Raw genomic sequence first — 57671 nt, 5'->3', positions numbered from 1 at the left:
TTCATGAAGTAGGAGGGGCCGATCATGAGGTCCCTGTCCCACTCGTCGATGGCCCCGTTCAGGGCATCCAGCAGCAGCGCCGGGGTGGTGTCCAGCTGGCGGGCTTCAAGGAACCGGAGCAGTGAGCCCTTCACCGGTTCGGTCTGGGGGTGCAGTTCGATGAACGCAAAACGACGGCGGATGGCTGCGTCCATCATGGCAATGGACCGGTCGGCCGTGTTCATGGTGCCGATGATGTAGAGGTTGTCGGGCAGCGTAAACGGCTCGTTGGGGCTGTACTGCAGGTAGATCCGGTCATCGCGGTACTCCAGCAGGAAATACAGCTCGCCGAACACCTTGGCGAGGTTGGCTCGGTTCATCTCGTCGATGATGAGGAAGTACGGCTTCTTCTCGTTGCCGGGCTTGGCCGCTTCCTCCGCCAGCCGGCGCAGCGGTCCGGCGACGAGTTTGAAGGAGACCTGGCCCTCATCCGTTTTGTCCGGCCGGTAGCCTTCGAAAAAGTCCTCGTAAGCGTAGGACGGGTGGAACTGGACCAGCTTGACCCGCTCGTCGGTGCTGTCATCCGCGAGCTCGGCGGCAAGGTGCTTCGCCAGGTAGGTCTTGCCGGTGCCGGGCGGACCGTACAGGACCAGCTGCCGGTTCTCCTCCAGCAACTCTGCAATTTCCTGCAGCGGCTCGAGGTCCATGTGCAGCGAGTCGGCGAACTCGCGGGTGAGCGAACGGAAGCCTTCCTGGACGGGCGGGGCGACGGCGGCTGCTTCAGCGTCGCCGTCGGGCTCGGTTTCCGCTTCGGCGGGCAGCAGGCCCTGCAGGGCCTGGACCACCCGGGTCACGTCCACGACGATACCCGGGGTGGCCAGCTGGCGCTGGACGTGCCGGGGAAGGCTGGTGGTGGTGTGGCCTTCATCGAACCATCGGACTTTCCGGCGCAGCCGCCGGTTGTCCTCATTGTGTTCAGGCTCGCCGAGCACCCCGCCCAGCCGCACCGTTCCTGCGTGCTGGTAGAGCACCAAGTCCCCGGGTTTCATGACGGTCAGGAAGGCAAAAACGGCGGTCTTGGTGTCCTCGCGTTCCACATAGCCGAGGTGCTTGTAGTCCTCGTCCACGGCGTGCTGGACCACCCCTGCAGTCACGCCGGGGCCCAGCAGGCGGAGATGTTCGACGTCGAGCGTCACCTTCTCCTCGCCCCGCCACGCTGTGAGCAGCTCGGTGTTGTCGCTGTGCGTCCGGAGCAGCCATGCGCGCCTGCCGGGGTCGCCCACCTTGCGCCACTGGCTGACCAGCTGCCGGGCATACCAGTCGATGCGCTGCCCGGCCTGTTCATCGAGGTGCAGGCGGATGCGGTGGATGTCCGCGGTGATGTCTTCCTCGGCGTCGCCCTTGGCGCCGCCCACCAACGAGGCGAAGGCGTCACGGATCTCCTGGCGCTCCACGTCCGCCACGACCGGCTCGAAGTAGCTGGGCCAGGTGAGGAACTCGATGCTTCGGCGGATGGCCGGCTGGTCCCCCGGCGTGGCTGCCGCGAGCCGGTGGAACTCCAGCGGGTCCTGCAGCGCGGCGGCGATGTCCGCGGTGGGCTGCTGGTCCACGTGCTGCACAAACCGGCACAGCCACTTCAGGTGGTCCCAAATGGTCCAGTTGAATTCGGCCGTCCGGTCGCGGATCACCCCGTGGTCCGTCAGTCCCTGGTAGAGCTCCTCCGGCAGTTCCAGGGGAGGCTCCAGCCAGGAGGCGGCCTCGGCCACCCGGGCACGCTTAACTTTCAGGGACTTCACCTCATGCGCCAGGGGCAACGACTGCAGGAACAGCAGTTCAACAGCCAGCTGCTTCGCTTCCCGGGATGCGCCCTCGAGGTTCTGCCGCAGGTTGGTCATCATCGGCGCCTTGGGGTCCGGCGTGCCCCGCTCCAGCCTGTCCAGCAGCTCACCTGCCGCCTCCGACGTCCAAGTCATGGTGCGTCCGTCCAGGGCGGACGGCTTGCCGAGGAGCCCGGGGCCAAGGACGAACCACGCCGCATCCTCGATTTCCTTGGAGATACCGAGGGCACGGGGCATGGCAGCAGTGGAGGCGGGGGTCATGGATTCAAATTTACAGGGTGAAACTGGGCGGGCGCTCAGAGCGGGCCGGCGCCCGTCCGGTTTCAGGGACTACATGCCTGTTGTTGGCCGCTTCCGGCCGAAGGTGAAGTAGCCCACCGGACCGATGAAGTTGATGAAGGATGCGGCCCGCCAAGCCGCCTTGGGACCATTGATCAGTGCCGCCGGGCGCTTCGAAATGTCCCGCTGGGCTGCCACCAACAGCGACACTTGGGCGATGCCCACCAGGATGGTCCCGGCCTTCGCGGACGGGGACATTTCCTTCCAGGTCTTTTTCTTCCTGGCGACCCGGGTTTTGTTCTTTGCCATCAGGGCTTCCTTTCGCTGTTGGTTGCGCTTCAAGTCCAGTATGTGCGGTGCGGCCTTGTACAGGGACTTAGTGCCTGTAAGGGGCCATCCGTTCCTTCTGTTCGGGCGTGAGGCGCTGCACCCGGCCCGTGGCTTCGTCCACAAATGCCAGGTGGCTGCTGGCCTTCACGCAGTCCTCACGTGTGACCGGGTCCTGGAGCAGGTAGTGGATATCGAAACTGGCGCCTTTGACGGCGCCGATCCACACCTGCACCACAGCCGGAATATTCCGGTACTCCAACGTCCGGACGTACCGGATATTGTGGTCCGCCACCAGTGCCATGGTGCCCTCGGGGACGTCATTGAACAGGGACACGTGCGGCTCGATGCCGGGCAGCCCAGCTCCCCGCGGCGGCCCGAACGCCGCGATCCGGGCTTCCTCCAGCATCCGCACGACCTGGACGTTGTTGATGTGCCCGTAGGCATCCATGTCTCCCCAGCGCATGGGGACCAGCACCTCGATCCGGTTGCCGCTGGCTGCGTGCTGGATCCCCGGGTGCGCTCCGGCGTCCTCCTGCACCGGGACCTCCTGCGCGCTCAACTGTGCACCGCCGTCGAGTCATCCACGGGCGCTTCCCCGGCTTCCGAGCCCGCGAACTGCGACATGTACAGCCGGTAGTAGGCCCCTTCGGCAGCGAGGAGGACCTTGTGGTTGCCCTGCTCCACGATCCTGCCGTTCTCCATCACCAGGATCGTGTCGGCGTCGCGGATGGTGGAGAGCCGGTGGGCGATCACAAAGCTGGTGCGGTCCGTCCGCAGCGCCGCCATGGCCTTCTGCACCAGGAGTTCGGTGCGGGTGTCAACGGAGCTGGTGGCCTCGTCGAGGATCAGCAGCGAAGGGTTGGCCACAAATGCGCGGGCGATGGTGATGAGCTGCTTTTCCCCGGCGCTGACGTTGTTGCCTTCCTCGTCGATCACGGTGTCATAACCCTCGGGCAGGGCACGGACGAAGCGGTCCACGAACGTGGCCTTGGCTGCGGCCATCACCTGTTCTTCAGTGGCGTCGAGGTTGCCGTACCGGATGTTGTCGTAGATCGACCCGCCGAACAGCCAGGCGTCCTGCAGCACCATGCCCACCTTGGAGCGGAGTTCGGACCGGCTGAGGTGGGTGATGTCCACCCCGTCCAGGGTGATGGACCCGGAGTTGAGCTCGTAGAACCGCATCACCAGGTTCACCAGTGTGGTCTTGCCGGCGCCGGTGGGCCCGACGATAGCTACGGTGTTTCCAGGCTCGGCCGTGAAGGAGAGGTTCTCGATCAGCTTCTTGTCTTCGTTGTAGCTGAACGTAACGTTCTTGAACTCAACGTGCCCGTCGGTTTTGGCCGGAAGGTGCTCCGTGGCCGTCTCGACGCCCTGTTCCTCGGCATCCAGGAATTCGAACACCCGCTCGGAGGACGCCACGCCGGACTGGAGCATGTTGGCCATGCCCGCCATCTGGCCAAGGGGCTGCGTGAACTCCCGGGAGTACTGGATGAAGGCCGTCGCGTCGCCCAGGGACATGGAGCCGGAGGCGACCCGAAGCCCGCCCACCACGGCGATGCCCACGTAGCTGAGGTAGGAGACAAACTGCATCACGGGGAAGATGATCCCCGAAACGAACTGGGCCCCGAAACTTGCCTTGTAGAGGGCCTCGTTGCGTTCCTCGAAACGTTCCAGCATGTCGGCGTCCCGGCCGAAGACCCGCACGAGGTCGTGCCCTGAGAAGGATTCCTCGATCTGGCCGTTGAGGGAGCCGGTGTTCTTCCACTGGGCGGCAAAAAGCTTCTGGCTGCGCGCGCCGATCATGCCCGCCGCGACACCGGACAGCGGCAGTGCGATCAGGGCGATCAGGGCCAGCTGCCAGGAGACGATGAACATCATGATCACGATGCCGAGGACTGTCAGGAGCGAGTTGATCAGCTGCGCGAAAGCCTGCTGGAGTGCCTGCTGGATGTTGTCGACGTCGTTGGTCACCCGGGACAGTACGTCGCCGCGCTGGCGGGTGTCGAAGTAGTTCAGCGGAAGCCGGTTCAGCTTCTTTTCGGTGTCATCCCGGAGCCGGCGGATCACCTTCATCACGATGCGGTTCAGGACGTAGCCCTGCAGCCACAGGAAGATGTTGGCAACAAAGTACATCAGCAGCACCACGGCAATAAGGAAGGACAGCTTCTGGAAGTCGATACCGCTCCCGGGCAGCAGTTCCATTTTGGAGATCATGTCTGCGAAGTTGTCCTGCCCCTGCAGGCGCAGTCCCTCCACGAACTCTTCCTTGCTGGCGCCTGCCGGGAGTTGCTTGCCGACCACGCCGCCAAAGATCACGTCCATCGCCTGGCCCAGGATCTTGGGCGCAATGACGTTCAGGACCACCGCGACCACCACCAGGCCCACCACCGCGTAGATCCCCAGTGCCTCAGGCTTAAGCAGGCCTATCAGGCGCTTTGCCGAAGGCCAGAAGTGTTCGGCTTTTTTGGCCGGCATGGCCCCGAACATGCCGCCGTCGGCTTCAGAAGGCTTGAACTCCTCTTCGAAGAACTCGTCATCCTCCACCACGCCTTCCGCCAGCCCGGCATGGAGCTGCTCCTTCACAGCCGCACCATTCACCTCGGCGACGTTCTTCTTGCGGGCGCTCATGCCATTTCCTCCACGCTCAGCTGGGATTCAACAATTTCCTGATAGGTAGGTGAGGTTTCCAGGAGTTCCTCGTGAGTTCCGCGGTCCACGATGCGGCCGTTGTCCAGGACCAGGATCTGGTCCGCTTCGGTGATGGTGGAAATGCGCTGGGCCACGATGATGACCGTGGCGTCAGCGGTGGTGCGCTTGAGCGCAGTCCGGAGGCGGGCGTCAGTGGCCACGTCAAGGGCGGAGAAGGAGTCGTCAAAGAGGTAGACCCGGGGCTTGGTGACCAGTGCGCGGGCGATGCAAAGGCGCTGCCGCTGGCCGCCGGAGACGTTGGTGCCGCCCTGGGAAATCCGCGAGTTCAAGCCGTTCTTTTTTTCCCGGACAAAATCGGCGCCCTGCGCCACCTCAAGTGCGTCCCACAGTTCCTGGTCCGTGGCTTCGGTCTTTCCGAAGCGGAGGTTATGTTCAATGGTGCCGGAGAAGAGGTAGGGGCGCTGCGGGACCAGTGCCACGCGCCTGGTGATCTCCGCCCGGTCCAGGTTGCTGGCGGACACTCCGTCCAGGAGCACCTCGCCCTCGGCGATGTCGTAGAGACGCGGCAACAGGGACAACAGGGATGTCTTCCCTGCGCCCGTGGAACCGATGATCGCGATGGTCTCGCCCGGCTTGGCGGTGAAGCTGATGTTGCTCAGCACCGGGGACTCCGCACCCGGGTACGCGAAGGTGACGTTCCGGTACTCCACCACGCCGGCGAGTGCAGCCGGGGTCTCCGGCCGTTCGGGATCGTGGATGGAGGGTTCGACGTCGAGCACCTCGCCGATGCGGTCCGCACACACCGAGGCACGCGGGATCATCATGGCCATAAAGGTGCCCATCATGACGGCCATCAGGATCTGCAGCAGGTACTGCAGGAATGCCGTCAGGGCGCCCACCTGCATCTGTCCGGAATCCACGCGCTGCCCGCCGAACCACAGCACCGCAGCCGTGGACAGGTGCAGGATCATGCCGATGACCGGGAACATCAGGACAAAAAGGGCGCCGATCTTCAGCGAGACGTCAGTGAGGTCCTTGTTCGCCTCGCCGAACCGCCCGGTTTCATACGGTTCACGGACAAAGGCCCGCACCACCCTGATGCCGATGATCTGCTCCCTCAGGACCCCGTTGATGCGGTCAATCTTCTTCTGCATCGATCGGAACAGCGGCATCAGGCGGACCACCAGGTAACCCACCACCACGACCAGGACGGGTACGGAGACCCAGACCAGCCAGGACAGGTTGATGTCCTCACGCAGGGCCATGATGATGCCGCCGATGCACATGAGGGGGGTGGCCACCATGAAGTTCAGCGCCATCAGCATCAGCATCTGCACCTGCTGGACATCGTTGGTGCCGCGCGTGATCAGGGTGGGGGCACCAAAGGCGTTGACGTCTTTGGCCGAGAAGCTGGTGACCTTGCGGAACAATGCCCGCCGCAGGTCCCTGCCCAGCGCCATCGCCGTCTTGGAGCCGAAGTAGACCCCGGCAATCGCCGTCCCCACCTGGACGAAGGCCACCAGCAGCATCACGGCACCCGTGCGCCAGATGAAGTCAGTATCCCCGCGGGATACCCCTTCGTCGATGATCCGGGCGTTCAGGCTGGGAAGGTAAAGGGCTGCGATGGTGGACGCCAGCTGGAAGAAAATGACAGCCAGAATGTACGGCGCATACGGTCTTGAGTAGCGCCGGATGAGGGTGAGGAGCATGATCCCAACTCTAGTGTTGGCCACCGACAACGCGCCGACCGCGGAGCTTATTTTCCTGTGGAATTGATTAATCCAACTCCGGGCAACGCAAACCGCCGCCAGGCACCGCTTGGTTCCGGTGCCCGACGGCGGTTTAAGTGGCCTCAGGCATGAGCCCTGCGACGCTTAGTCCTGCGGCGCTTAGTCCTGCCGTGCGGAGGCGCTGTGCTTGCCGTGGCTGGCGATGTAGAGCGCCGCGGCAGCCTGGGACTTCCGTTCCTTGAGGAGCCTGCGCTTCAGCCGGCTGAGCTCAGCCGCCGTCGCGGCCTGCTGGGCCGCCACTTCGCGCTGGGACCGCAGCTGCTCCTGGATGTCCAGCACCAGTTTCCCCAACTCCACCTGCTGCCGGGCCAGCAGGTGCTGGGTGTCCTGCAGCTTCTGCACTGTTTCGGCGGCAGTTGCGGCGGCGGTTGAAGCGGCGGCGGTCACTGCCGCCCTGGCTGCAAAGCCTCCGGCTCTTCCGGCGCTGTCCGCGGCAGGCGATGCGACCCGCTCGGCCATACCGCGTCGAACCGGACCGGCCTCGAGGCTGAGGGCAAAGGCCTCCTCAAGATCGTCCGCGGCGAGCATTGTGGAACCCGCGGCCGGCACCCGGGAGGTGCCGCCGTCGTACGCCTTATTGCCAACACTGCCCGCAGTGTTACCAGCATCAGTGCCTGCACTCTTACCGGATACGGCAGCCGATACCAGCGGCAGCTGCCCGGTCATGGCGGTAATGCCTGCTTCGCCGGCGGCGTCCGCCTGCAGGATCGCTTCCGGGGTCAGGTCCACGGTCCGGCGCAGCGGCTTTTCCTTGATGAACAGGACGGCGAGCAGGGCAACCACGCTTACAGCGGCCGAGATCATGAAGATTCCCGCAGTGGCATCACCGTAAGCGGCGCGCATAACGTCGGCCACCGGGGCGGGCAGGTCCTTCAGGTCCAGCGTTGCACTGCTGTCCCCGGAAGCCTGGATGCCCAGCTTGGTGAGGCCGTCGGTGGCCAGGTCCTTGACGTGGTTGGCCATGACGGCACCGAGGACGGACACGCCGATGGCGCCGCCGACGGAACGGAAGAAGGCAACAGAGGCACTGGCGGAGCCGATGTCTGATGCCTGGACAGTGTTCTGCACAGCCAGGACCAGGTTCTGCATCAGCATGCCCAGGCCGATGCCGAAGATTGCGGTGTAAAGGCCGGTGAGCCAGAGTTCGGTGGTGTGGTCCATGGTCCCGGCGAGCGCCAGGCCGCCGATCAGCAGGACGGTGCCGCCGATCAGGAAGCGCTTCCACTTGCCGTAGCGGCTGATGAGCTGGCCGGATGCCACCGAGCCCACCAGGTTGCCGGCAATCATGGGGAGGGTCAGCAGGCCGGCTTCGGTGGGCGAGGCGCCCCGGGCCACCTGGTAGTACTGGCCCAGGAAGGTGGAGGACCCGAACATGGCGACGCCGACGGCCACGGAAGCGACGATGGCCAGGGCTGTGGTGCGCTCGGAGATGATCTTCAGCGGGATGATCGGTTGGGAGACCTTGGATTCAACCAGCACCAGCAGGGCGAGCAGGAGGACGCCGCCGCCCACCATCACTGCGGACTGCCAGGACCACCAGTCGTAGTAGTCGGCCTTGCCGGCGAAGGAAACCCAGACCAGGAGCAGGCTCACTCCGCTGGTCAGCAGGATGGCGCCGAGCCAGTCGATCCTGGCCGGCCGCTTGATGTGCGGAACCTTCAGTGTGACCTGGAGCAGGATCAGGGCTACGACGGCGAGGGGGACGCAGACGAAGAAGGTCCAGCGCCAGCCCAGCGGGCTGTCCACGATGAAGCCGCCCAGCAGGGGGCCGCCGGCGGTGCCGACCGCCATCACCGCACCCATGTAGCCGGAGTACTTGCCGCGTTCGCGGGGCGGGATGATGGAGCCGATGATTGCCTGGGCCAGGGCGGTCAGGCCACCCATCGCAATGCCCTGGATCACGCGGGCAGTCAGCAGGAACGGGATGTTTTCTGAGAAACCGGCCATGACGGACCCGGCCACAAAGATCACGATGCTGAGCTGGACCAGGAGCTTTTTGTCGAAGAGGTCAGCGAGCTTGCCCCAGATGGGGGTGGTGGCTGCGTTTGCGAGGAGCGCCGCCGTGATGACCCACGCGAAGTCGGTCTGGGTGCCCTTGAGCTCGGACATGATGGTGGGCAGGGCGTTCGCCACGATGGTGCTGCTGAGGATAGCGGTAAAGAAGGCAGCCAGCAGGCCGGTCAGGGCCTCCATGATCTGCCGGTGGTTCATCGGGACGCCGGGTTCGTGGCGTTTGGACTGCCGCGATTCCTGCTTCCCGGCCCGGGCGCGCTCGTGCTGCCCGGTGGCGGTGACGTTAGCCATTAAGTGACTCCTCCAAAGTCTTGTCTTCATTGGTGGTGCCGGCCGCCGTTGCCCGGGCTGATTTCTTGAGCGATTCGGTGAGCCTGCGGAGCGATTTCGCCGTGTCGCCCGCGTCCTCCTCGGTCCAGTCGCTCAGGTAGTCCTGGAGGACCGCGGTCCGCTGCTCTTCGATGTTGCGGAGTCTCTCCACTCCCAGCGGCGTGAGGGCAACCAGCTGGGCCCTGCCGTCGAGGGGATCCTGCCTGCGGACCACCAGGCCCTGCTCCTCCAGGTCCGCGATGTGGCGGCTGAGGACGGGCGCGCTGACTCCCAGCCGCTCGGCCAGCCGGGTGGCACGGGTTTCCCCCTCCCCCACGAACCGCAGGACCCCTTGAAGGGCCACTCCCGTCTCCTGCCCGCGGACGTTGGCGGTGGCGATGCACCGCACCGCGCGCTGGAGATTGAAGATCTGGTAGACGAGATCCGCTGCCGTATCCGGTGCTACTGCCATTGCTTCCAGGCTCCTTACTTGTTTGCCTGAAGCAACTATATCTTAACTTGGTTGCTTTGGGAAACTAAAGGAGCCGGAGCGGGAATGCAGAAGAGTCCCGGTTGCATGTGGCAGCCGGGACCCTTCTGAGGTATTCGGTTAAAGTGGCTCGTCACTCAGCCAGGTGGGTGGGTGCGAACATTTTCAGGAGCGTTTCCACCACGACGACGTTGGGCCCGTCTGCGGCGAATCCCGCCTTCAGCGCCTCCCCCACATCCTCGGGTGCCACTTTAGTGGCCGGCACACCGAATGCTTCGGCGAGCTTAACAAAGTCGGGGCGTGCCAGTTCAGTGGCGGTTGCCTTGCCGAAGGCGCCCACCATGTATTCGCGCAGGATGCCGTAGCCGCCGTCGTCCACGATGAGCCAGGTGACCGGCACATTGTGCTGCCTGGCTGTCGCCAGTTCGGAAATGGAGTACATGGACGAGCCGTCACCTGACACTGCGAGCACCCGGCCGGGTTTGCCCAGTGTTTTCAGGCCCACCGCCGCTCCGATCGCCGCAGGGAAGCCGTAGCCCAGGCCCCCCGCACCCTGTGCGGAGTGGAACTGGCCCTCGCGGGCGTCCCAGCAGCTCCAGCCCCAGTAGGCGGCGATGGTCATGTCCCAGAAGGTCTGCATGTCCGCCGGCACTGCCTCGCGGATGTCTGCCATGAACTTCAGTTCCTTGGCCAGGTCCTGGGATTCCAGGCGGGCGCGGACTTTGGCCAGCGATTCCTGCACCAGGTCCTCCGGCGACACTCCATGCCAGTTGGGCCTGGGATGTGCCGGCTCCAGCTGCAGTGCCTCATCCAGGGCGACGAGGGCCTGGCCGGCGTCGGCGCGGATGCCCAGCCCTGGGCGGTTGGATTCCAGCACGCGGGGTTCAGCATCGATCTGGATGATGCGGCCGCGCGGTTGGAAGGTGAAGTAGTTGGAGGTGACCTCGCCCAGGGATGAACCGATGACCACCAGGACATCGGCGTCCTCCAGCACATCGGTCATATAGCGGTCCTCGATCCAGGACTGCAGCGACAACTCGTGGGTCCAGGGGAAGGCGCCGTTGCCGCCCGGAGTGCAGATGACCAGGGCGCGAAGCTTCTCCGCGATGGACAGCAGGGCCTTCTCCGCCTTGCCCCGGCGGGTTCCGCCGCCGGCGATGATCGCCGGCCGCTCGGCCGCCTGCAGCCATTTCACCGCTTCGCGGACCAGCTCAACGCGCGGCGGGTTGTCCGCCGCTTCCGCGAGCGCGTCCTCCACCGGCGGAACCATGATCGGATCGAGCAGGACGTTCTGCGGGATTTCGATCCACACCGGCCCCTGGGGCGAGGAGATCGCCTCGGTCCAGGCGTCCTGGATGGCGGACGGGATGCCGGATGCATGCTGGATCAGCCGCTGGCTCTTGGTGACGTTGGCGGCCGACGCTTTTTGGTCATCGAGCTGGTGCAGCATGCCCTTGCGCCGGGCGCCGAGGCCTTCCAGCGGAATCTGGCTGGCCACCACCACCATCGGCACACCTGTGGCGTACGCTTCCTGCAGCCCGGCCAGGGACGTCAGCGCCCCGGGGCCGGTGGAAAGGAACAGAACCCCCACTTCACCGGTGGCGCGTGAGTAGCCGTCCGCGGCGAAGGCGGAGTTGTTCTCCACCCGCGAGGAGACGAACTGCAGGTTTCCCCGGCCCATCGCGTCAAACAGTCCCAAAGCGTGTTGCCCCGGGATGCCAAAGACGGTCTTGGCGCCCAGCGCCTCGAGGGTCTCGACGACGAGGTCCCCGCCGTTGCGTGCACCTGTCCCTGCGTTGCTCCCTGCACCCGCGGCCGCCGTCCCCGGATCGGAATCGATCATTCGTGTTACTCCTTGCCGGCAGCTGCGAAGCCTGCCGGGCGGCGGACTTCCTGGCCGAGCGCCTGGGCTGCGTAGCCAGTTTCCGCTCCGAAGCGGTCACCGGGTACGGCGTTGTCCGCCATCAGGGTCACCAGTTCGTAGGCGACGTGGCTGGCTGCCACGCCGGTGATTTCAGCGTGGTCGTAGGCGGGAGCTACCTCCACGACGTCGGCGCCCACCAGGTTCATACCGCGGAAGCCCCGGATGATTTCGAGCAGTTCGCGGCTGGTGATGCCGCCGGCTTCCGGGGTGCCGGTACCGGGAGCGTGGGCTGGGTCCAGGACGTCAATGTCCACCGAGATGTACAGGGGACGGCTGCCGATCCGGTCGCGGACCTTGGCCACGGTTTCCAGGACGCCCTGGTAGTAGACGTCGGCTGAGGTGACGATGCCGAAGCCAAAGCGGTGGTCGTCGTCGAGATCCTTTTTGCCGTACAGCGGGCCGCGGGTGCCGATGTGGCTGATGGCTTCGGTGTCGAGAATGCCCTCCTCGACGGCACGGCGGAACGGCGTGCCGTGGGTGTACTCGGCGCCGAAGTAGGTGTCCCAGGTGTCCAGGTGCGCGTCGAAGTGGAGCATGGCGATGGGTTCCCCGGCGCGTTCGGCGGCAGCCCGGAGCAGGGGCAGCGCGATGGTGTGGTCCCCGCCCAGGGTCACCAGTTTGCTGCCGGCGCCCGTCAGGTCCAGGGCGTTCTGCTGAATGGTTTCGATGGCTTCGTTGATGTTGAACGGGTTGACTGCCATGTCCCCGGCGTCGGCCACCTGGATGTTTTCGAACGGGCTCACATCCCAAGCGGGGTTGTAGGGGCGCAGGAGGCGGCTGGCTTCACGGATATGGTTTGCGCCGAAACGCGCCCCCGGGCGGTAGGAGACTCCGGAGTCGAAGGGCACGCCCACCACGGTGACATCTGCTTTTTCCACCTGGTCAAGGCGCGGAAGGCGGGCGTAGGTGGCAGCCCCGGCGTAACGGGGGATGCGGGATGAATCGATGGGGCCAAGGTTGCCGTTGGCTTCGATGCGCAGCTCTTCCAATGGAGGCCTCTCCTTCGCGGAGTTCAGGGACTGATATGACTGCCATCATACAGCTTGTTTTCATATGTGCACCACATGTTTACCAATGACGCTTGTCCCGGCTTTGGCACCGCACACGCGTACCCTCCCGCCCCGTTACTCCTCCCTCCGTTTCAACCTGGTCCTCGTCACCCCCGGAACAACGCGGCCACACTTCTCAAACAAGCGGGCCCGAGAAGAGCAACCGGGCCGGAAGGTACGGGCAAGGCTGATACGGGTTACCCACATAGGAGTAAAACCGCTGTCCGAGTGCGCGCCATGCGGCCTGCAATGTGTTCATGGACATCCTCGAGTACCTCGTGCACGCCGGTGGAGCAGCCCGAACTGGCCAACTTCTCGATGCCGGCTATTCAAGAAGGAATATTGCCGGGCTGCTGAAGCTAGGGGCCAGGCAACCGCGGCGCGGGATCTTCCTGGCTCCAGGCTGCAACGAGGAGCTGGCAGCAGCCCTCCACCACAACGGCAGGCTGACGTGCGCCAGCGCTGCCGCCCATTACGGACTTTGGATCCGGAACCCGCCGGCCCAACTGCACCTGGCTTGCAACCACGGTCACGGCGCGGGGTTCATCCGGCATCGCACCACACGTTTCCCCTCAGACCAGCTCCAGCCCTTCGCGGCAGTGGAGGACGTCGTGCTGCACGGACTGGGCTGCCTGCCGCCGCCGGCGTCCACCGCCCTTGCCACCTCGGCCATCCGGCTTCATGGGGTGCCGGTGGAACTCCTGAAGGACCAGCTCCGTGGAGACCGGTCGGCGCCGGCTCTGCGGACACTTCGCGTGCTGGACCTGCGGGCCGAGTCAATTGTGGAGGTAGACGCGCAGCACCTGTTCCGGACCAACGGCATCGGCTTTGAACCGCAGGTGTTCCTGCCTGGCATCGGGCGGGTTGACTTCCTCCTGGACGGCTTCCTCATTGTTGAGATTGACGGTTACGCATTCCACTCACAACGGGCGGACATGCTCAGGGATAGGGACCGGAACAACTCATCAACCGTCAAGGGTTACGCCGTTCTTCGCTATATGCCCGAGCACATCTGGTTCAACCAGCAACAAGTTTTGGACGACATCCAAGCGGCGCTCGCGCTCAGAACCGCCCGGTCCAGCTGAAAGCGGACGCTCCAGCCCGGTTGCCTCGAGCGGTCTATGCGGGAGACTGGCGAGCGCCGCGCAGTTTCGGGGAGGGTGAACCTGGGTGACTGCACGAACCGGGGAGGAACGCACAACGGCAGAATCAGCGGCTCGCGGCGGGAACCAGGACCCAGAGGACCTCGACGGGCTTGTCAGTCGGGTTGACCCAGGTGTGCGGCTCGCGGCCGGGGAAAGTGACGGTATCCCCGGCGCTGAGGTCGTACTGCTCGTTGGTGAGGATCAGCCGGATATTGCCCTTGATCACATGGAGCACGTCAACGTCGCAGTCCACCGCGTAGAGCTCGGACTCGCCCCGGCCGTGCGGCTCGATGCAGGCCTGGATGATCTGGATACGCCGCTCCGAACGGGCCGTCAGCAGCCGCTCGACGATCCCCTGGCCTCCGAGCGAGATCCGCGGCCCTTCGTTGCGCTTGGTGAGGTGGGTCTCCGGCGCGGCAAACAGGTCTCCAATGGAAATCGACAGGACCTGGCAGAGTGTCACCAGCGACGCGACCGACGGCGACGTCAGGTCCCGTTCCACCCGGCTGAGGAACCCCTTGGTAAGCCCGGTGGCGTCAGCAACCTGCTCGATGGTGAGCCGCTGGGACTGCCGTGCGGCCCGGATCCTGGACCCGATGGCAACGGGCACGTTGCTCGGCTCAACTGGCAGTGCCTTCATCTGCGTACCTTTCATGGCCGGCAGCCCGGCCCCCACTCTGGAGCAATACTAATAGCGAGCCGCTTCTGTGACGCGTCTGATGGCGGGCGTGGCTCCGGGCACCAGTTTCCCCTTGACTGTACGGCCTGCTCACCTCGGCCGTGGTTTATGTAGCGGTTTCCCTGCTGACGAAGCCCACCGAGCCCGAGGTGGTGCGGAACTGGCAGCGCCGTGTCTTCCGGGCAGGAGACCCGGGAGGCTTCCAGGGAAGCAGTCCCCCCTGGCTGCAGCTTCAAGGACACGCGCGACGGCGGCACCTCCTTTCGCTTCCCAGCGAAGGAAGGTGCCGCCGTCGTCCGTTCTATTCGGTGTCGTTCTCTTTAGTGCGGTTGTATCCAGTGCCTATTTATTCAGGCTCGCGGACCTCGTCCGGGTCCAGCGGGACCACCCGGTCCTCGGCGTCTATCACTACAGGAGGCGCCTGGACCACAGGTTCTTCCGCGTCCAGGAATTCATCCTCGGTGTCCCAGTCCTCATCGCTGACAGGTACATCTTCGGCGTAGTCGTAAGCAGGATCGGCTTCTACGGATTCAAGGTGGGGCATGTCCGGGTGCTGTCCGGTGGTGTTCATGGTGCAACCTCCGTTTGTTCGCCACTGACGTGCTCGTTCCTGTGGGCGCTGGCCGGCGCCCACACTTTCATCACAGCACCGGAGGGTGCCACGGTCAAGGGTGGGCGACCAGCCGCCCGAGCCCTCAAAATCAGCTGGATTTTGAGGGCTGCCGAAACTCCGGAGTAAGGGCAGCCAGCCGAAAAACCGCCGAATTCCGCGGTAAGCTGGCTGGGCAATGGGGCCACATTCATGCCCCGTCCAGCCCAGGAGTTTTCGTGTCGCAGCACGCCCATCCCAACCATCAACAAGCCCCAGCCAGGGAAGGGTCCCAGCCCACGCCCTCGGACATCCGCCGCTGGCGCCAGTACCTGGCCGACGAACGTGCAGAGGCCGCCGTCTATCGGGATCTGGCGCAGAACCGGCAGGGCGAAGAGCGGGACATCCTGCTTGCACTTGCGGAAGCAGAGGGCCGGCACGAGGAACACTGGCTCCGCCTTCTGGCGGGGCATGCAGGGAAACCGCGTCCGGCCTCCCTCCGCAGCCAGCTGCTGGGTTTCCTGGCCAGGCACTTCGGTTCGGTCTTCGTCCTTGCCCTGGCCCAGCGCGCCGAAGGCCGCTCCCCTTACGCCAAGGACCCCAACGCCACCGAGGCGATGGCTGCCGACGAGCAGATCCACGAGGAAGTGGTCCGCGGGCTTGCCACCCGGGGGCGGAACCGCCTGGCAGGCACATTCCGCGCCGCCGTCTTCGGCGCGAACGACGGCCTGGTCAGCAACCTCTCCCTGGTGATGGGCATGGCGGCGTCCGGCGTGGCCAGCAGCGTGGTGCTGCTCAGCGGCATCGCCGGGCTTCTGGCGGGAGCGATGTCGATGGGTGCCGGCGAATTCATCTCCGTCCGCTCCCAGCGGGAGCTCCTCGCAGCCACCCGCCCCACGCAGATCACCCTGGCGGCGGCGCCAAAGCTTGACCTCGAGCACAACGAACTCCTGCTCGTATACCTGGCCCGGGGAATGTCGCAGGAAGCGGCCCAGCACCGGGTGTCCGAACGCACGGGCCTCCTGTCCTGCGACTGCGACCCCAGCCTCTCCCTCCAGCCGGAGCTGCCGGACGCCGAGGACGAGCACCAAGCCGTAGGGACCGCCTGGGGAGCGGCACTGTCCAGCTTCTGCTTCTTTGCCTCCGGCGCCATCGTGCCCATCCTGCCGTTCATCTTCGGGCTGACCGGAGTACCTGCGCTCGTGGTGGCCGGCGTGCTCGTGGGCCTTGCCCTGCTGGTCACCGGCGGCATCGTCGGTCTGCTCTCCGGAACATCACCCCTGACCCGCGGCCTGCGCCAACTCGCGATCGGACTTGGCGCCGCTGCCGTCACCTACCTGCTGGGGCTGGTCTTCGGCACCGTTGTTGGTTAGCGCATTTTGTTGTTTGGCAACCGATCTTTGGCAGTAGGCTCCATTAGCAGTAGGACTCACTGACAGCAGTGGATCAAAGGGGACGCATTGGGGGTGCAGTAGTGGAGGGCCAGCCGCCGCGCCATCCCGGAAGACGGGCGCGCGTTGGAAGCACCGGCGCCCTTCGGTTCGTGTTCACGGGTGCCCTGTTCTCCGCAGCACTGTTCGGCGCCGCAATGGTGCTGGACAACCCGCGGTTCAAGGATCTCCTTGATATCCGGCTCGGCCCTGGCGGCCAGCAGGAGGGGCCGGCACAGCCCACCGGCGAAGCTGGTTCGAATGCACCGGCCGAGGCACGGACCGGAGCCCCACCGGCGGGACTTGAAGAAGCGGAAGTGCCCTTGGGTGAGCCCGTGCCGCCGGCTGTGGGAAGCGACTCGTACAAGTTCCTTGCGGTCAACGGCGACGGCAGTCCCGTGGGCTACTCCCCCTGCCGGCCGCTGCACTATGTGGTCAACGATGACCTGGCCCCGGCCGGCGCGCAGCAACTGGTTTCGGACGCGATCATCACTATTTCCGCCGCCACCGGCATCACCTTTGTCTACGACGGCACCACGAGTGAGCAGCCTTCACCGCAGCGGCCCCCGTACCAGCCTGACGAGTACGGCGAGCGCTGGGCGCCGCTGCTCATCGCGTGGACCACCCCGGAGGTTGCCCCGCAGCTGAAGGGGAAAGTGATCGGCACGGGCGGCAGCACCCATTACGGCTACGACGACGGCCCCAAGACGTTCGTAACCGGCGGCCTCGACCTGGACGCGGCGCAGATCGCTGACGACCTCCTGGATCCGGACGGCCATCTCTACGCCACAGCCGTGATCCTGCACGAGCTCAGCCACGTGATGGGGCTGGACCACGTGGCTGATCCCACCCAGCTGATGTACCCGGAGATTGGCACTCCGGAGGGCCTGTCAGCCGGCGATCTCAACGGCCTGTACGAGCTGAGCAAAGCGCAGTGCCGGAAGGATCTGTAACCAGTTCCGGACCGGCTGCAGGAATCGGTCCGGGCGGTCAGCCGCGCAGAACTGCCACGGCGTCCTCCACCGAGTCAACGAGGAAGATCCGCTCTTCCATGGACCGTCCCGCTGCCAGGCTGCGGAGCATGGGCCACGCCGGGTACTGATGCTCCCAGTGATGCTTGCCCACCAGCACCATTGGGGTAACCTTCAGCTCCGGAGCGTAGTAGTTCTCACACGCATCCTGGAAGATCTCCTGGACCGTTCCAGCCGCTCCGGGCAGGAACACAATGCCGCCGTGGCAGAGCTCCAGCAGGATGGCTTCGCGGATGGCGTTGGCGAAGTACTTGGCGATGTGCGTGGCGAAGTAGTTGGGCGGCTCGTGACCGTAGAACCAGGTGGGGATCCCCAGGGACGTTGTTCCTCCGGGATAGCGTTCGACGACGGCAGCCGCCGCGCGAGCCCACGCGGACACCGAGGGACGAAAGCCCGGGACGGAGGCGAGCGTCTGAAGCGCGGCCTGCAGCGCGCCGTCGTCGGCTTGGCTGAGGTAGGCGCCAAGGTTGGCAGCCTCCATGGCGCCGGGCCCGCCTCCCGTCCCCACCATGTGGCCGTCCCGCGCCAGCAGCCTGCCCAGCAGTGCCGCCTGGGCGTAGTCGGCACTCCCCCGCTGGGCGGCGTGCCCGCCCATCACGCCCACCATTTTCCGGCCCGACCAGCCGTCCGACCGGTGAAGCTCGTCCAGCGCATCGCCAATGGCATGGTCGTGGAGGGCCGAGGCCAGGGTGGCATCCAGCCGGTGCCGCAGCCCGGGCTGGATGCTCCACTGGTAGATCCTCGCGTCCGGCAGTTCTTCGTACGGCGAATCCGCGAGTCCCTCGTACAGCTCCTGCGGCGAGTAAAGCCCGGCCCGGTAGGGGTTGAAGGGCACGCCCTCGACGCGTGGGAAGATCAGGGCGCCCCGGCGGCGGAGCCCGTCCTCCATTCCCTCGTCAAAGGTGCAGCCCAGGAAGATGGCGCCCTCGACCCGGATTTGGCTCAGCGCGGCAGACCGCCCGCGGAGGTCAAGGGACTGGGCGTGCCAGCCATCCATGTCCTCGGCTCCAGAGCTGACCAGCCGGTCGAAGCTGGCCAGGTCCTCCACATCGAGGATGCGGGGGCTGGGCCCGAGTTTTCCGGAGGGATTCACCGCCACCCCTTTATGGTGCTCATCCACCCAGCGTAGGGGAACCAAACAACGCGGGGTCAGATGCGGCCCATCCGGAGTCCCGGAGAGGGCCGCATCTGACCCCGCGTTGGGATCGGAAGCGGCTTGTTAGGCGGGCAGTCGTGCGGGACTTCACCGCCGCGGAACCGCCTGCTACGATCGAAGAGGAAAGTATGTCCTATCAAGAGAACATATAGTGGCAAAGCGGCCGGTTGTGCCTTAGCGGATCGGGCCCGGAGCTGCAGCCTAGAACAGGAATGAAACGTGGCGAACAACCTCGGTCTCATCATCGACCGCTCCTCTCCAGTGCCCCTCTACCACCAGGTGGTGCAGGGTATCGAAGCCGCGATCTACAGCGGGGTACTGGAACCGGGCAGCCGGCTGGAGAATGAAATCGACCTCGCCGCCCAACTGAACCTTTCCCGCCCCACCATGCGCAAGGCCATGGACGAGCTGGTCCGGTCGGGACTGCTGGTTCGCAAACGTGGGGTGGGCACGCAGGTGGTCTCCAGCCAAGTGCGCCGCCCATTGGAGCTTTCCAGCCTCTATGACGACCTCACGAATAACGGTAAAAAGCCCACCACGGACGTTTTGAGCTTCGCCCACGTAGAGGCGGACGAGGCAACCCTGGCAACACTCCAACTGCCGGCCGGATCCAAGGTTTACCACTTCACCCGGCTGCGGAAGGTGGGCGGCAAGCCGTTGGCACTGATGGAGAACTGGGTACGTGATGACATCGCGGCCATGGATGAAGCCATGCTGGCCGCCGAAGGCCTATATTCGATCCTCCGCCGCGGGGGCGTGAACTTCCGCCTGGCCACTCAGCGCATCGGCGCCATGACCGCCAACGACTACCAGGCCTCCATGCTGGACGCCGCACCCGGATCTGCACTGGTCACCATGGAACGCACCGCCGTGGACGACACCGGCCGGCGGGTGGAAACGGGACAGCACGTGTATCGCGCCGATTCCTACAGCTTTGAAATGACACTCGTACAGCGCTAACCGCAAGGAGCAAAACCTTATGGCCAACTGGGTCTATCCGCTGGGCACCGCCACTGACGGTAAATGGGACGTCTCGATCGGAACCTCCGATTCCTCCCTCACCGTGGAGGGGTGGGCACACACCGGACTGAAGGTCGCCACACTCGCCGCGGGGGCCGCCGTCGAACTTCCCGCCGCCGGTGAGGAACGTATCGTGGTGCCCCTCAACGGATCCTTCACCGTGACGGTGGATGGGACCGGGTACCCCCTGAAGGGCCGCGCCTCGGTGTTCCAGGGCCCCAGCGACGTCCTGTACTCCGGAACCGGGCGGGGCGTGACCATCAGCTCTGCGGACGGCGGGCGGGTTGCCGTTGCAGCGGCGCCCGCCAATGCCTGGTATCCCACCCGCCTGGTGACCGCGGCCGAAACGCCCGTGGAGCTGCGCGGGGCCGGCAACTGCTCCCGCCAGGTCCACAACTTCGGCACTCCCGCCGCGCTGGAAGCCGACCGGTTCATCGTCTGCGAAGTCCTCACCCCCGCTGGCAACTGGTCCTCATACCCCCCGCACAAGCACGACGAGGAGAAAGACGGCGAGACCCACCTCGAGGAGATCTACTACTTCGAAACCCAAGTGGCAGCCGGTTCCGCCGCACCCGCCGACGCTGACGCCATCGGCTACCAGCGGGTCTACGCCTCCGACGAGCGTCCCATCGATGTCTCGGCGGAAGTTCGCACTGGCGATGTTGTGCTGGTCCCCTACGGCTGGCACGGCCCGGCTATGGCGGCGCCGGGCTACGACCTGTACTACCTGAACGTGATGGCAGGCCCGGGGCCGGTGCGGGAATGGCTGATCAGTGACGACCCGCACCACGGCTGGGTCCGCCAGAGCTGGGATGGCCAGGATATCGACCCGCGGCTGCCGTTCGGCGCCTGAACCGGCTGCCCGCGGCCGGATGGCATAGTGGCATGTTGTGAAGCAGAGTTCCGCCGCGCCCCGGCCGGTCACCATGGAGGACGTAGCGCGCGACGCCGGGGTGAGCCGCGCCCTGGTGTCCCTGGTCATGCGCGAGTCGCCCAACGTGTCGCCCGGCAAGCGTGCCGCCGTGCTGGAAGCCGCCGCCGCCCTGGGCTATTCCCCCAACCGGTTGGCGAGCCGTCTGGCCAGCCACCGCACCAAAACCCTGGGCGTCCTCTTCCTTGACCTGCACAACTCCGTCTTCGCCGATATCTATGACGGCATCGCGGAAGGACTGGCTGGCAGCGGCAACCAGGTGATGGTCGCCGTCGGCTCCGCTGATCCACGAACGGAACTTGAAGCCGTCCGGTCCTTCGTGGACCTGCGGGTGGACGGTGTGCTGCTGGCCGGCTACACCGGCACATCCGGTGAGTTGGCGGCTGCCCTGCGCGGGACCCCCGCCGTCGTCATCACCCGGGAGATGGAGGTCGACGGCGTCGATTCCGTCCTGACCGACGACTTCCGCTCCGGGGCGCTTGCGGTGGAGCACCTGTACGGACTGGGGCACCGGCGCATCGCGCACATCGATATCTCTGACTGGCTTCCCTACACAGCCCGCAGGGAAGGCTACCTGCACGCCATGAAGCAGTTCGGGCTCGAGCCGATGCTGGTGCACAGTGACATGACCGAACGCGGCGGACGGCAGGTGATGGAGAATTTCCTGGCCAACCGCACTGCGCTGCCTACTGCAATTTTTGCCCACAACGACCTCACGGCAATTGGCGTTATGGAGGCCCTGCACACCCATGGGATGGCCGTTCCGGATGACGTGGCCATCGTGGGCTGCGACAACACCGAGGCGGCCGCCTCACCGCTGATCGGGCTGACCTCTATCGATCAACACGCCGGGGAACTTGGCCGTTTAGCGGCGCAGGTGATGCTGGACCGGGTGGCCAATCCTGGCGGGGAACCCATAACCCGCACACTTCAGCCCGCCCTGATGGCCCGCAGGTCCACCGCCGGGAGCCAGGGTTCCAAACGGCACGCCGGGGACTGAGACGAAAGATGCCCCGCGGGGCTTCTCAGCGGGGCATCTTCGGCCTGGCTCTCAAAAAGCAGGCTGTTAATGAGCAGTACTTTTACGGGCGGGCTGCTAACGAACCGGGCTGGCAGCCTCCGGCTTCTGTCCGGCAACGTTCTTGAAGTAGTGCTCCAAGTCCTCAAGGCTCTTGTCCTTGGTCTCCGGAACATATTTCGCGGCGAAGGCGATGGCGCCAACGCCCAACACGGCAAACACGAAGAACGTGTTGGAGAGCCCGATGGCTGCCAGGAGTTGTGGAAAGCCGAATCCCACCAGGAAGTTCACGATCCACAGCAGGAAGGCCGAAGCACCCATGCCCAGGCCGCGCATTTTCAGCGGGAAGATCTCGGAAAGCATCAGCCACGTCACGGGCGAGATCGCCCCCTGCTGGAACGCCAGGAACGTGACCGTCAGCGACAGGATGACAAAACCCCGGGCGGAGCCCTCCGGCAGGATCAGCGAGAACAGGCCGATCAGCAGCAGCGCCGTCGTCGTGCCTGCCTGCCCGGTGATCAGCATCCTGCGGCGTCCCACCTTGCCCAACAGCCAGATGCCTACGAACGTGGCGAGCACGGAGATGGCACCGTTGGCGATGTTGGCCGTCAGCGCAGCCTCCCGGCCGAAACCGGACTGGGCCAGGATCTGGGTTCCGTAATACATGATGGAGTTCACGCCCGTGATCTGCTGGATCACGGCCAGGCCCAAGCCCACGAAGAAAATCCTGCGGAGCCACGGGATGCCCAAGTCCTTCCAGGAGCCCATCTTGGACTTGTAGTCCTCCACGGCCATGGCCTTGACGTCTTCGAACTCCCTGCGCGCCTCCTCCTGCGACCGGATCCGCTGCAGCACGCTGAGCGTTTCGCCGAAGCTGCCGATCGAAGCGAGCCAGCGGGGGCTCTCCGGCATGAAGTTCATCCCGATCCACAGCGCGATGGCCGGCAGGGTTGCGATCACCAGCATCCAGCGCCAGATGCCGTGGGACTCCCCGAACGAGTTACCCAGATAGGCGTTGAAGATGAAGGCCAGCAACTGCCCGGTGACGATCATCAGTTCGTTCTGCGTGACGATCCGGCCGCGCCGGTGGCTCGGCGATACCTCGGCCAGGTACACGGGAACGGTCACCGACGCCCCGCCAACGGCGAGCCCCAGCACGAACCGGGCGGCGATCATCACTTCGGTGCTCGGGGCAAACGTGCAGGCGAGGGTGCCCACCAGGAAGATGACCGCAAGAACCATGATCATCTTGCGCCGGCCGTTCCGGTCCGCCAGGCGGCCGCCGAACAGTGCGCCGAAGGCGGCGCCGAACAGGAGCGAGGATGTGACCAGGCCTTCGGTCAGCGGCGTCAGGCCCAGGTCCTCCTGCATGTACGGCAGGGCACCGTTGATCACGCCGGTGTCGTAACCGAAGAGCAGGCCGCCAAACGTGGAGATGATGGTGACTGTCCGCAAGGCCCGCTGATGGTTGGCGGCGGGCCTTGCGGCTGGATCAGCGGAAGCCGGCGAACTCATAGGCTGACCTTCTGGACGTACTGCTTCATGGTCTCCAGCTGGTACCGGGAGACGTCCTCGGCGTTCTCGTCCTCGGCAAACACGCTGGACACCATGACGGTGTCGTCCCGGTCCAGGAAGCCGATTTCCTTCAGTCCGCCGAAGAACTCGTCCCAGTTGACGTCGCCGTCCCCAATCTTCAGGTGCTGGTGGACGCGGACCGGGTTCCCGGGCGGGTTGGTGATGTAGCGCAGCCCGTGCGAGGCGTGGTGGTTCATCGTGTCCGCGACATGGACCAGGCGCAGCTTGTCACCTGCCGCCCGCAGGATGTCCAGCGGGGAGTTCTTCATGTGGAAGCTGTGCGAGGCCACATAGACCATGCCCACATTCTTTGAGTTCAGGCCCCGGATCACCCGGATGGCGGCGAGGCCTTCTTCCACGAAGTCGTCCGGGTGCGGGTCGATCAGCAGGTCGATGCCTTCACGCTCAATGATCGGCAGCAATTCTTCCATGGAGCGGTAGAAGGCGCGCTCGGACTCTTCTGCTTTCTCCGGCCGGCCGGAGAACTCCGTGTTGATGGTGCTGACGCCGAGGTCCACAGTGATCTGGATGGCGCGCTTCCAGTAACGGACCGCGGCTTCGCGGGCGTCCTCGTCGGGACCGGACCAGCGGAGCACCGGGAGGACCGATGCGATTTCGATTCCCGCATCCCTGCAGGCCTTGTTCAGCTGCCCCACCAGTTCGTCGTCCGCCTTGGGGTGGTTGAAGAACGGGATGAAGTCCGCGTGCGGGGTCATCTGCATGTACTTGTAGCCAAGGTCCGCTACCACCCTGGGGAACTCAAGCAGGCTGTGCGAGTGGTGGAACGGGGTGGGGTCAAGTGCGATTTTCACGAAAAACACTCCATTGTGGATCAGTCAGGGGAACTGGAGGAAGGGGACGGGTGGCTTCGTCCCCTTCTCCTGTCCTACTTGTACAGGTCGGGCTTTGCAGCCAGCTTCACGGCGACCTTTTCGCCGTTCTTCTGCGCTTCGACGCCTGCTTCGCAGCAGGCTGCGGTGGCGTACCCGTCCCAGGCGGAGGGGCCACCGATTTCGCCCTTAAGTGCAGCGTCCACCCATGACTGGATTTCGACGTCGTAGGCCGCGCCGAATCGCTCCTCGAATCCCGGAGTGACGTTCCCGCCCCAGCGGCCGGCGCTGCGGGTGTAAGGGCCTTTGTCGCCCCCAATGCTGACAACACCTTCTTCGAACGACGCCTGGGTTCCAACCTCGTAGCCATACTTGGCGTTGACATAGATTTCGACGTCGGCCAGCACACCGGATTCGGTCTCCAGCAGGACGTGCTGGGGATCGTGCTGCCCGTTCGGGGCGTTCTTGGTGGCCTTGCCCAGGCGGACCTGGATGCTGGTGATTTCCTCGCCCGTGAAGAACCGAATGGCGTCGAATTCGTGCACCACAGAGTCGTTGATCAGCATCTCGTTGGTGAAGCCCTCAGGGGTGCTGGGGTTACGGTGCTGGTGGTGCAGCATCAGCAGTTCACCCAGTTCGTGGTTGCGGATGATCGAGCCCAGTGCCGCGTATTCGGCGTCGAAGCGGCGCATGAAGCCCACCTGGATCCGTTTGTGTCCCAGCGCCACTTCGGCCTGGACAATCTTCCAGGAGGATTCGGCGTCGGGGGTCAGTGGCTTTTCGCAGAGGATGGGAATGTCCTTGGCGATTGCCTTGAGCAGGATGTCCTCGTGCAGGAAGCCGGGGGTGGCGATCAGGACGGCGTTGACGTCACCGTTGTTGAGGGCCTCCTCGGCATCGGCGAGGGCCACGGCACCGGGGATGCCTTCGACGGCGGCCTGGGCGCGGGCGAGGTCGACGTCAACGACGGCGGCAACTTCGGCTCCGTGGATACGGGTGTTCAGGCGCTGGATGTGGTCGGCGCCCATGCGTCCGGCGCCGATGACGGCGACGCGCAGCTTCTCAGTCATTGTTCTGTCCTTTTGGTGTCTCTGGTGGGGTTAGCTGACGGCGGTGCGGGAGCCGCAGGAGAGCAGGTAGTTGCGGGTGCGCTTGGCAATGGGCATGGGCACATCGAAGGCTACCGGGTACATGTCCTGCTCCACGATCCCGAAAATGGGCCGGTTCAGGGCCTCCACGGCTTCGATGACCGCGCGCAGGTCCGGCAGGCCGTTGGGCGGTTCGGTCATGACGCCGGCCAGGTTGGCGGCGGCCCAGGTCATGTTGTCCTCGTTGACCTTCTTGAGGACGTCGGGGTTGATCTGCTTCAGGTGCAAGTAGCCGATCCGGTCCGGGTAGTTCTTGATCAGGTCCAGGCTGGAGGCGCCGCAGTATTCGGCGTGCCCGGTGTCCAGGCAGAGGCTCAGGTACTGCGGGTCGGTGGCTTCCAGCAGCGTTTCGATGTCCTGCTGCGCGCCCACGTGGGAGTCGGCGTGGGAGTGGAACTGCTGCTTCAGGCCAAAGTCCTCCAGCAGGGCCTTGCCCAGGCGGTTATGGCCGGCAAAGAGGTCGCTCCACGCCTTCCCGCTCAGCGTGCCGCTTTCCACGGCTTCGCCGGTGACGTCGTCGCGCCACATGGCCGGGATGACCACCACATGCTCGCCGCCCATGGCTGCCGTCAGTTCCGCCACCTTGCGGGCGGGTTCCCACGCGGTTTCCCACTGGTCCAGGCCTCGGTGGAAGGCGGTGAAAACGGTGCCGGCGGTGATCTGCAGATCGCGGGCCTTGAGCTCTTCCGCCAGGCGGGCCGGGTCCGTGGGAAGGTAGCCGTACGGGCCCAGTTCGATCCACTTGTAGCCGGACTCGGCCACCTCATCGAGGAAGCGTTCCCACGGGGTCTGCTTGGGGTCATCCGGGAACCAGACGCCCCAGGAGTCCGGTGCCGTGCCGATGATCAGTTTGTTCTCAGTCATGACAGCGTTGTCTCTCTCTTTGCTGGTTGGGCCCACGCCCTCGGTTTCGACAGGCTCAACCATCGGTGGTTGAGCCCCGGCAAAACCCAGGTGGGATTAGTTGGAGGGGAAGTTGTAGGAGGCGCCGGAGGCGTGGTGGGTTTCGGGCCAACGTGAGGTGATGACTTTGCCGCGGGTGTAGAAGGATACGCCTTCGGGGCCGTAGATGTGCTTGTCCCCGAAGAGTGAGGCTTTCCAGCCGCCGAAGGAGTGGTAGGCCACCGGGACCGGCAGGGGAACGTTGATGCCGATCATGCCCACGCTGACTGAGCGCTGGAACTTACGGGCGGCGGCGCCGGAGGAGGTGAAGATGGCCGTGCCGTTGCCGTAGGGGTTGGCGTTGATCAGGTTGATACCGTCTTCGATTGTGTCGACGCGGACCACGACGAGGACGGGTCCGAAGATTTCCTCGGTGTAGGCGGTCATTTCGGTTTTGACGTGGTCGATGACGGTGGGGCCCACCCAGAAGCCGTCTTCGTGTCCGGGGATCACGAGGTCGCGGCCGTCCACCACCATGGCCGCGCCGGCGGCTTCGGCTTCGGTGACGATCTTGACGATGCGTTCCTTGGAGGCCGGGGTGATGACCGGGCCCATTTCCGCGTCGGGCGCGGTGCCGTTGTTGACCTTCACGGCCAGGGCCCGCTCTTCGACCTTTTTCACGATCAGGTCTGCGGCGTCGCCGACGGCGACAGCGACGGAGATGGCCATGCAGCGTTCCCCGGCGGAGCCGAAGGCGGCGGCGGCGAGGTGGTCGGCGGCGTTGTCCAGGTCGGCGTCGGGCATCACGATGGCGTGGTTCTTCGCCCCGCCGAGGGCCTGAACCCGCTTGCCGTGCCTGGTGGCGGTTTCGTGGACGTACTGGGCAATCGGGGTGGAACCGACGAAGGAGATGCCGTCCACGTCCGGGTGGGTCAGCAGGCCGTCAACGGTTTCCTTGTCACCGTGCAGGACCTGGAACACTCCGTCCGGCAGGCCCGCGTCCTTCCAGAGCTTGGCCAGCAGCATCGAGGCCGAGGGGTCGCGTTCGGAGGGCTTGAGGATAAAGGCGTTGCCGGTAGCGATCGCCATGGGGGCCATCCACAGCGGCACCATCACCGGGAAGTTGAACGGGGTGATACCGGCAACCACGCCGAGGGGTTCACGGAAGGAGAAAACGTCGATGCCGGTGGAAACCTGGTCCGAGTAATCACCCTTGACCAGGGTGGGAATCCCGCAGGCGTACTCGATGACCTCGAGGCCGCGGCCGATCTCGCCCTTGGCGTCGGAGAGGACCTTGCCGTGTTCGGCGGTGACCAGCTGGGCGAGGTCGTCCACGTGGGCGGCGACGAGTTCGCGGAACTTGAACAGCACGGCGGTCCGCTTGGCCAGGGAGATGTCGCCCCAGGTGTCGGCGGCCTTGCGGGCGGCCGCGACGGTGGCGTCAAGGTCGGCCCGGTTGGCCAGGCGCAGCTCACCGCTGGCCTGGCCGGTGGCCGGGTTGAAGACAGGCTGTGTGCGGTCTCCCGCACCGGCAGTTTCGGCGCCGTTGATGAAGTGGTTGATGACAGTGGTCTTTGTGACGCTGGTTTGGGTGGTGGTGGCAGTCATGGGACTCTTCCTTGAGTGGTCGAAGGGGTTCAGTCGGTAACGGGAACGTCAGCCGAGCAGTTTGCGCTGGCGGTTCTTATGGCCGGTGTAGGTCTGGAAGGCCTGTTGGGTGGATTCCAGTTCGGAGACCTGGGAGACGGGAACGTCCCACCAGGACTCGGAGCTGGGGGCGTCCAGGAGCGGGTCGGACTCGACGTGGATCAGGATGGGGCCGCCGCGCTCGGGAGCGGCCTTGGCGTCGCGGATGGCCTGTTCGAGTTCAGCGATGACCTTCTCCCCCGGTTCGATCCGGATGACCTTCACCCCCAGGGACTCCGCGTTCAGGGCCAAGTCCACGGGCAGGGTCTCGCCCTCGTCGAAGCTGTGCTGTTCCTCGTTCAGCGCCCGGTATTTCGTGCCGAAGCGCTGCGACCCGAGGGATTCGGACAGGGAACCGATGGAGGCGTAGCCGTGGTTCTGGATCAGGACCACGATCAGCTTGATGCGTTCGGCGACGGCGGTGACCAGTTCGGTGTGCATCATCAGGTAGGAGCCGTCCCCCACCATCACGACGACGTCCCGCGCGTTCGTGCCCGTCCCGCCGGCCGCCGTCGTACTGGCTGCCTCGGCCAGGGCGGCGCGCTTGACGCCCAGCCCGCCAGGAATTTCATACCCCATGCAGGAGTAGGCGTATTCGACGTGGTAACCGAACGGGTCGCGGACGCGCCACATCTTGTGCAGGTCGCCGGGCAGTGACCCGGCGGCGCAGATCACCACATCGCGGGCATCCATGGCCCGGTTGGTGGCGCCGATGATCTCGTTCTGCGCCGGCAGCGGGGTGTACCGGGTATCGAACGCCTCGTCCACGGTGGCGTCCCAGCGCTTCTTCTCGGCCGCGATCTTCTGCTCCAGGTCCGCGCCGACGCGGTAGCCGCCCAGCGCTTGGTTGAGCTTGACCAGGGCCTTGCGGGCATCGGCGACGATGGGCAGGGTGGTGCCGTGCTTGTAGGCGTCGATCGGGGCGACGTTGATGTTGATGAAGCGTACGTCCGGGTTCTGGAACGCCGTCCGGGACGCGGTGGTGAAATCCTCATAGCGCGTGCCGATGCCGATGATCAGGTCCGCCTCGGCAGCAATGGCGTTCGCCGCCGTCGTACCCGTGGAGCCAATGGCGCCGAGGGAGAACTGGTGGTCCCACGGCAGGACGCCGACGCCTGCCTGGGTGTTGCCCACCGGGATCCCGGTCAGCTCCACGAACTTCGCCAGTTCCTCGTTCGCGTAGGCGTAGAGGACGCCGCCACCGGCGATGATCAGCGGCCGCTTGGCGGCCCGGATGGCGTCGGCAGCGCGGCGGATGTCGTCGTCGTCCGCGTCCGGGCGGCGGATCCGCCACTCACGCTCAGCCAGGAACTCCTCGGGAACGTCAAAGGCCTCGGCCTGGACGTCCTGTGGCAGCGAGATGGTCACGGCGCCGGTCTCTGCCGGGTCGGTCAGTACCCGCAGGCCGTGGTGGAACGCGGAGAACAGCTGCTCCGGGCGGGTGACCCGGTCGAAAAACTTGGACAGCGGCCGGAACGCATCATTGACCGTCAGGTCGTAGGCGTAGGGCTGTTCCAGCTGCTGCAGGACCGGATCCGCGGCGCGGGTGGCGAAGGTGTCACTCGGCAGCAGCAGCACCGGCAGGCGGTTCGTGGTGGCCAAAGCGGCGCCGGTCAGCAGGTTGGAGGAGCCGGGGCCGATCGAGGTGCTGACCGCGAAGGTTTGGCGGCGCCGGGTGTGCCGGGCGTATCCGACGGCCTGATGGACCTGGGCCTGTTCGTTCCGGCCCTGATAGTACGGCATGATGGTCGGGTCCAGCTGCTGGTACTGCTTCAGCGCCTGGCCCACGCCGGCCACATTGCCGTGCCCGAAAATCCCGAACGTGCCCGGGATCAGCCGCTCGCGGTACTGAACACCATCGATCGCATCAACGGTGTACTGGCGGGAAAGGTACTCGACGACGGCCTGCGCCACCGTCATTCTGCGCGTTCCTGTTGTGGTTCCCATGGAAGGCTACTCCGATACTTCTGCGGTGTGGTTGAGGAGGGAAGCGGCCAGAGCGACGGCGCCTGCCACATCCCCGTCGGCTGGGTACAAAAGCGTCCGGCCCACGGTGAGGCCTTGAACACCAGGCAAGGCGAGGGCGGCTTCCCAGGCGGCGAAGACCTCATCCTGGGACCCGTCCGGGTCCCCGCCCAGCAGGACCGTGGGCATGGTGGTCGCGGCCATGACGCGCTCCATGTCCGCCACGACAGGGAGCTTCATCCACGTGTAGGCACTGGTGGAGCCCAGTCCTTCGGCGATCGCGACGGACTTGATCACCGCGTTGGTGGACAGGTCGTTGCGGACCCGACCGTTTTCGCGGACCGAGAGGAACGGTTCCACCATCGCGATCAGCCTGCGCTCGGCCAGCGAATCAATGGCCTTCGCCGTGGCCTCCAAGGTGGCAACGGTGTCCGGGTCGCCCAGGCAGATGCGGGTCAGCATCTTGCCGCCGTCCGCGCCAAGGGCTGCCAGCGCCGCGGCCGTGTGGCCCGTGAAGCGGTCATCGAACTCGTTGACCAGGCCGGACAGGCCGCCGCGGTTCATCGAACCGAACACCAGCTTGCCGTCCAGGGCGCCCAACAGCAGAAGGTCATCCATAATGTCCGGCGAGGCCAGGACACCGTCAACGGCCGGATTGGCCAGCGCGATCTGCAAACGGTCCAACAGCTGGCGGCGGTCGGCCATGGCTACCGGATCCGAGCCGACAGCCAGGGCGCCGCGTGCCGGGTGGTCGGCCGCGACGATGAAGTTCTGCTTTCCCGCTTTGACTCCCGGGTGGCGGCGCCGGGCTTTGGCGGCGCGGGCCACAGCTTCGGGATCTTCGAGCCGGATGGTGCTCAGGTGCTCGTAGCGGCGGGGATCGTCGTCCACCGCCTTGGTGGAGGTAAGAGGCGTGAGGGTCACAGGACTGCTCCTTCGGTGGCAAGCTGCGGGGCGGCGCCGGAAACGGTGCCGGGTACCGGGCGGCCGCGTTCGGCCAGCAGCGAGGTGACCTCCTCCGGCGTCGGCATGGCATCGGCGCAGGACAGGCGGGACGCGACGATGGCGCCGGCGGCGTTGGCGTAGTCCAGCACCTGGGCCAGCGGCCAGCCTGAGAGCAGTCCGTGGCAGAAGGCCCCGCCGAAGGAATCCCCGGCACCCAGGCCGTTGACGGTTTCCACCGGCACCGGGGCTGAGACGACACGCTCCGTGCGGGTCTTGGCCATGACGCCTTCGGGACCGAGCTTGACGACGGCGATCTCAACGCCGGCGGCCAGCAGCCGGTCCGCCTGCTCATCGGGACTCCCCTCCCCCACGGCCACGGCGCATTCCTTGTCATTGCCGATCGCGACCGTGACGTGGGGCAGGATCTTGGCAACCTCGGCGCGGGCCTCCTCTTCCGAGGCCCAGAACATGGGCCGGTAGTCCAGGTCCAGGATGGTGAACTGCCCCTCGGCCAGGCCTGTCCGCGGACGTGCCTCATGAGCGGCGATGTGTGCGCTGCGGCTGGGTTCCTGGCACAGGCCCGTCACGGTGGACCAGAAGATCCCCGCGTTGCGGATGGCGTCCAGGTCCAGCTCGCCGGCCTTGATCTGCAGGTCCGGTGCGGTGGGAAAACGGCCGTAGAAGTAGAGCGGGAACTCGTCCGTCGCCGGCTGGATCGCGCAGAAAGTCACCGCCGTGGGCCAGTCCTTGACCGGCGTGACATAGGTGTCATCGACGTTGAACTTGCGCAGCTCCCGGTGCAGGTACTTACCGAACGCATCATCCCCGGTGCGGGTGATCACGCCGGTCCGGCGGCCATGCCGGGCCGCGGCGACGGCTACGTTGGAGGGGGAACCACCAAGGTATTTGCCGAAGGAATTAACATCCTCCAGGCCAACCCCAATGTCGTTCGGGTAGATATCAACGCTGATGCGCCCGATCGTAAGAAGCTCGTGGGTCACGGTGATCGTGGACCTTTCTGATGTGGAACTCGAATCCTTCAAAGCGGCAGGAATTCCGGGACTGGTAGGCCGTGGTGAGGGCCACAGCCACTACTTTGCCCTAGATTGAATGTCCTGTCAAAAGTTTGTACTGACATATTTACAACCGATGGTGTGGCGCCCATCCTGCAGTAGATGGGCGCAGCGGCTACTTCTTGGGGACGGCCAATTCGCCCGTCACGTACTGGGCGCGGCCAAAGCCGAAGGACCAGTCGCCGGCAGTGTTTTCGACATAGCCAATAAAGACGTCCTCCCCGGCAACGCCAAGCCTCGCAAGCTTTCCGGCCACCGCGGCAAAGAGCCGCTGCTTGGCCTCCTGCGAACGCCCGCCCTGGGTGAAGATCTGAATCATCACCACCGCGCGCGTCCGTTCAAATCCCAGCCCTGCATCCTGGGCGAAGATCTGGCCCTGCCGATGTTCGGTGAGGATGTGGAAGTAGTCCCGTTCCGGGATGCCGTACTCCGCGAGAATCGCATCGTGGATACCGCGACTGAGCTGCTGGAGCTCCTCGGCAGAGCGTCCTTCATTCACGTCAATGCGGACAAGAGGCACGGAGCTTCTCCTTCGATAGTTTGTACTGACATACTAACAAATTGCGCTTCTGGGTTACAAGCCCCTTGAAATGAAACACCCTTGAAATGAGCACCTGTCCGCGCTACGCTTAATCAACCGAAAGGTTGATAAAGATGCAGGTTGAATAAGGATGAAAGGCCCGTCATGAACCCCGAGAGCGCGGCACTGGACTTGGCCTTTATGGCCTTGGCCGACCCCGTGCGGCGGAGCATCATCGCCCGGCTCAGCCGGGGCGCGGCCACTGTTAACGAATTGGCGGAACCCTTCGAAATTTCCAAGCAGGCGGTCTCGAAACATATCCAGGTACTCGAGCAGGCTGGACTGGTCACGCGGACCAGGGATGCACAGCGCCGGCCCGTACACCTGAACCCGGCCCGGCTTGAGGCGCTCACCGCCTGGATCGACCAGTACAGGTTGGTCAAGGAAGGGCAGTTCCGGAGCCTCGACGCCGTTCTTAGATCAAACGCTGCGGCCAGCGGCGGCTAACCTCCGAGGAGTCATCATGAGCAATTCCCTGAAACTCAGCGTTCCTGAGGGCGTTCCCTTCATCGATTACGAGCGCGAGTTTGATTTCCCCGTCGCGGACGTGTTCCGCGCCCACAAGGAACCCGATTTGATCGTCCAGTGGCTGGGCCCGCGGGGTTACAAAATGGACATCGACCACTACGATTTCCGGACCGGCGGCAGCTACAGCTACCTGCACACTGGGCCGGAGGGGATCCCCTACGAGTTCAAGGGCATCTTCCATACGGTCCGGGACAATGAGTTCGCTATCCAGACCTTCGAGTTCGGGGGTTACCCGGATGTGGTCAGCCTGGAATTCATGACGTTCGAGGACCTCGGCAACGGGCGGACCCGCCTGCGGGGCCACTCCGTCCACCCCAGCCAGGAGGCGAGGGACGGGATGGCGCAGTCCGGAATGGAGGGCGGCATGAGCGAAGGCTACGAGCGGCTGGACGAGCTGCTCAGCGGCGCCAAGGTGTAGGGCGCAAAGGTACGACGACGGCAGGTCGCCTTTTCAGAAAAGGTGACCTGCCGTCGTCGTACTGCTTAAACAGGCAACGCGGGGTCACTCCCTGCCCATCCCATCGTGTGGAATGGGCGGGAAGTGACCCCGCGTTGCTTTGGGGAAGTACTAGAGTGCTGCGTAAACTTCGCGCAGCAGCTTGGCGGTCTCGGACGGCGTCTTGCCGACCTTGACGCCTGCAGCTTCGAGGGCTTCCTTCTTGGCCTGGGCGGTTCCGGCGGAACCGGAGACGATGGCGCCGGCGTGGCCCATGGTCTTGCCCTCGGGCGCGGTGAAACCGGCCACGTAGCCGACAACCGGCTTGGTGACGTTGGCCTTGATGAAGTCGGCTGCGCGCTCTTCTGCGTCGCCGCCGATTTCGCCGATCATCACGATGGCCTTGGTCTCGGGGTCAGCTTCGAACGCGGCCAGGGCGTCGATGTGCGTGGTGCCGATGACGGGGTCCCCGCCGATGCCGATGGCGGTGGAGAAGCCGAGGTCACGCAGTTCGTACATCATCTGGTAGGTCAGGGTGCCGGACTTGGAGACCAGGCCGATGGGGCCTTTGCCCGTGATGTTGGCCGGGGTGATACCCACCAGGGCCTCGCCCGGGGTGATGATGCCGGGGCAGTTCGGGCCGATGATGCGGGTGACCTGGTTGCCGTCGGCGTCCAGCTTGGACTGGGCCAGTGCCCAGAATTCGGCGGAGTCCTGGACCGGCACGCCTTCGGTGATGACGACGACGAGGCCGATGCCGGCTTCGATCGCTTCGACCACGGCGTTCTTGGTGAATGCCGGCGGGACGAAGACGATGGAGACGTCAGCGCCGGTTTCGGCGATGGCTTCCTTGACGGTGCCGTAGACGTTGATTTCGTTGTCGCCGTGCAGGACGGTGGTTCCGGCCTTGCGGGCATTGACGCCGCCCACGATGTTGGTGCCGGCCTTCAGCATCAGGGCGGTGTGCTTGGTACCTTCGCCGCCGGTGATGCCCTGGACGATGACCTTGGAGTCTTTATTGAGGTAGATAGACATGGTGCGTCCCTTTACTTCGCTGCGTTGGCGAGCTCGGCGGCCTTGTCGGCGCCCTCGTCCATGGTGGCGGCCAGGGTAACCAGCGGGTGGTTGGCCTCGTTCAGGATGCGGCGGCCTTCTTCGACGTTGTTGCCGTCGAGGCGGACTACCAGCGGCTTGTTCGCGGTGTGGCCCAGCTCGGCCAGCGCGCCGACGATGCCCTTGGCCACGGCGTCACAGGCGGTGATGCCGCCGAAGACGTTGACGAACACGGACTTGACCTGCTCGTCGCCCAGGATGACGTCCAGGCCTGCGGCCATCACCTCAGCCGAGGCTCCACCGCCGATGTCCAGGAAGTTGGCGGGCTTGACGTTGCCGTGGTTCTCACCGGCGTAAGCAACGACGTCGAGGGTAGACATGACCAGGCCTGCACCGTTGCCGATGACGCCCACTTCGCCGTCCAGCTTGACGTAGTTGAGGTCCTGCGCCTTTGCCTTGGCTTCAAGCGGGTCAGCTGCCTCCTTGTCTTCAAGGAGGGCGTGCTTGGCGTGGCGGAAGTCGGCGTTCTCGTCGAGGGAGACCTTGCCGTCCAGGGCCACGATCTCACCGGCGCCGGTCTTGACGAGCGGGTTGACCTCTACGAGGGTGGCGTCTTCCTTCTTGAAAACGTCCCAGAGCTTGAGGATCACGTCGGCGACCTTGCCGCGGAGTTCCTCAGCGAAGCCTGCGGCTGCGACGATTTCGTCGGCCTTGGCCTGGTCGATGCCCACGGCGGGGTCGATGGCAACCTTGGCCAGCGCCTCGGGGCGTTCGACGGCGAGCTGTTCGATTTCCATGCCGCCTTCAACCGAGCACATGGCCAGGTAGTTGCGGTTGGCCCGGTCCAGCAGGACGGAGAAGTAGTATTCCTCGGCGATATCCGCACCCTGGGCGATCATCACCTTGTTGACGGTGTGGCCCTTGATGTCCATGCCCAGGATGTTGGTGGCGTGCTCAAGTGCCTCATCAGCGGACTTTGCGACCTTCACGCCGCCGGCCTTGCCGCGGCCGCCAACCTTGACCTGTGCTTTGACGACAGTTACGCCGCCGATCTTTTCGGCAGCTGCCTTTGCTTCTTCTGGGGTGTGCGCCACGATGCCGGCAAGCACGGGTACACCGTGCGCCTCGAACATATCGCGCGCCTGGTATTCAAACAGGTCCACGGTTTAGTGTCCTTCTACGTCGAAGTAGTTTCTGTACAGTCGGACACCATCGAAAGACGATGACCGGGCTGCGGAATTGCACGCACCGGCGGCCGGTTGGAAACGAGCCACGCGGCGTGATGCTCCACTGGGAACTCTAGCCCTTTGAAGGGACGGGCCCGTCCCAGACTACCGCTTATGTGAGTAAGGACACTATTCTATGGAGCGTAGAAAAACCGCGGAATTACGGGGTTTTTGAGGGCTCTGCGGGCCCCGTGGAGGCAGTTTCTTCCGGTCCGGAAATCAGCTCGTAATGCTCCGGGGAAACAAAGAATCCGACGCCGGCGGAGACGTTTCCGCATGCCACCCCGCCTTTATAGGCAGAACAGCGCAGGCCGTTCCCTTCGAGGTTCTGCCCATCCCCGAGTACCTGCAGCTGGGCCATGGCGCCGGCTTTGCTTCCCTTGGGGCCGTACGTTGCTTCCATTTGTGTGACGCCGGAGCGGCATTCCCCGTACCGGGCACTGTCCGGGGTGAGCAGGGCAACGCCGCCCAGGTACCCGAGGTTGATTCCGGCGCAGTCGTCCTTGACGTCCTCGCCCTTTGGCTGCGGGTACTTGGCCAGTTCACAGTGGGCCACGGGTACGGTTGCGAGTTTGTTGTTGGCCGTATCGCCAAAGTTGTTCTGCTCGTAAGGCAAGTTCACGTGCTCCCCCCTGGCCGCAGTCAGGGAACAGGCAACGGTGCGGTCTTCCGTAATGAAAGAGATAACACCATCACCGTTGGCAAAGCTTTTGGCGTCCACCACAGTGGCCTGTTCCAGCTGTTCCATAGGCGGCAACGGTGGCGGCGGGACGTAGCCGGGATCCTGGGTGGTGATGGTACAGGCAGTGGCCGCCGTCAGGATCAGGGCGGCGAAGATCCCCAGAACATTCCGTCGCATGGGCCCCATTATCCTTCATGGCGGCGCTTTACTGGGCGCCTGGCCATTCCTAAGCGTCGAGTTTGGTGAGCGGCGCGTACCGCAGCAGCAGCCGCTTTTCGCCGACGTCGAACTTCACCTTCGCCACGGTCTTGTCCCCGGCACCTTCCAGTGCCAGGACCGTTCCGTTGCCGAAGCTCGTGTGGTTGACCTTGTCCCCCACGCTGACGGCGACGATCTCTTTTTGCGGCTGCACCCGGTTCCGGGCAATAACAGCGGGGACATCGGCATTGAAACCGGCCGAAGGGTCGGCAGCAGCACCGCGGGCGGTCCCGGCACCCCAGAAGGATCCGCTGTAGCGGCCCGAACTGATGGATCCGCCGCCCCAGTTGGACTGCCTGCTGGTTCCTTCGCGCTTCCATTCCAGGAGCTCGGCGGGAATTTCCTCCAGGAACTGGCTGGCAGGGTTGTACTGGCTCTGCCCCCACATGCTGCGGACCTCCGAACGCGTGACATAGAGGCGCTTCCGGGCGCGGGTGAGCCCCACATAGGCAAGCCGGCGTTCTTCCGCCAGTTCCTTCGGATCCGTCGCTGAACGCTGGTGCGGGAACAGCCCGTGTTCCATGCCGGTCAGAAACACCACCGGGAACTCAAGCCCCTTGGCCGTGTGCAGCGTCATGAGGGTGACCACTCCGAGCCGTTTTGCCTCGGCGACGGCGGCATCGATGTCCGCCCCCGGAGCATCGGGAATTTGGTCGGCATCAGCCACCAGGGACACCTGCTCCAGGAAGGCCTCCAGTGACCCTTCCGGGTTCTCCTGTTCGTATTCACGGACGACGGCGACGAGTTCGGCCAGGTTTTCCACCCGGGACTCGTCCTGCGGATCGGTGCTGGTGCGCAGCGCTGCCAGGTAGCCGGTCTGCTCCAGGACGGCCTCAAGTGCCGCCGCCGCGCCCGAACCGGCGGCCACTTCTGCCAGGTCATCCAGCAGTTTCACGAACCCGAGTACGGCGTTCACGGAGCGGGTAGCCATGCCCGGAGCCTGTTCGGCCCGGCGGGCGGCAGCCATGAACGACGTACGTTCGCGCTGCGCCAGCGCGGCCACTGCCCCCTCGGCGCGGTCACCGATGCCGCGCTTTGGTTCGTTGAGGACCCGGCGGAGGTTGACGTCGTCGTCCGGATTAACCAGGACGCGAAGGTAGGCGAGGGCGTCCTTGATCTCCTTGCGCTCGTAGAAGCGCGTACCACCCACCACCTTGTACGGCAGGCCCACGCGGACCAGCACGTCTTCGATGGAGCGCGACTGGGCGTTGGTCCGGTAGAAGATGGCGACGTCCCCGGGGCGGAGGTTCTCCTCGTCCTGGAGCCGGTCAATTTCCTTGGCGATGAACTGGGCTTCGTCATGCTCGTTCTCGCCCACGTAGCCGATGATCTTGTGGCCTTCGCCCTCGGCGGTCCACAGCCGCTTTTCCGGGCGGTTGGGGTTCCGCGAAATGACCGAATTGGCCGCGCTGAGGATATTCTGCGTGGAGCGGTAGTTCTGCTCCAGCTTGATGGTCTGCGCCTCGGGGTAGTCCTTCTCGAACTCCACGATGTTGCGGATATCAGCGCCCCGGAAGGCGTAGATGGACTGGTCCGAGTCGCCCACCACCGTTAGCTCCGATGCCCCCGGCCCCTCCCCCACAATCTCGCGCACCAAAGAGTACTGGGCGTGGTTGGTGTCCTGGTATTCGTCCACCATCACGTGCCGGAACCGCCGGCGGTAGGATTCCGCGAGGGCAGGGAAGGCCCGGAACATGTAGACGGTTTCCGCGATGAGGTCGTCGAAGTCCATGGCGTTCGCCTGCCGCAGCCGCTGCGTGTAGCCCTTGAAGACATCAGCCACAGCCTGCTCGAAGGGATCGTTGTAGTTCGCTGCAGAGGCGTATGAATCGGCATCGATGAGCTCGTTCTTCAACGCCGAGATCTTGTGCTGGATGGCTTTGGGCGCAAACTTCTTGGGGTCCAGGTCCAGGGCTTTGGAGACCTGCGTGACCAGCCGCAGGGAGTCAGCGGAGTCGTAGATGGAGAAGTTCGACTTCAGGCCGACGTTGGCCGCCTCCTGCCGGAGGATGCGGACGCAGGATGAGTGGAAGGTGGAGATCCACATGATCTTGGCCCGTCCGCCCACGAGCTTTTCAATGCGTTCCCGCATCTCCGCGGCGGCCTTGTTCGTGAAGGTGATGGCCAGGATTTCGCCGTGATGGGCCCGCCCTGTGGCGATCAGGTAGGCGATCCTGTTGCTGAGTACACGGGTCTTTCCCGATCCGGCGCCGGCAACGATAAGCAACGCGGAACCGGCATGCTTGACGGCCTCCTCCTGCTGCGGGTTGAGCCCCTCCAGTAGCTCGGCCGGGTCCATGCGGTGGCCTCGATGGGCCTGCCCTTCCGGCGCCCGGTCTACCCGGACGCTGCCGCCCGTCCCCGGAGCCGCAGCTGCGCCCTCGGAAGGCGACTTGGTGCGGGCAGCGGCGGTGGGAGCGGCTTTGAACGGTCCGTCAGAGTACGGGTCAAACAACATATCCATGGTGCCTACAAGTCTAGGCGGTGGGACAGACAGCCAGCTCCAGCCTGTGGATTACGGGGAGTTATCCACATAAGGCTGGTGGGGCCGTGCCGTTGCCTGACCCTGCTGGAAGACTTTGTCCATGGAAGCTATGACGACGGCGGCGCAGCGGGGAGCAGTGAGCCTACCCGGTCCTCGGGTTGCGGACGTCCTGCGCACCTTGGCTTCCGTCCGTCCCGCTGCTGACCGCCGGGGGATGATTGACCAGTTGCGGGAGCTGGAGGACGTAAAGTCTGCGGCAGCTGCGAAGCAGGCCCGGATCGCCGTGGCCTTCGACCTGGCAACACGTCAGGAACAGGCCGCAGCCGGTGTCCCTGTCGGTGAGCTCGGTGCCGGGGTGGGAGCCGAAATCGCCCTGGCCCGGCGCGAGTCCCCGGCACGCGGCGGCAGGCTCCTGGGTCTGGCCAAAGCCGTGGTGGTCGAAATGCCCCACACCCTCGCAGCGCTTCAGAGCGGGCAGCTGAACGAGTGGTGCGCCACCCTGATCGTGAAGGAAACCGCCTGCCTGTCCGCCCAGGACCGGGCCGCCGTGGACGAGGAAATCGCCGCGGACACCGGCACCCTCGCCGGCGCCGGTGACCGCACCATCACCGCCGCCGTCCGGGGCGCCGCATGCCGGCGCGACCCCCAATCCTTCGCGAAACGGGCTTCCCATGCCATGGCGGAGCGTACCGTCAGCCTGCGCCCGGCACCGGACACCATGGCCTACCTGACCGCGCTGGTCCCGGTCGCGCAGGGCGTCGCCGCCTACGCAGCCCTCACCCGCCACGCCGACACCCTGAAATCATCCGGCGACGAACGGTTCAAGGGCGCCATCATGGCCGACCAACTGGTCGAACGCATCACCGGCACCCCCGGCGGCTACACCGGCATCGACCTCCAGCTCGTCATGACCGACCGCACCCTTTTCCAAGGCGACAGCGAACCCGCCCGCCTCACCGGCTACGGCATCGTCCCCGGCCAATGGGCCAGGAAAGCAGTCACAGGAGAACTGATGGCCGGTGAAAGATCCGGAGTCGCAGCCACCGGAACACCTGAACCAAAAGATCCGGATACAGGAGCACACGGTTCTGGAGCTGCGGGGGATGCGGACACCACCGGGTTCAAGGTCTGGGTCCGCCGGCTCTACACCGCACCCACCAATGGCGAACTCGTCGCGATGGACTCCAAGGCGAGGCTCTTCCCGCCCGGGCTTCGACGGTTCATCCAGGTACGGGACCACACCTGCCGCACCCCCTACTGCGACGCGCCCATCCGCCACCACGACCACATCATCCCCTGGCACAACAACGGCCCAACCACCAGCACCAACAGCCAAGGCCTCTGCGAAGCCTGCAACCACACCAAAGAAACACCCGGCTGGACAGCCCGCCCGGTACCCCAACCAGGGCAACGGCACTCCGTGGAAACCCGGACACCCACCGGCCACACCTACAGGTCAACCGCGCCACCCCTGCCCGGGACCACGTCCCCGGTGAATGATGGCGCGGCTGTGGCTGCTTGCGACCCACTGCCGCGCGATCATCACCTGCAGAGGCAACGGAGCCGAAGCAAGGCGCCCAAACGCGCCCACTTCCAGCAGGCCGTGCTGTGGTGAATCCCTTACGCCACCGAGGCAGACTCGAGGGCAGCACGCAACTCGCGTACCGCCATCGTTCCGCCGGCCATGAACCACTCCAGGCCGTTCACGCGAACGGTGTCCACGGCGCCGCCGGCGGCCCGGACGATCGCCTTGCCCGGCAGCCAGTCCCACTCCGGGCAGCTGTGCTGGAACCAGCAGCCCAGCTGCCCGTCCGCCACCCGGCCCAGGTCGCAGGAACCGGAGCCCAGCATGCGCAGGGCGGCGGCGGACGTGGCAGCAGCATGCCAGGGCATCGCGCACAGGGGGTCCATCAGCCAGCTCGGGTGGATGTAAGTGGCGGCACCCAGCTCCGCAACGGCTGTGCTGTTGCGCGCTCCCCGATCGTCGTGGAACACCGTGAGGGGTTCACCGTTCAGGGTGGCCGGCCGTGCCCTGCCGCCGAGCCAGAGTTTGTCCTCCTCCGGCTGGAAGATGCCTCCGAGCAGTACGTCGGAGGCATCTTTCAGGGCAATCGCCGAGCACCAATAAGTGGAGCCATGCAGGAAGTTATAGGTGCCGTCCACCGGATCAATCACCCAGGTCCGGCCGCTGGTCCCGTGGACCGAGGCGCCCTCCTCCCCCAGGATGCCGTCGTCGGGCCGGCAACGCCGCAGCTGCTCCAGCACGTAGGCCTCGGCGGCGTGGTCGGCAGCTGTCACCACATCGGAAACTGATGTCTTCTGTTCGGACTGCAGGCCCGCCATCCGCATCAGCAACGCCAGCTGCCCCGCTTCGCGGATCAGGGCCGCTGCCAGGTCGTAATCGTCCAGGGAGGGGTCAAGTTCAACAGCGCTGTGCCGGCCAATGGTCATGGCTTCAGTTTATGGGGCGGGATAATGGTGCCATGGCCAAAACCCCTGCGCAGCGGATCAAGAAGCACGGCTCCAAGGCGGCTGTACCGCAGCACCACCTTCCGCCCGTGGTCAACCCCACCACCACCCGCACCCCGCAGAAGGCAGAGAACAACGGGAACCTGATCCTGATCGCCGGCGTTGTGGCCTGCCTCTTCCTGTTCTGGTACCTGCATCTGCTCACGCTGGACCAGCTGCGGCAGCTCTCCGGCGGCCTGGCCATGCCGGACTCGCTCATCGGCGGGTTCGATCCCGCCTATGTCGGCCGGCTTCACGCAGCCATGGACGACGACGCCCGCGGGCAGCTCAACTACGTCCACAAAACGGCCGGCACCCTGTTCCCGCTGATCTTCGGGTTCACCTGGCTGCTGCTGATCGGGACAAGCGTTGCCAGGAAGGCATTGCGCCGGGCACTGTGGGCCCTTCCGCTGCTTTTCGTGGTGGTCCGGCTCTGGGCCAACGTAGCCATTGACGGCGTGCTGGCATCGGGAGCGCCCGACGCCGGGCAGGTCGCCCTGGCGTCCGGCCTCACCGTTACAGGCTGGGTCCTCTTGGTCCTCAGCCTGCTCGCCGGCGCGGTCGCGGTGTTCCTGCGGAAGAAGCCGCAGCGGCAAGAGGCCCGATAGAACTCCCCATTCCCGCTCCTTAGAGGGCCGGATAGGGTGTTGAATACAGGCGCTGGGTGCCTGTTGCGGACTTAATATCGGGGGAATCCTTGGGGGAATCACGGACAGACGTTGCTCTCAACGTCTTTGAGATCAGCGCAGTGGCCTGGGCTTTGACGGTCCACAAGGCGGCTGAGGTACTCGCACATGAGCCGGCTGTGGACCTGTCCGCTTATCGGGACTCAATCCAGGCCGAGGCGTTGCGGGCGCTGGATTCTCAAGAAGTAGAGGCGGCCGGGGCCGAACTGCGCCGGGCGGGAATAGTTGACGCGAACGGTGCCATTACCCGTCAGTGGGTGCTGGCAGTCTCGATCGCAGCATTCGGCCCGCTCAAGGCCACCGCGGTGGTCCAGTCCGGCGGATCGTCCGTTCACACCGAACTCGCCTTGGCAGGCGGCCGCGGCATCGGAGTCACTTATGCCCGCCGCATCAGGCACGGTGACGGGGGCGTCGACGTGAGGGAGGTCCGCAACGCCGTCGAAATATCCTTCTTCACTGAGGAAAATGCATGGGCCGCCCTCAAGCGCCACCTCCCGGACATTACGGAAGTCCCCGAGGCCAGGGAACTCCCGAAGGCACCGGGCGCCGCGCTCAGCGAAATCATCGCCAATGCCGGGTACACCATCCATCTCCAAGTGTCGGCTCATCCCACGGGATCACGCACAGTGCGGCCGTCTGCCCCGGTCCCTGCCCCAGCCCCAGCCCCAGCACCGGACCATGTCAGCTGGGATGTTTGGGCGCTGGCAGAGCGCCTGTATGTAGTCAGTACCGGTCCATCCGGCGGGGGTTCCGCCCTGACTCCTGTTCCCTGGGATGCAATTCGCCTCGGGTTCGCGTGGCGGCTGTTGGGCGCCAGGGAATACCTCGCCAGCGCTGCGGAACAGGCGGCCTGAGGATGGCCCTCTATGGAATGGACGTCGAAAGCGGGCGGCGCCTCAGCGAAGAGTTGGCCCGCGCCAGTGACCGGCTGGCTGCCCTGAGCCGCAGCCTCACACCCCTGATCCAGGGCTCGCCCTGGAAGGGTGCAGACGCGCAGAAGTTTACTGACGAATGGACCGGCCACAGGACCAAGCTGATCAGCACAGCCCATGCGCTCGCTGCCGCCTCCACTGCTGTCAAGCGAAATGTCGAGGAGCAGGTTGCGGCCAGCAGCAAGGGGACGGGCCAACCGTCGGCTCCGCAGGCTCCATCGTTCTTCGACTCGCTGGTTGACTCCGTCGCCGGCACTGCAGGGGACCTGTGGGACACGGGCGGGAACTTCACCACTGCTGTTCAGGACACCGTGGGTAACCTGTGGAACTCTGTGCAGGACTCGGCTCCGCTTCCCCTCCGCAACCTCATGGACGCGCAGGGAAATGTGGTCAGCCAAGCCGGCAACGTGATGGACATGGGCTGGCGGTGGCTGACTTCCGGCGAGCCGCCATCGGTGACAGAGCTTGTCTCGAACGGCCTGCTGATGGCGGGCACCGTGGAAAACCTGCAGGCAACAATCTCCAGCCTCGGTTTATTCAACCCCCACCTGTTGGACGACGGCCGGCCGGTTGCCGGGGAGCCCATCCCTGTTGGCGTTGGCACTCCCAACGACATCGACAGCAATCGTCGGTTAGTCACACCGGTCCCATCCACTATCAGCGCAGTCCTCGACGCCACTGACACCGCCTATTCCGACTCCGGAAAATCCGGGGTTCCGGACACGGGCGTACGTATCACCACGATTGAGAAGCCGGGCGAGCCGCCTGCTTATATCGTCAGCATCCCCGGCACCACTCGGTGGTTGCCCGACGGTGCGGCAAATCCGACCGACCTCACAGGGAACCTTGAACTGGCCGGCGGCAACCTGTCCACCGCGGCGGAGGCAGTCCGGCTGGCCATGGAGCAGGCTGGCATTCCCGAAGGTGCGCCGGTGATGCTCTCGGGGCACTCCCAGGGTGGAATGATTGCTGCGGCCCTTGCTTCCGACGGCAGCTTCACTGACCGCTTCAACGTCACCAATCTCGTCACGTTCGGTTCACCCGTGGATTCCACGCCCATCCCGCCGTCCATCGATGTCCTGGCGCTGCAGCATGCCGGAGATCCGGTACCGAAGGTGGACCTGGCCGACTCCACGGCGTGGCCGGGAGGGATCGTCACCGCCACCCGGGACAACGGGGCCACCATCGTGGAGCTGCCAAATCCCGACATCGACGCTGGGATCGCGGGCATCAATTACCACGACGCCTATCGTTACGTGGATTCAGTCAGGCAGTACGAGGCCGGCGGACCGATTGCCCATTACAGCCAACAGCAGTCAACCCAACGGTTCCTGACCACGGATGCCAGCCAGGTAACCTCGACCGTGACCAACGTCTCCCGAAAGCAGTAATGATGCGCCGACTCCATACCGTCGTCAGGGTGCTGGCCTTAGGGTTGGTGGTCTTAGGGCTCTCGGCGTGCATGGCGAAGGGCCCTTCCACTGCTGACCGGCTGGAAAACGACATGCACGAAGCCGCGATGTCAGTTGCCGGAATTGAGTCGGCGGAGGTTGACGTCATTCTGAACACATCGGGAAAGTTCATCACCGTGAAGTTGGTTGGGTCCAGCTATGACGAGGCCGGCCTCACAAAAATTCTCGGCGATGCGCTCCCGCCGATTCTCGCCACGACTGAAGAGCTTGAGTCGGGTTCCTTCGCCATCGGTATCTTCTCGCCGGACGACGCCGTATCTGCCGGGGCCGGCACTCTCGGCTACTCCGGGGGGAAATCGCTGAGCAGGTTCCGTGAGTTCTTCCTCAAGTGAGCGATTTTCTGGTCAGCCGAAGGGGCATCAGCGGGCTGCCAGGGCGCGCAGCCGGGCACGTTCCTTCCGGTGCCGGTGCACACGCTGTGCGATGACCAGGCCCGCGGTAGCCATGCCCACCGTGACGGGGTAAGCCATGAGCCGCTCCAAGGTGCCGGGTTCGGGCACGTGCATGCCGGTCAGCCCTCCCGTCACCAGGGCGGCAGCGGACACAGTGCCGCACGCCAGGATGAACCACGCCATGGCTGTTTTCCGCACCCAGAGGAACCCCAGGACCAGCAGCGCCGCCGCCCCCGCAATGAAATACATGAGGGCACCGCTGTAGTGCCAGCCGGAGCCGGCGTCCTCCGGCACCAGTCCCACGATCACCGTGCCCGCCCCCGCCGTTCCGGTGAGCAGGCGCACCCAGACAGCAGCGAGCCAGGGTCTCCGCCGGCCCCGCTGCACCCAGGTTCCCGCCAAGGCAGCCACGCGCAGCAGCCCCGAGCTGAGCAGCAGCGCACCCAAAAGCATTCCGAGTCCTTGAACCACAAACGAGGCGTTCATCAGCCAGTTCAGCGGGGAACACACCTCGCGGCCATCAAAGACGCCGCAGTGCAAGGCACCAAGGTCGCTGATATAGCCCGTTCGCAGGTCGTACGGGCGCGGCCCGGCCCACGCTCCGATCACTGCAGCCTCCGCCGCGAAATATTGCAGCACACTGAGTACCGACCACGCCCCGATGTACTGCCGTGTCGAGGTGGTGTCCGGAATAACGGCGACGGCGGCAGACGTGGACGGCGCTGAACTCATGCCTTGAGCGTAGTACGGCTCCGCACCTTGTATGCTTGTATCCGTGTCCGCCCCGGACCGGCCCTGCCGATCCAACGGATGCGCGCCCTCGTAGCTCAGTGGATAGAGCACGGCTCTCCTAAAGCCGGTGTCGTTGGTTCGATTCCAATCGAGGGCACTTGAACTTTCCTCCCCCGGAGTTCGACCTCCGCGCCTACCTGCTCGGCCGCCCTGCCGCCACCGCGCACGAACCTGCGGCGACCGGGCTGTGGACCGTCCGGCGTGACCTGCTGGACCGCGCCGATGGCACCCGCGGAACCTTCACCGGCGTCGTACATATTGTGCCCGTGAACGACGGCGGACTGGCCCTCCGCGAGGAAGGCACCATGCGCTGGCCTACTTTTACCGGTCCCGCCACCCGCGAATACGTGCTGAAAACCACTGCCCGGCCTGACTCACTGGACGTCTGCTTCCCGGACGGCCGCCCTTTCCACACCATGAGCTTCACGCCCGAGGCCAACCTGGATCGGCACTGGTGCGATCCCGACACCTACCGCGTGGCCTACGAGTACGGGGACGCCAACAGCTTCAGTTACAGCTGGAGCGTCCTGGGGCCGCGGAAGGACCTCCTGCTCACGTCGGGGCTGGTCCGGCGGCCGGAACAGGAAGCATGAAAAACCGCATTGTGGTGTCGGCCGTCTGCGTCTTTGACAAGGCCGGCCGGCTCCTGACCGTCAGGAAGCGCGGCACCGCCATGTTTATGCATCCCGGCGGCAAGCCCGAAGCAGGCGAAAGCGCCGTCCAGGCCGCTGCCCGGGAGCTGGCTGAGGAGGTGGGCATCGTCCTCGATCCAAGCCAACTGCAGCTCATGGGCGTTTGGATTGCTGACGCCGCCAATGAAGCTGCCACGGATATTGAGGCAACGGTGTTTATGGCGCCGGGCACGTGGGAGGCCCGCCCTTCCGCGGAGATTGCGGAGATCCGGTGGTTGGACCTGCCCGTGGACGGGCGCGCCGGCCTTCCCGGCGACCTTGCCCCGCTGCTGACGGACCATATCCTGCCCGAACTGGCCCGCCAGGCCTGAAGCCGCGGGACGACTAGAACTCCGGAACTGCTTCCTGGGCCACTGCCGTGGCTTCGGCGAACTGCGTCCTGTACAGCTCGGCGTACCGGCCCTCGGCGGCCAGCAGTTCAGTATGCGTGCCGCGCTCCACAATCCTGCCGTCCTCCACCACCAGGATCGCGTCCGCGGCACGGACGGTGGACAAGCGGTGCGCAATCACGACGGCGGTGCGCCCCTCGAGCGCGGCGCCCAAGGCAGCCTGCACGGCCGCTTCATTGGTGGAGTCCAGCGCTGCCGTCGCCTCGTCGAGGATGACGACGCGCGGCTGGGCGATCAGCAGCCGCGCGATGGTGAGCCGCTGCCGTTCCCCGCCGGAGAGCCGGTAACCGCGTTCACCCACCACCGTGTCCAGCCCGTCCGGCAGGGACCGGATCATGGTTTCGAGCCGGGCCTGGCGGATGACCTCCCACATGTCCTCCTCCGTGGCGTCCGGCTTGGCGAGCCGGAGGTTGGAGGCGATTGTTTCGTGGAAGAGATGGCCATCCTGGGTCACCATGCCCAGGCTGTCCCGCAGGGAATCGAAGGTGGCGTCGCGCAGGTCCAGGCCGGTTCCCGGCGCGGTTCCGCCCAGGCGGACGGCGCCGGAATCGACGTCGTAGAGCCGGGCGAGCAGCTGCGCAATGGTGGACTTGCCGGCACCGGAGGAACCCACCAGCGCCACCGTTTGGCCAGGTTCCACCCGGAAGCTGATGCCGTGCAGCACCTCTTCACCGCCGCGGGTGTCCAGCGTGGACACCTCCTCGAGCGAGGCCAGCGAAACCTTTTCCGCAGAGGGGTAAGCGAAACGGACGTCGTCGAACTCCACGGAGACCGGGCCGGGCGGCACTGGCACGGCGTCCGGCTTCTGCTGGATCAATGGCTTGAGGTCCAGGATTTCGAAAACCCGCTCGAAGCTGACCAGGGCGCTCATGATTTCCACCCTCGCGTTGGACAGGGCCGTCAGCGGGGCGTAGAGCCGGGTGAGCAGCAGGGCCAGCACCACAACATCGCCGGCCGCCAGCTGGCCCGTGATGGCCAGCCAACCGCCCAGCCCGTACACGAGGGCGAGGGCGAGCGCGGAGACCAGCGTCAGGGCGGTCACGAAGGTGAACTGCAGCATGGCAGTGCGGACACCGATGTCGCGGACGCGGCCTGCGCGGACGGCGAACTCGCGGGATTCCTCGTCCGGCCGGCCGAAGAGCTTGACCAGGGTGGCGCCGGGGGCGGAAAAACGCTCCGTCATCTGCGTGCCCATGGCCGCGTTGTGCTCCGCCGCCTCGCGGCGCAGGTCCGCGAGCCTGGAGCCCATCCGCCGGGCGGGGATGAGGAAGACCGGGAGCAGGATCATGGCCAGCACCGTCACCTGCCAGGACGTGCCCAGCATAACGATGAGCGTGAGGATCAGTGCCACCACGTTGCTGACAACGCCGGAGAGCGTGCCGGCAAAGGCGGACTGGGCACCGATGACGTCGTTGTTGAGCCTGCTGACCAGGGCGCCTGTGCGGGTCCGGGTGAAGAAGGCGATCGGCATCTTCTGCACATGGTCGAAGACCCGGGTGCGCAGATCCACGATCACCCCTTCGCCAATAGTGGAGGACAGCCAGCGGCTCACCAGTCCCAGGGCCGCTTCGGCTACAGCCACAACGGCGATCAGCACGGCGAGGCGGACAACCTCCTCCGTGGCTGCCTTCGCGACGATCGCGTCCACCACCTGCCCCGCCAGGACGGGGGTTGCCACAGCCAGGAATGCCATGACGACGGACAACGCCACGAACGCCATCAGCTTGCCCCGGTGCGGCCGGGCAAATCCAAGGACGCGCTTCAGGGTGGCCTTGGAGAATGGTTTCGAGCCGCTCTTGGCCCTGGTGATGTTGTAGAGGGAGCCCCAGGCAACCCGTTCCATGCTCATTGTTGCTGCTCCATTACCGTTCCGTTCTCCACTTTCCAACGTACATCCAGCCGCACGTTTTCCAGCAGCCTGCGGTCGTGCGTCACCAGCAGCAAGGCGCCGTCGTAGCTTTCCAGCGCCTCCTCAAGCTGCTCAATGGCTGGCAGGTCCAGGTGGTTGGTTGGCTCATCCAGGACAAGGAGGTTCACGCCCCGCGCCTGCAGCAGGGCCAGGGCCGCCCTGGTGCGTTCACCCGGCGAAAGCGAATCAATGGTCCTGGCTGTGTGGTCCGCCTTGAGGCCGAACTTGGCCAGCAGGGTGCGGACCTCTGCCGGAGTCAGGTCCACCAGGACCGCCTCGACGGCGTCAGCCAGGGGGAGGTGCCCGGCGAGCAGCCCGCGCGCCTGGTCGATCTCGCCGACTGCAATGGAAGCGCCCATTGCTGCGCTGCCGGACTCCGGCGCGAGGTCGCCCAGCAGAAGGCGGAGCAGGGTGGACTTTCCGGCGCCGTTGGGACCGGTAATGCCGATCCGCTCCCCCGCGTTGAGCTGGAGATTCACCGGGCCCAGGGTGAAATTGCCCTGCCTCACCACGGCATCGCGGAGGGTTGCCACCACCGAGCTGGAGCGGGGCGCCTGGCCGATGGAGAACTGCAGCTGCCATTCCTTCCGGGGCTCTTCCACCACGTCCAGCCGGGCAATCCGCGATTCCATCTGCCGCACCTTCTGGGCCTGCTTCTCCGAAGACTCGGTGCTGGCGGCCCGGCGGATCTTGTCGTTGTCCGGGTTCTTCTTCATGGCATTCCGCACACCCTGGGAACTCCACTCGCGCTGGGTCCGCGCCCGTGACACCAGGTCCGCTTTGGTGGCGGCGAACTCCTCATATTTCTCGCGTGCGTGCCGCCGCGAAACGGCGCGTTCTTCCAGGAAGGCGTCGTAGCCGCCGTCGTAAACTGCTACCGAATTCTGCGCCAGGTCCAACTCCACCACGGTGGTGACGCAGCGGGCAAGGAATTCCCGGTCGTGACTGACCAGCACAACACCTCCGCGCAGGCCGCGGACAAAATCCTCCAGTTTTGCCAGACCGGCCAGGTCCAAATCATTCGTGGGTTCGTCCAGGAGTACAACGTCGAACCGGCTAAGCAACAGGGCCGCCAGCGCCACCCGGGCTGCCTGTCCGCCCGAAAGACCTGTCATCTCAGCCTCAGCCCCGGTCTCGAGGCCAAGCTCGGCCAGGACAGCAGGGATGCGCTCATCCAGGTCCGCGGCACCCGAGGCCATCCAGCGGTCGAAGGCCCGGGCGTAGGCATCATCCGCACCAGGCGCACCTGAGCCAAGCGCCTCGGCGGTGGATTCCATCTCGGCTGTCGCCTCCGCGCAACCTGTCCGCCGGGCGATATAGCCGGCCACGGTTTCACCTTGAATCCGCTCGTGTTCCTGGGGAAGCCAGCCCACGAATGCATCTGCCGGGGCAAGGCTGACCGTTCCTTCCTGCGGCTGGTCGACGCCGGCCAGGAGCCGCAGCAGCGTGGACTTGCCGGCACCGTTGGCACCCACCACGCCCACCACGTCACCGGGGGCAACGGTCAAGGAGAGCCGGGAGAAAAGCTGCCGGTGGTCGTGACCGCCGGAAACCTCCTTGGCAACAAGGGTCGCAGTCATTGATCCATCCTTTCACCGGAGCACCCGCAGCCGGTGGTCCACTTTCCGGCGCGCATCAGCCTTGCTGATGCGCAGGAGGGAGGGCGCCGGAGGCGGCGGACATAAAAGAACCCGCTGGTCCGGACTTGGGGGGTGTACGGACCAACGGGCTCGACCATTAAGCATAGTCGAAACCGAACCCCGGGTAAAATCGGCGGGAAACCGGCAGGTAAAATCAACACATCATCCGTTCTGCAGAGAGCCCTCCATGACCCTCCCCGCCAAGGCGTTCCAGCGCTGGCTGCAAGGCGTTGCGCCGGAGGCCAGCACGGCTGACATCTGCAGGATCTCCGGGATCAAGCGGACCACCCTGGCCCAGCAGCTGGTCCGTGGAAAAGTATCAGTCACCACACTGGTCAGCATCAGCCGCGCCTACGGCATCAACCCGGTGGCCGCCCTGGCGGATTTCGACGCCTACCGGCAATTGGCCGATCCCCAGCCGCCGCCCACGCGCTGTGAACTGGTCAGCCAGGTCTCCACCGCCGACCTGCTGCACGCCATGCTCGCGCGCCCGGCGATGGACCCGGAGGGTACAGCCGGCGCTGAGCCGCCCTCCCTTTCGCCGGCGCCGCATGCCACCTCCGTCAAGAACTGGGTCGAGGCAATTGACGACGGCGAGGTGCGGCACCGCGTGTCTGCCGCCACTGGGATCGCACCACAGAATTATTCGGCGCAGCTGACGGCCAACCGGCTGACAGCTGAGCTGGCCGTGGCCACGGCCCGGGCGGCCGGCGTTGGACTGGCCGGTGGCCTGGTGGCCACCGGGCTGGTCACCGAAGAGGAGGCCGGCTGGCCCCCGGGGGCCCGCCGGGCCGCACTGGACAGCTTGTCCGACGGGGATCTTGCAGTTCTGGCCGGTGACCGGCTGCAGGCCATGGGCAAGGTGTTGCGGCGCCAGGAGCAGGACCAGGCGCAGACGGAAAAGATCTGGGAGAACCTGGGATGATCGAAATCCTTCAGTGGTCGACGCTGGCCACCTGCGGCCTGATCGCCGCAGCCCGCGTGCCCAGCGCGATTCGCGGTGAGAACAGGTCGCTTTTCTACATCTTCGCGTTGATGACCGCGGCCATCCTCTTGAGCATCGAGGCGCCGTACCTTGCTGTGGATGCAGCCCTGGGCGGGATCAACCTCGCCAACCTCCTGCTGCGCTTTATCATCTTCGCCGCGATCTACTTCGTGGGGATCCGGGTGACCCGCGGTTTCGGTGCGGACCACGCCTACCGGCTCATCACAGGCAGAACGGGAATGACCGTCCTGCTGGTGATATCCCTGGTGATGGTTGGCGTGTTCTTCCTGATGGATACTGCAGGATCATCTGCAGGACTGTCGGCAACATCCGGCAAGAGCGAACGCAATTTTGTGCTGGTGGAGTACTACGGCGCAGCCGGCCGCGCCTATCCCTCCTACGTCTCCCTGGTTCTGCTGCCGGCCATGGTGCGTGCGGTCCGCAGCAGGCTGCCCGTGCTGGTCCGGCTTGCCGCCGGGCTGTTGGCAGTAGGCGGGGTGGCTATTGCCCTCACTCTGCTGTTCCCTTTGGTGCCGCCGGAATGGGGTGCCCTGGAGTTCATCATCAACTACACCGCGGTGCTCTGCTTCGTCGTGGGCCTGGCACTCATCTGGGCCGCGAGGGTCAGAAGCCGGAGGAGCCCCCGGGCGCCAAGGACTCCTACCGAAAAGTAACATTGAGGGGCTTTCACAGAATCATTAGAATATGCAATAATCATGGATGTGTGAAGGCGGGGCTGCCGAGCGTTTTCGAACGGGGATACTTTCTTGAACGGTGCGGCCCCCGGGGACCTTTGCATGCTTTGGGGGGATGAGTGGTGGCGGCCGTTGGGGACCGCCCCCACTCAGCCATTTAAGGCCCTTTGACGAATTCTTCCGCGTCTTGTTCCGCCTGGTTTGGCCGTTCCCTGGCCTGGCCTTCAGCCGCCCGCGAGGACAAACCGCAAGGTCACCAGCTGGAACGGCCGCAGCAGCAGTTCGGCGCCATCGGGACCGGTCACCACTCCAGCAGCCTCGACTGTCCGCTCCAGCAGGTCCACTGGAGCGACGCGCCGGACAGGGAAGGTGGCTGTGAGCCTTCCGGCCGAGCGCTGGCCCAACGACTCGTACAACCTGGCAATCACGTCTCCGGAGCCGTCCTCTGCAAGCTTCACTGCCTCAACAACAATGGCCGGGTTGGACAGGGAAAACAGTGGCTCCACCGGGGAGCCTCCGCTGACCAGGCGCGGTGGCAGGTTGGTCCGGTAACCCTCCTGGACAGCATCGGCGATCTCAGCGCCAGGCCGGATGGTCACCGTCAGTTCGTGCTCTCCGCGGTCCGCGTCCGGGTCCGGAAACTTCGGGGCACGCAGCAGTGACAAGCGCACTGTGGTGGTGGTGCCGCCGTCGGCCTCCCTGATGCTCCTGCTGACATCGTGCCCGTAAGTGGACGAGTTGGAAACCGCGACGCCGTAGCCCGGCTCCGCCACGTGGATCCACCGGTGTGCGCAAATTTCGAATTTGGCCGCTTCCCAGGATGTGTTGGTGTGGGTGGCGCGGAAGACGTGCCCGAACTGTGTCTCGGCGGCTGACCGGTCAGCCCGCACATCAAGGGCAAAGCCGAGCTTCAACAGCTTTTCCCGCTCCTGCCAGTCAACAGAAGTGGTGATGGACAGTGATGGGCTTCCTGCGGCAAGGCTGATGCGTTGGGTAATGGCAGAGGATCCCGCCAGCCGTTCCACCACAACAGCAGCCTCACCATCGTCCTCGGCCAGCCGCACGCACTGGGCGCGTGTCAAAGGCGTGACGTTGCGCCGGTAAAACTCGTCGATGTCCCAGGCATCCCACTCATTGGGCGTGTCGCGGTGCAGCTCAAGCAGGTTGCCGCGCTCCCCCGGGGCGATCGCTTCGCGGCCGCTGGCGTAGTCCTTGAGGGAACTGATTAGTCCGTCAGCATCCACCACCGCACGAATAATGCCATTGTCCAGGACGTAGCCGCCCTCCTGGGCGGTGGCCCGTGCCGGCAGCGCCGGCACGGCCGGTTCCCCCGCCGCGAGCGCAGCTACTCCCGTGCGCGGATGCGGCGCTGCATTGAGCAGGAAGGTCCGCTGTCCGGTGCCAAGCATGGCGGCGGCGGCTTCGGCGATGAGTGCTTCGAGGGCAACGCCAATGGCCTGGTAGTTGCGTTCGGCATCCTGGTGCACCCAGGCGATGGAACTGCCCGGCAGGATGTCATGGAACTGGTGCAGCAGCACCAGCCGCCACAACCGCTTGAGCTCGGCTGCCGGATAAACGAAGGAGTCCGTGCGTATGGCGGCAGTGGCACACCACAATTCCGCCTCGCGCAGAAGGTGCTCGCTGCGCCGGTTGCCCTTCTTCGTCCGGGCCTGGCTGGTGTACGTGCCGCGGTGGAGTTCGAGGTACATCTCGCCCACCCAGACCGGCAGGGACTGATACTCGGCCTCGGCCTGCCGGAAGAAGCTCACCGCCGATCCGATCCGCACCTTCGGTGAGCCTTCCAGGTCCGCCGTCCTGGCAGCAGCGGCAAGCATTTCCCTGGTAGGTCCACCGCCGCCGTCGCCGTAGCCGAAGGGCACCAGTGATACTGTGCCGCGGCCATGGTCGCGGTAGTTGCGCTCGGCGTGGGCCAGTTCGCGTCCGCTGAGCTCGGAATTGTAGGTGTCCACCGGCGGGAAGTGCGTGAAGATCCGTGTGCCGTCGATGCCCTCCCAGTTGAACGTATGGTGCGGCATCCTGTTGGTCTGGTTCCACGAGGTTTTTTGGGTCAGGAACCATCTGCTGCCGGCGGATTTGACGATCTGCGGCAGGGCTGCGGAGTAGCCAAAGGAGTCCGGAAGCCAGGCTTCCTGGCAGTCCACGCCGAATTCGGCCAGGAAGAAGCTCTTGCCCTCAACAAACTGCCGGGCCATGGCCTCGCCGCCGGGCATGTTCGTATCGGATTCCACCCACATGCCGCCGACGGGGACGAACTGGCCTGCACGCACTTTCTCCCGGATCCGGCCAAAAAGTTCGGGGTAGAACTCCTTAATCCAGGCGAGCTGCTGGGCGGAGGAGCAGGAGAAAACGAAGTCCGGGTATTCATCCATCAGGGCCACCACGTTGGAGAACGTCCTGGCGCATTTACGCACGGTCTCCCGGACCGGCCACAGCCAGGCGGAGTCGATGTGGGCATGGCCGGTAGCCACCAGTTGATGTGCCGACGCATAGGCGGGCCTGGCCAGGACCTCGGCGAGCGCTCCACGTCCGGCTGCTGCCGTCCCGGCAACGTCATCCGGGTCCATCACATCCATCATGCGCTCGAGGGCCCGGAGGATCTCGTGCCGCCGTGGCTGCTGCCAGGGCAGCTCAGCCATCAGCCCGGACAGCGTCCAGATGTCCTGCTGGAGTTCCCACACGGTCTGGTTCAGCTCTGCGATGGCAATCGTTCCCAGCCGGTACTGCGGCTCGGTTCCCGCCGTCGACTTGTCCCCATGTGGTGTGGGGGCAAAAGTCCAGCCCTGCGCCACGTCGGGATTGGCGGCTGCCTCCACGTAGAAGTCAACGGCCATGCCGCCGCCGAGCAGCTTCAGCGGGATGTACTGGTTGCGGGGCGAGACCGCTTTGATGATGGTGCCGTCGGCCCGCCAGGCGATGCCTTCGCACTGGAAACCCGGGACCTCAGTGGTGAAGCCAAGGTCCACCACCACTTCCACCGTGGTGTCCGGCCCGGCACCCCAGAATTCCGGCACCTCGCCCTGGAGGCGGAACCACTTGGTGCCCCACGGCTTCCCCCACCCGGCGCCGTGTTCCTGCGGCTGGAAGTCCTGCCGCATGGCTTCGAGGGCCGGGACCGGCTCGTCGGGAACATCCCAGCTGCTCAAGGTCAGGGGCAGGCTCCGGCTGTAGACGGCAGGGGCGATACGTTCGCGGACGAACCTTTCGAGGCGGACTTCCGTGATCCGTCGGTCGTCATGCAATGTTGGCCCTCTTAAACGCTGGAAATGTGGACCAAGGTGTCCATTCGGTAGATTAACTACCCACCGGTAGCCTACTAGCCAACTGCTCAGGGGGGAACAACCCGGAAGCGGTTTGTGGACAAACCTGCAAGATGGTCCGCTGGATCAGGGCAGCGTGCGGGCCGGAACGTGTACAGCGGGCCTGACGATCCGCTGGTCCCCCGTGTAGATGTTGAGGCTGGTTCCGCGGCTGAATCCGGCCAGGGTCATGCCGCTCGCTTCCGCGAGTTCCACGGCAAGGCTCGAGGGCGCGCTGACGGCAGCCAGTACGGGGATTCCTGCCAGCGCTGCTTTTTGCACCAGCTCGAAGGAGGCCCTGCCGGACACCTGCAGTACAGTTCCGCGCAGCGGGAGCAGTCCTTCACGCAGTGCCCAGCCCACTACCTTGTCCACGGCGTTGTGGCGGCCCACGTCCTCGCGGAGGCACAAAAGTTCCGCGCCGCCGTCGTCCGTAATCTTGAACAGCCCGGCCGCATGCACTCCCCCGGTATCCTCAAAAACGCGCTGCGATTTCCGCAACAACCCCGGCAGCGAAGCCAGGAGTTCCGCGTCGATGCTCAGGGGATCCTCGTCCAGGCTGTAGCGCGAGGACTTCCGGACGGACTCCACCGAATCTGTCCCGCAAATGCCACAGGAGCTGGACGTATAGATGTGGCGCCCGATGGAGGGAATGGTGACGTCAGGCCGCAACTGGACCTCCACCACGTTGAAGGTCTGCACGCCGTTCTCGTCCTCGCCGGCGCAGAAACGCAGCGACACGAGCTGCTCCGCGCTCCAGATGATGCCCTCCGACACCAGGAAGCCGGCCACCAGGTCAAAGTCGTCGCCGGGGGTGCGCATGGTCACCGAGAAGGACAGCTGGCCCAGCCGGATCTCCAACGGCTCCTCCACCGCAAGGACATCCTCGCGGTGCCGTACCGGAAATTCGAGGGCCTTTGGAGAACCATCGAGGACATACTTGTGCACCTTGCGGCGCTGGGTCACTCGGCCCATGGCCACCCCTGCGTGTTCATAGGTCCATCATGACAACTGCCGGAGCCGGATACCAGCGGGAACGCGCCCGCGCAGCGGTGGTCAGCCAAGGAGTGCGCTCCAGTCCACGGGGCCAGCGGCTGCCGGCTTGGCGGCCGTCCGGCCCGGCCGGCCCGCGTTCCTGGGTTTTGCTTTCGAACCGGGCTCCGCAGGCGGCAGGATGGGCGGCCCCCAGGGCAGCGCGAAGGCCGGCACCAGTTCGCCGAGCTGTACCCCATGCGGCGGCACCACCATCACGCCGTGGGCCGAGGCCAGTCCGCGCATCATGCCGGGACCCGTGTGCTGTGCCGGCGAAGCCATCCCGTATACGAGGCGGAACGGCATCAGGCGGGTACGCCCCGGATCGGGCTCGATGATGGTTCCGCAGGGCACCTCCTGGATCTCCGGCAGTGTGCCGTGGCCCAGCGCAGCGAGCAGCGGCGCCCCCACTGTGCACAGCGCCATCATCGCGGCGAGGGGATTCCCCGGCAGGCCCAGCACAAACCGCCCGTCCGGCAGCTCCGCGAGGACCGCCGGGTGCCCCGGCCGCATCGCTATCCCATCGATGACGAGCCGGCCGCCCAGCTCAGCCACCGCCTGGCGGAGGTGATCCGTGCCTGACCTTCCCGTCCCGCCCGTGGTGATAACGACGTCGGCCGGCAGGTCCGGCGCGCCGGGCACCTCCGGAACCACGTCCTCGAGGGCGCCAAGCCACTCGGCATAAGAGTCGCCAATCCGCTGCTGTCCGCTGGCTATTCCTCCGAGCATGTTCACCACGGCCGGCAACTGCGGACCAAAAGTGTCCCGCACCTGGCCCGGAACCGGCACACCCTCGCCAATCACTTCGGAACCGGTCAGCAGCAGCCGGACCACTGGTTTACCCTGGACGGGCAATTCGTCGTAGCCCGCCAGGGCGGCCAGGGCCAGGTGGGCAGGGTTAAGGAGCACTCCCGCGTTCACCAGGATGTCCCCTTCCAGAGCTTCCTCACCGGCTTTCCGGATGTGCTGGCCGGTGCGTGGCTCACCGGGCCTGGCGCTTCCGCCGGTCATCAGGACCGGCAGTCCGTCCTCGTCCGTGCCCAGCAGGGCGCTCTCGCTGCGAAGCACGGCTTTCCCGCCGGGCGGAATGAGCCCGCCGGTCACGATAGGGCTTGCCTGGTGCGGCGCCAGCCGAGTGCCGGCTTCCACGAGGATCCACGGCCCGGTCCCGTTGACCGCCCAGCCGTCCATTGCCGAGGACGCGTAGTGCGGCATGTCCTGCAGTGCCA

The 57671-nt window shown here is 65.3% G+C and carries 49 protein-coding genes and 1 tRNA gene (2 of these 50 only partly in view); 18 read left to right on the top strand and 32 right to left on the bottom strand.

Annotation, left to right across the window (positions count from 1 at the left end):
- The 9 genes from FBY31_RS18185 to speB all read right to left on the bottom strand — a co-directional run.
- A protein-coding gene (locus tag FBY31_RS18185) for an McrB family protein (protein WP_142043873.1) crosses the window boundary here: on the bottom strand, window positions 1-2078 show its 5' portion. It extends 154 nt beyond the left edge of the window; the window shows 2078 of its 2232 coding nt (coding positions 1-2078); the start codon lies at window positions 2076-2078; its stop codon lies off the left edge, out of view.
- Window positions 2079-2147: 69 nt separating this feature from the next.
- On the bottom strand, window positions 2148-2405 hold the full coding sequence (locus FBY31_RS18180) for a hypothetical protein (RefSeq protein WP_142043871.1): 258 nt from the start codon (window positions 2403-2405) through the stop codon (window positions 2148-2150).
- A gap of 67 nt (window positions 2406-2472) precedes the next feature.
- Window positions 2473-2889, bottom strand: coding sequence for an acyl-CoA thioesterase (locus FBY31_RS18175; RefSeq protein ID WP_142045527.1), 417 nt, complete (start codon window positions 2887-2889; stop codon window positions 2473-2475).
- Between the two features lie 92 nt (window positions 2890-2981).
- On the bottom strand, window positions 2982-5054 hold the full coding sequence (locus FBY31_RS18170; protein WP_142043869.1) for an ABC transporter ATP-binding protein: 2073 nt from the start codon (window positions 5052-5054) through the stop codon (window positions 2982-2984).
- Window positions 5051-6784, bottom strand: a complete 1734-nt coding sequence (locus FBY31_RS18165) for an ABC transporter ATP-binding protein (protein WP_142043867.1) — start codon at window positions 6782-6784, stop codon at window positions 5051-5053. The genes FBY31_RS18170 and FBY31_RS18165 overlap by 4 nt, the downstream gene beginning before the upstream one ends.
- Before the next feature lie 180 nt (window positions 6785-6964).
- Window positions 6965-9169: an MDR family MFS transporter gene (locus FBY31_RS18160; protein ID WP_142043865.1), complete on the bottom strand. Its 2205-nt coding sequence runs from the start codon at window positions 9167-9169 to the stop codon at window positions 6965-6967.
- Window positions 9162-9659: a MarR family winged helix-turn-helix transcriptional regulator gene (locus FBY31_RS18155; protein WP_142043863.1), complete on the bottom strand. Its 498-nt coding sequence runs from the start codon at window positions 9657-9659 to the stop codon at window positions 9162-9164. Before FBY31_RS18155 ends, FBY31_RS18160 begins: the two co-directional genes overlap by 8 nt.
- A 151-nt stretch (window positions 9660-9810) precedes the next feature.
- Window positions 9811-11520 (bottom strand): thiamine pyrophosphate-binding protein, encoded by a 1710-nt coding sequence (locus FBY31_RS18150; RefSeq protein WP_142043861.1) that lies wholly within the window; start codon window positions 11518-11520, stop codon window positions 9811-9813.
- A 5-nt stretch (window positions 11521-11525) separates the two neighbouring features.
- A complete protein-coding gene (gene speB / locus FBY31_RS18145; protein ID WP_142043859.1) occupies window positions 11526-12590 on the bottom strand; it encodes an agmatinase in 1065 nt (354 codons plus the stop codon).
- A 317-nt stretch (window positions 12591-12907) separates the two neighbouring features.
- Between speB and FBY31_RS18140 the strand changes: the two genes are divergently transcribed.
- On the top strand, window positions 12908-13735 hold the full coding sequence (locus tag FBY31_RS18140; protein WP_142043857.1) for an endonuclease domain-containing protein: 828 nt from the start codon (window positions 12908-12910) through the stop codon (window positions 13733-13735).
- Window positions 13736-13859: 124 nt separating this feature from the next.
- Here the strand turns inward: FBY31_RS18140 and FBY31_RS18135 are convergent, their stop codons facing one another.
- Both FBY31_RS18135 and FBY31_RS18130 read right to left on the bottom strand, forming a co-directional pair.
- Window positions 13860-14435: a helix-turn-helix domain-containing protein gene (locus FBY31_RS18135; protein WP_142043855.1), complete on the bottom strand. Its 576-nt coding sequence runs from the start codon at window positions 14433-14435 to the stop codon at window positions 13860-13862.
- A gap of 385 nt (window positions 14436-14820) precedes the next feature.
- Window positions 14821-15045, bottom strand: coding sequence for a hypothetical protein (locus FBY31_RS18130; protein ID WP_142043853.1), 225 nt, complete (start codon window positions 15043-15045; stop codon window positions 14821-14823).
- 257 nt (window positions 15046-15302) lie between these two features.
- Between FBY31_RS18130 and FBY31_RS18125 the strand changes: the two genes are divergently transcribed.
- Both FBY31_RS18125 and FBY31_RS18120 read left to right on the top strand, forming a co-directional pair.
- Complete coding sequence (locus tag FBY31_RS18125; RefSeq protein WP_142043851.1) at window positions 15303-16436, top strand: VIT1/CCC1 transporter family protein; 1134 nt, start codon at window positions 15303-15305, stop codon at window positions 16434-16436.
- A 68-nt stretch (window positions 16437-16504) separates the two neighbouring features.
- Window positions 16505-17446: a matrixin family metalloprotease gene (locus FBY31_RS18120; RefSeq protein WP_442858190.1), complete on the top strand. Its 942-nt coding sequence runs from the start codon at window positions 16505-16507 to the stop codon at window positions 17444-17446.
- 37 nt (window positions 17447-17483) lie between these two features.
- On the opposite strand, the gene FBY31_RS18115 is transcribed toward FBY31_RS18120, so the two are convergent.
- A complete protein-coding gene (locus FBY31_RS18115) occupies window positions 17484-18617 on the bottom strand; it encodes an LOG family protein (protein ID WP_142043849.1) in 1134 nt (377 codons plus the stop codon).
- Window positions 18618-18899: 282 nt separating this feature from the next.
- On the opposite strand from FBY31_RS18115, the gene FBY31_RS18110 reads away from it, so the two are divergent.
- Genes FBY31_RS18110 through FBY31_RS18100 form a run of 3 tightly spaced genes read left to right on the top strand, consistent with a single transcriptional unit; the run spans window position 18900 to window position 21631 of the window.
- Window positions 18900-19640, top strand: coding sequence for a GntR family transcriptional regulator (locus FBY31_RS18110; protein WP_142043847.1), 741 nt, complete (start codon window positions 18900-18902; stop codon window positions 19638-19640).
- Window positions 19641-19659: 19 nt separating this feature from the next.
- Window positions 19660-20553 (top strand): 5-deoxy-glucuronate isomerase, encoded by an 894-nt coding sequence (iolB, locus tag FBY31_RS18105; protein WP_142043845.1) that lies wholly within the window; start codon window positions 19660-19662, stop codon window positions 20551-20553.
- 37 nt (window positions 20554-20590) lie between these two features.
- Window positions 20591-21631, top strand: a complete 1041-nt coding sequence (locus FBY31_RS18100) for a LacI family DNA-binding transcriptional regulator (protein ID WP_142043843.1) — start codon at window positions 20591-20593, stop codon at window positions 21629-21631.
- Window positions 21632-21727: 96 nt separating this feature from the next.
- Here FBY31_RS18100 and FBY31_RS18095 read toward each other — a convergent pair whose 3' ends face one another.
- From FBY31_RS18095 to FBY31_RS18055, 9 genes are all read right to left on the bottom strand, one after another.
- The gene (locus tag FBY31_RS18095) at window positions 21728-23164 is read right to left on the bottom strand and encodes a sugar porter family MFS transporter (protein ID WP_142043841.1); all 1437 of its coding nucleotides are present in this window, start codon (window positions 23162-23164) and stop codon (window positions 21728-21730) included.
- Window positions 23161-24036 (bottom strand): sugar phosphate isomerase/epimerase family protein, encoded by an 876-nt coding sequence (locus tag FBY31_RS18090; RefSeq protein WP_142043839.1) that lies wholly within the window; start codon window positions 24034-24036, stop codon window positions 23161-23163. Before FBY31_RS18090 ends, FBY31_RS18095 begins: the two co-directional genes overlap by 4 nt.
- 74 nt (window positions 24037-24110) lie before the next feature.
- Entirely contained in the window at window positions 24111-25124 is a 1014-nt protein-coding gene (locus tag FBY31_RS18085) for a Gfo/Idh/MocA family protein (RefSeq protein WP_142043837.1), read from the bottom strand.
- 30 nt (window positions 25125-25154) lie between these two features.
- A complete protein-coding gene (locus FBY31_RS18080) occupies window positions 25155-26066 on the bottom strand; it encodes a sugar phosphate isomerase/epimerase family protein (protein ID WP_142043835.1) in 912 nt (303 codons plus the stop codon).
- Between the two features lie 96 nt (window positions 26067-26162).
- On the bottom strand, window positions 26163-27692 hold the full coding sequence (locus FBY31_RS18075) for a CoA-acylating methylmalonate-semialdehyde dehydrogenase (RefSeq protein ID WP_142043833.1): 1530 nt from the start codon (window positions 27690-27692) through the stop codon (window positions 26163-26165).
- 48 nt (window positions 27693-27740) lie between these two features.
- A complete protein-coding gene (gene iolD, locus FBY31_RS18070; protein WP_142045523.1) occupies window positions 27741-29690 on the bottom strand; it encodes a 3D-(3,5/4)-trihydroxycyclohexane-1,2-dione acylhydrolase (decyclizing) in 1950 nt (649 codons plus the stop codon).
- 33 nt (window positions 29691-29723) lie between these two features.
- Window positions 29724-30659, bottom strand: a complete 936-nt coding sequence (locus FBY31_RS18065) for a Cgl0159 family (beta/alpha)8-fold protein (RefSeq protein WP_142043831.1) — start codon at window positions 30657-30659, stop codon at window positions 29724-29726.
- The gene (gene iolC, locus FBY31_RS18060; RefSeq protein WP_142043829.1) at window positions 30656-31681 is read right to left on the bottom strand and encodes a 5-dehydro-2-deoxygluconokinase; all 1026 of its coding nucleotides are present in this window, start codon (window positions 31679-31681) and stop codon (window positions 30656-30658) included. The genes FBY31_RS18065 and iolC overlap by 4 nt, the downstream gene beginning before the upstream one ends.
- Window positions 31682-31868: 187 nt before the next feature.
- Entirely contained in the window at window positions 31869-32273 is a 405-nt protein-coding gene (locus tag FBY31_RS18055; RefSeq protein WP_142043827.1) for a tautomerase family protein, read from the bottom strand.
- A 165-nt stretch (window positions 32274-32438) separates the two neighbouring features.
- Between FBY31_RS18055 and FBY31_RS18050 the strand changes: the two genes are divergently transcribed.
- Window positions 32439-32780 (top strand): ArsR/SmtB family transcription factor, encoded by a 342-nt coding sequence (locus FBY31_RS18050; protein WP_142043825.1) that lies wholly within the window; start codon window positions 32439-32441, stop codon window positions 32778-32780.
- A gap of 16 nt (window positions 32781-32796) precedes the next feature.
- Window positions 32797-33279, top strand: coding sequence for an SRPBCC family protein (locus FBY31_RS18045; protein WP_142043823.1), 483 nt, complete (start codon window positions 32797-32799; stop codon window positions 33277-33279).
- 150 nt (window positions 33280-33429) lie between these two features.
- Here FBY31_RS18045 and sucD read toward each other — a convergent pair whose 3' ends face one another.
- From sucD to pcrA, 4 genes are all read right to left on the bottom strand, one after another.
- Window positions 33430-34332, bottom strand: coding sequence for a succinate--CoA ligase subunit alpha (gene sucD, locus FBY31_RS18040; RefSeq protein WP_091417276.1), 903 nt, complete (start codon window positions 34330-34332; stop codon window positions 33430-33432).
- 11 nt (window positions 34333-34343) lie between these two features.
- Entirely contained in the window at window positions 34344-35513 is a 1170-nt protein-coding gene (gene sucC / locus FBY31_RS18035) for an ADP-forming succinate--CoA ligase subunit beta (protein ID WP_142043821.1), read from the bottom strand.
- A 223-nt stretch (window positions 35514-35736) separates the two neighbouring features.
- On the bottom strand, window positions 35737-36444 hold the full coding sequence (locus tag FBY31_RS18030) for a hypothetical protein (protein ID WP_142043819.1): 708 nt from the start codon (window positions 36442-36444) through the stop codon (window positions 35737-35739).
- Window positions 36445-36484: 40 nt separating this feature from the next.
- Entirely contained in the window at window positions 36485-38974 is a 2490-nt protein-coding gene (pcrA, locus tag FBY31_RS18025; protein ID WP_442858218.1) for a DNA helicase PcrA, read from the bottom strand.
- Between the two features lie 127 nt (window positions 38975-39101).
- Here pcrA and FBY31_RS18020 point away from each other — a divergent pair, with 127 nt between their 5' ends.
- Window positions 39102-40616: an HNH endonuclease gene (locus FBY31_RS18020; RefSeq protein ID WP_442858189.1), complete on the top strand. Its 1515-nt coding sequence runs from the start codon at window positions 39102-39104 to the stop codon at window positions 40614-40616.
- Window positions 40617-40621: 5 nt separating this feature from the next.
- Here the strand turns inward: FBY31_RS18020 and FBY31_RS18015 are convergent, their stop codons facing one another.
- Complete coding sequence (locus tag FBY31_RS18015; RefSeq protein ID WP_142043815.1) at window positions 40622-41452, bottom strand: inositol monophosphatase family protein; 831 nt, start codon at window positions 41450-41452, stop codon at window positions 40622-40624.
- Between the two features lie 32 nt (window positions 41453-41484).
- Between FBY31_RS18015 and FBY31_RS18010 the strand changes: the two genes are divergently transcribed.
- The 4 genes from FBY31_RS18010 to FBY31_RS18000 all read left to right on the top strand — a co-directional run bounded on the left by FBY31_RS18010 (window position 41485) and on the right by FBY31_RS18000 (window position 44931).
- Entirely contained in the window at window positions 41485-42117 is a 633-nt protein-coding gene (locus FBY31_RS18010) for a hypothetical protein (protein WP_142043813.1), read from the top strand.
- Window positions 42118-42206: 89 nt separating this feature from the next.
- Window positions 42207-43049, top strand: a complete 843-nt coding sequence (locus tag FBY31_RS22870) for a hypothetical protein (RefSeq protein ID WP_160142482.1) — start codon at window positions 42207-42209, stop codon at window positions 43047-43049.
- A gap of 2 nt (window positions 43050-43051) precedes the next feature.
- Window positions 43052-44518 carry a PGAP1-like alpha/beta domain-containing protein gene (locus FBY31_RS18005; RefSeq protein WP_160142481.1) on the top strand — a complete coding sequence of 489 codons (1467 nt, stop codon included), beginning with the start codon at window positions 43052-43054 and terminating at the stop codon, window positions 44516-44518.
- Window positions 44519-44520: 2 nt separating this feature from the next.
- On the top strand, window positions 44521-44931 hold the full coding sequence (locus FBY31_RS18000) for a hypothetical protein (protein ID WP_235013113.1): 411 nt from the start codon (window positions 44521-44523) through the stop codon (window positions 44929-44931).
- Between the two features lie 27 nt (window positions 44932-44958).
- Here FBY31_RS18000 and FBY31_RS17995 read toward each other — a convergent pair whose 3' ends face one another.
- On the bottom strand, window positions 44959-45723 hold the full coding sequence (locus FBY31_RS17995) for a DUF998 domain-containing protein (RefSeq protein ID WP_142043807.1): 765 nt from the start codon (window positions 45721-45723) through the stop codon (window positions 44959-44961).
- An 84-nt stretch (window positions 45724-45807) separates the two neighbouring features.
- Between FBY31_RS17995 and FBY31_RS17990 the strand changes: the two genes are divergently transcribed.
- The 3 genes from FBY31_RS17990 (at window position 45808) to FBY31_RS17980 (ending at window position 46786) form a co-directional block, all read left to right on the top strand.
- Window positions 45808-45880 (top strand) — tRNA-Arg (locus tag FBY31_RS17990).
- A gap of 1 nt (window position 45881) precedes the next feature.
- A complete protein-coding gene (locus FBY31_RS17985) occupies window positions 45882-46376 on the top strand; it encodes a DUF6314 family protein (RefSeq protein WP_200833396.1) in 495 nt (164 codons plus the stop codon).
- Window positions 46373-46786 (top strand): NUDIX hydrolase, encoded by a 414-nt coding sequence (locus FBY31_RS17980; RefSeq protein ID WP_142043805.1) that lies wholly within the window; start codon window positions 46373-46375, stop codon window positions 46784-46786. Before FBY31_RS17985 ends, FBY31_RS17980 begins: the two co-directional genes overlap by 4 nt.
- 13 nt (window positions 46787-46799) lie before the next feature.
- On the opposite strand, the gene FBY31_RS17975 is transcribed toward FBY31_RS17980, so the two are convergent.
- Window positions 46800-48713, bottom strand: coding sequence for an ABC transporter ATP-binding protein (locus tag FBY31_RS17975; protein ID WP_142043803.1), 1914 nt, complete (start codon window positions 48711-48713; stop codon window positions 46800-46802).
- Window positions 48710-50353: an ABC-F family ATP-binding cassette domain-containing protein gene (locus tag FBY31_RS17970; protein WP_142043801.1), complete on the bottom strand. Its 1644-nt coding sequence runs from the start codon at window positions 50351-50353 to the stop codon at window positions 48710-48712. Before FBY31_RS17970 ends, FBY31_RS17975 begins: the two co-directional genes overlap by 4 nt.
- 247 nt (window positions 50354-50600) lie before the next feature.
- On the opposite strand from FBY31_RS17970, the gene FBY31_RS17965 reads away from it, so the two are divergent.
- Both FBY31_RS17965 and FBY31_RS17960 read left to right on the top strand, forming a co-directional pair.
- Entirely contained in the window at window positions 50601-51338 is a 738-nt protein-coding gene (locus tag FBY31_RS17965) for a hypothetical protein (RefSeq protein WP_142043799.1), read from the top strand.
- A complete protein-coding gene (locus FBY31_RS17960) occupies window positions 51335-52072 on the top strand; it encodes a hypothetical protein (RefSeq protein ID WP_142043797.1) in 738 nt (245 codons plus the stop codon). Before FBY31_RS17965 ends, FBY31_RS17960 begins: the two co-directional genes overlap by 4 nt.
- Window positions 52073-52317: 245 nt before the next feature.
- Here the strand turns inward: FBY31_RS17960 and FBY31_RS17955 are convergent, their stop codons facing one another.
- The 3 genes from FBY31_RS17955 to FBY31_RS17945 all read right to left on the bottom strand — a co-directional run.
- On the bottom strand, window positions 52318-55353 hold the full coding sequence (locus tag FBY31_RS17955; protein WP_142043795.1) for an alpha-mannosidase: 3036 nt from the start codon (window positions 55351-55353) through the stop codon (window positions 52318-52320).
- Between the two features lie 144 nt (window positions 55354-55497).
- Window positions 55498-56385 carry a formate dehydrogenase accessory sulfurtransferase FdhD gene (gene fdhD / locus FBY31_RS17950; protein ID WP_142043793.1) on the bottom strand — a complete coding sequence of 296 codons (888 nt, stop codon included), beginning with the start codon at window positions 56383-56385 and terminating at the stop codon, window positions 55498-55500.
- Between the two features lie 81 nt (window positions 56386-56466).
- Window positions 56467-57671, bottom strand: partial view of a molybdopterin molybdotransferase MoeA gene (locus FBY31_RS17945; RefSeq protein ID WP_142043791.1) — the 3' portion only. Its footprint extends 175 nt past the window's final position; only the last 1205 of its 1380 coding nucleotides appear in the window; its start codon lies off the right edge, out of view; the stop codon is at window positions 56467-56469.

The sequence above is a fragment of the Arthrobacter sp. SLBN-100 genome (assembly GCF_006715305.1).
In the GTDB taxonomy this organism is placed as follows: domain Bacteria; phylum Actinomycetota; class Actinomycetes; order Actinomycetales; family Micrococcaceae; genus Arthrobacter.
This window is presented reverse-complemented; position numbering and strand designations above follow the sequence as displayed.

Bases quoted from the DNA above. Each gene is read 5' to 3' on its own strand.
- FBY31_RS18180 (WP_142043871.1), bottom strand. From the start codon at position 2,405: ATGGCAAAGAACAAAACCCGGGTCGCCAGGAAGAAAAAGACCTGGAAG.
- FBY31_RS18175 (WP_142045527.1), bottom strand. From the start codon at position 2,889: ATGCGCTGGGGAGACATGGATGCCTACGGGCACATCAACAACGTCCAG.
- FBY31_RS18170 (WP_142043869.1), bottom strand. From the start codon at position 5,054: ATGAGCGCCCGCAAGAAGAACGTCGCCGAGGTGAATGGTGCGGCTGTG.
- FBY31_RS18165 (WP_142043867.1), bottom strand. From the start codon at position 6,784: ATGCTCCTCACCCTCATCCGGCGCTACTCAAGACCGTATGCGCCGTAC.
- FBY31_RS18160 (WP_142043865.1), bottom strand. From the start codon at position 9,169: ATGGCTAACGTCACCGCCACCGGGCAGCACGAGCGCGCCCGGGCCGGG.
- FBY31_RS18155 (WP_142043863.1), bottom strand. From the start codon at position 9,659: ATGGCAGTAGCACCGGATACGGCAGCGGATCTCGTCTACCAGATCTTC.
- FBY31_RS18150 (WP_142043861.1), bottom strand. From the start codon at position 11,520: ATGATCGATTCCGATCCGGGGACGGCGGCCGCGGGTGCAGGGAGCAAC.
- FBY31_RS18140 (WP_142043857.1), top strand. From the start codon at position 12,908: ATGGACATCCTCGAGTACCTCGTGCACGCCGGTGGAGCAGCCCGAACT.
- FBY31_RS18135 (WP_142043855.1), bottom strand. From the start codon at position 14,435: ATGAAGGCACTGCCAGTTGAGCCGAGCAACGTGCCCGTTGCCATCGGG.
- FBY31_RS18130 (WP_142043853.1), bottom strand. From the start codon at position 15,045: ATGAACACCACCGGACAGCACCCGGACATGCCCCACCTTGAATCCGTA.
- iolB (WP_142043845.1), top strand. From the start codon at position 19,660: ATGGCCAACTGGGTCTATCCGCTGGGCACCGCCACTGACGGTAAATGG.
- FBY31_RS18095 (WP_142043841.1), bottom strand. From the start codon at position 23,164: ATGAGTTCGCCGGCTTCCGCTGATCCAGCCGCAAGGCCCGCCGCCAAC.
- FBY31_RS18085 (WP_142043837.1), bottom strand. From the start codon at position 25,124: ATGACTGAGAAGCTGCGCGTCGCCGTCATCGGCGCCGGACGCATGGGC.
- FBY31_RS18080 (WP_142043835.1), bottom strand. From the start codon at position 26,066: ATGACTGAGAACAAACTGATCATCGGCACGGCACCGGACTCCTGGGGC.
- FBY31_RS18075 (WP_142043833.1), bottom strand. From the start codon at position 27,692: ATGACTGCCACCACCACCCAAACCAGCGTCACAAAGACCACTGTCATC.
- iolD (WP_142045523.1), bottom strand. From the start codon at position 29,690: ATGACGGTGGCGCAGGCCGTCGTCGAGTACCTTTCCCGCCAGTACACC.
- FBY31_RS18050 (WP_142043825.1), top strand. From the start codon at position 32,439: ATGAACCCCGAGAGCGCGGCACTGGACTTGGCCTTTATGGCCTTGGCC.
- FBY31_RS18045 (WP_142043823.1), top strand. From the start codon at position 32,797: ATGAGCAATTCCCTGAAACTCAGCGTTCCTGAGGGCGTTCCCTTCATC.
- sucD (WP_091417276.1), bottom strand. From the start codon at position 34,332: ATGTCTATCTACCTCAATAAAGACTCCAAGGTCATCGTCCAGGGCATC.
- FBY31_RS18030 (WP_142043819.1), bottom strand. From the start codon at position 36,444: ATGGGGCCCATGCGACGGAATGTTCTGGGGATCTTCGCCGCCCTGATC.
- pcrA (WP_442858218.1), bottom strand. From the start codon at position 38,974: ATGTTGTTTGACCCGTACTCTGACGGACCGTTCAAAGCCGCTCCCACC.
- FBY31_RS18020 (WP_442858189.1), top strand. From the start codon at position 39,102: ATGGAAGCTATGACGACGGCGGCGCAGCGGGGAGCAGTGAGCCTACCC.
- FBY31_RS18015 (WP_142043815.1), bottom strand. From the start codon at position 41,452: ATGACCATTGGCCGGCACAGCGCTGTTGAACTTGACCCCTCCCTGGAC.
- FBY31_RS18010 (WP_142043813.1), top strand. From the start codon at position 41,485: ATGGCCAAAACCCCTGCGCAGCGGATCAAGAAGCACGGCTCCAAGGCG.
- FBY31_RS18005 (WP_160142481.1), top strand. From the start codon at position 43,052: ATGGCCCTCTATGGAATGGACGTCGAAAGCGGGCGGCGCCTCAGCGAA.
- FBY31_RS18000 (WP_235013113.1), top strand. From the start codon at position 44,521: ATGCGCCGACTCCATACCGTCGTCAGGGTGCTGGCCTTAGGGTTGGTG.
- FBY31_RS17995 (WP_142043807.1), bottom strand. From the start codon at position 45,723: ATGAGTTCAGCGCCGTCCACGTCTGCCGCCGTCGCCGTTATTCCGGAC.
- FBY31_RS17980 (WP_142043805.1), top strand. From the start codon at position 46,373: ATGAAAAACCGCATTGTGGTGTCGGCCGTCTGCGTCTTTGACAAGGCC.
- FBY31_RS17975 (WP_142043803.1), bottom strand. From the start codon at position 48,713: ATGAGCATGGAACGGGTTGCCTGGGGCTCCCTCTACAACATCACCAGG.
- FBY31_RS17970 (WP_142043801.1), bottom strand. From the start codon at position 50,353: ATGACTGCGACCCTTGTTGCCAAGGAGGTTTCCGGCGGTCACGACCAC.
- FBY31_RS17965 (WP_142043799.1), top strand. From the start codon at position 50,601: ATGACCCTCCCCGCCAAGGCGTTCCAGCGCTGGCTGCAAGGCGTTGCG.
- FBY31_RS17960 (WP_142043797.1), top strand. From the start codon at position 51,335: ATGATCGAAATCCTTCAGTGGTCGACGCTGGCCACCTGCGGCCTGATC.
- fdhD (WP_142043793.1), bottom strand. From the start codon at position 56,385: ATGGGCCGAGTGACCCAGCGCCGCAAGGTGCACAAGTATGTCCTCGAT.